54 protein-coding genes, 1 tRNA gene and 1 pseudogene (1 of these 56 running past the window's edge) are annotated in these 57,671 nt (G+C 35.7%); 13 read left to right on the top strand and 43 right to left on the bottom strand.

Annotated elements, in window-relative coordinates:
- Positions 1-75 precede the first annotated feature (75 nt).
- From HUW50_RS10535 to HUW50_RS10500, 8 genes are all read right to left on the bottom strand, one after another.
- Positions 76-1,521: a PH domain-containing protein gene (locus HUW50_RS10535; protein WP_185653895.1), complete on the bottom strand. Its 1,446-nt coding sequence runs from the start codon at positions 1,519-1,521 to the stop codon at positions 76-78.
- Positions 1,508-1,987: a PH domain-containing protein gene (locus tag HUW50_RS10530; protein WP_185653894.1), complete on the bottom strand. Its 480-nt coding sequence runs from the start codon at positions 1,985-1,987 to the stop codon at positions 1,508-1,510. Before HUW50_RS10530 ends, HUW50_RS10535 begins: the two co-directional genes overlap by 14 nt.
- Before the next feature lie 146 nt (positions 1,988-2,133).
- The gene (gene uvsE, locus HUW50_RS10525; protein WP_185653893.1) at positions 2,134-3,099 is read right to left on the bottom strand and encodes a UV DNA damage repair endonuclease UvsE; all 966 of its coding nucleotides are present in this window, start codon (positions 3,097-3,099) and stop codon (positions 2,134-2,136) included.
- A gap of 108 nt (positions 3,100-3,207) precedes the next feature.
- A complete protein-coding gene (locus HUW50_RS10520) occupies positions 3,208-4,719 on the bottom strand; it encodes a degradosome RNA helicase CshA (protein ID WP_066332192.1) in 1,512 nt (503 codons plus the stop codon).
- Between the two features lie 405 nt (positions 4,720-5,124).
- Positions 5,125-5,847, bottom strand: coding sequence for an alpha/beta hydrolase (locus HUW50_RS10515; protein ID WP_066332198.1), 723 nt, complete (start codon positions 5,845-5,847; stop codon positions 5,125-5,127).
- A gap of 109 nt (positions 5,848-5,956) precedes the next feature.
- Positions 5,957-7,318 (bottom strand): UDP-N-acetylmuramoyl-tripeptide--D-alanyl-D-alanine ligase, encoded by a 1,362-nt coding sequence (locus tag HUW50_RS10510; protein WP_185653892.1) that lies wholly within the window; start codon positions 7,316-7,318, stop codon positions 5,957-5,959.
- Between the two features lie 156 nt (positions 7,319-7,474).
- Positions 7,475-8,557 (bottom strand): D-alanine--D-alanine ligase, encoded by a 1,083-nt coding sequence (locus tag HUW50_RS10505; RefSeq protein ID WP_066332211.1) that lies wholly within the window; start codon positions 8,555-8,557, stop codon positions 7,475-7,477.
- 211 nt (positions 8,558-8,768) lie between these two features.
- Positions 8,769-9,506 carry a class I SAM-dependent methyltransferase gene (locus tag HUW50_RS10500; RefSeq protein ID WP_066332218.1) on the bottom strand — a complete coding sequence of 246 codons (738 nt, stop codon included), beginning with the start codon at positions 9,504-9,506 and terminating at the stop codon, positions 8,769-8,771.
- Between the two features lie 301 nt (positions 9,507-9,807).
- On the opposite strand from HUW50_RS10500, the gene HUW50_RS10495 reads away from it, so the two are divergent.
- Complete coding sequence (locus HUW50_RS10495) at positions 9,808-10,326, top strand: RNA polymerase sigma factor (RefSeq protein WP_066332220.1); 519 nt, start codon at positions 9,808-9,810, stop codon at positions 10,324-10,326.
- Entirely contained in the window at positions 10,326-11,189 is an 864-nt protein-coding gene (locus tag HUW50_RS10490; RefSeq protein ID WP_066332224.1) for a hypothetical protein, read from the top strand. The genes HUW50_RS10495 and HUW50_RS10490 overlap by 1 nt, the downstream gene beginning before the upstream one ends.
- Before the next feature lie 57 nt (positions 11,190-11,246).
- Here the strand turns inward: HUW50_RS10490 and HUW50_RS10485 are convergent, their stop codons facing one another.
- Positions 11,247-11,801, bottom strand: coding sequence for a peptidoglycan-binding domain-containing protein (locus HUW50_RS10485; RefSeq protein ID WP_066332226.1), 555 nt, complete (start codon positions 11,799-11,801; stop codon positions 11,247-11,249).
- A 227-nt stretch (positions 11,802-12,028) separates the two neighbouring features.
- Here HUW50_RS10485 and HUW50_RS10480 point away from each other — a divergent pair, with 227 nt between their 5' ends.
- From HUW50_RS10480 to HUW50_RS10470, 3 genes are all read left to right on the top strand, one after another.
- On the top strand, positions 12,029-12,469 hold the full coding sequence (locus tag HUW50_RS10480) for a DMT family transporter (protein ID WP_066332229.1): 441 nt from the start codon (positions 12,029-12,031) through the stop codon (positions 12,467-12,469).
- A 15-nt stretch (positions 12,470-12,484) separates the two neighbouring features.
- The gene (locus HUW50_RS10475) at positions 12,485-13,066 is read left to right on the top strand and encodes an LOG family protein (RefSeq protein ID WP_066332230.1); all 582 of its coding nucleotides are present in this window, start codon (positions 12,485-12,487) and stop codon (positions 13,064-13,066) included.
- A 311-nt stretch (positions 13,067-13,377) separates the two neighbouring features.
- Positions 13,378-13,848 (top strand): divergent PAP2 family protein, encoded by a 471-nt coding sequence (locus HUW50_RS10470; RefSeq protein WP_066332461.1) that lies wholly within the window; start codon positions 13,378-13,380, stop codon positions 13,846-13,848.
- 107 nt (positions 13,849-13,955) lie between these two features.
- Here HUW50_RS10470 and HUW50_RS10465 read toward each other — a convergent pair whose 3' ends face one another.
- Together HUW50_RS10465 and HUW50_RS10460 are read right to left on the bottom strand one after the other, a co-directional pair.
- Positions 13,956-14,582, bottom strand: a complete 627-nt coding sequence (locus tag HUW50_RS10465) for a LysE family transporter (RefSeq protein ID WP_066332231.1) — start codon at positions 14,580-14,582, stop codon at positions 13,956-13,958.
- 337 nt (positions 14,583-14,919) lie between these two features.
- Positions 14,920-15,441, bottom strand: coding sequence for a YfiT family bacillithiol transferase (locus HUW50_RS10460; RefSeq protein WP_066332241.1), 522 nt, complete (start codon positions 15,439-15,441; stop codon positions 14,920-14,922).
- A gap of 196 nt (positions 15,442-15,637) precedes the next feature.
- Here HUW50_RS10460 and HUW50_RS10455 point away from each other — a divergent pair, with 196 nt between their 5' ends.
- The gene (locus HUW50_RS10455; protein WP_066332252.1) at positions 15,638-16,618 is read left to right on the top strand and encodes a DMT family transporter; all 981 of its coding nucleotides are present in this window, start codon (positions 15,638-15,640) and stop codon (positions 16,616-16,618) included.
- 92 nt (positions 16,619-16,710) lie between these two features.
- Here the strand turns inward: HUW50_RS10455 and HUW50_RS10450 are convergent, their stop codons facing one another.
- The 3 genes from HUW50_RS10450 to HUW50_RS10440 form a co-directional block, all read right to left on the bottom strand.
- A complete protein-coding gene (locus HUW50_RS10450) occupies positions 16,711-17,502 on the bottom strand; it encodes an alpha/beta hydrolase (RefSeq protein WP_185653891.1) in 792 nt (263 codons plus the stop codon).
- A gap of 172 nt (positions 17,503-17,674) precedes the next feature.
- Complete coding sequence (gene ribD, locus HUW50_RS10445; RefSeq protein ID WP_185653890.1) at positions 17,675-18,769, bottom strand: bifunctional diaminohydroxyphosphoribosylaminopyrimidine deaminase/5-amino-6-(5-phosphoribosylamino)uracil reductase RibD; 1,095 nt, start codon at positions 18,767-18,769, stop codon at positions 17,675-17,677.
- Positions 18,762-19,526, bottom strand: a complete 765-nt coding sequence (locus HUW50_RS10440; RefSeq protein WP_066332263.1) for a GTP cyclohydrolase II — start codon at positions 19,524-19,526, stop codon at positions 18,762-18,764. Before HUW50_RS10440 ends, ribD begins: the two co-directional genes overlap by 8 nt.
- A 327-nt stretch (positions 19,527-19,853) precedes the next feature.
- Between HUW50_RS10440 and HUW50_RS10435 the strand changes: the two genes are divergently transcribed.
- Both HUW50_RS10435 and HUW50_RS10430 read left to right on the top strand, forming a co-directional pair.
- A complete protein-coding gene (locus tag HUW50_RS10435) occupies positions 19,854-20,174 on the top strand; it encodes a thioredoxin family protein (protein WP_185653889.1) in 321 nt (106 codons plus the stop codon).
- Positions 20,175-20,402: 228 nt separating this feature from the next.
- Positions 20,403-20,786, top strand: a complete 384-nt coding sequence (locus HUW50_RS10430; protein WP_185653888.1) for a cytochrome-c oxidase — start codon at positions 20,403-20,405, stop codon at positions 20,784-20,786.
- A 133-nt stretch (positions 20,787-20,919) separates the two neighbouring features.
- On the opposite strand, the gene HUW50_RS10425 is transcribed toward HUW50_RS10430, so the two are convergent.
- The 4 genes from HUW50_RS10425 to HUW50_RS10410 form a co-directional block, all read right to left on the bottom strand.
- The gene (locus HUW50_RS10425) at positions 20,920-21,471 is read right to left on the bottom strand and encodes a glycerol-3-phosphate responsive antiterminator (RefSeq protein ID WP_066332291.1); all 552 of its coding nucleotides are present in this window, start codon (positions 21,469-21,471) and stop codon (positions 20,920-20,922) included.
- 105 nt (positions 21,472-21,576) lie between these two features.
- Positions 21,577-23,268 (bottom strand): glycerol-3-phosphate dehydrogenase/oxidase, encoded by a 1,692-nt coding sequence (locus HUW50_RS10420; RefSeq protein ID WP_185653887.1) that lies wholly within the window; start codon positions 23,266-23,268, stop codon positions 21,577-21,579.
- Between the two features lie 277 nt (positions 23,269-23,545).
- Positions 23,546-25,060 (bottom strand): glycerol kinase GlpK, encoded by a 1,515-nt coding sequence (gene glpK, locus HUW50_RS10415; RefSeq protein WP_066332302.1) that lies wholly within the window; start codon positions 25,058-25,060, stop codon positions 23,546-23,548.
- A gap of 146 nt (positions 25,061-25,206) precedes the next feature.
- On the bottom strand, positions 25,207-26,034 hold the full coding sequence (locus HUW50_RS10410) for an MIP/aquaporin family protein (protein ID WP_185653886.1): 828 nt from the start codon (positions 26,032-26,034) through the stop codon (positions 25,207-25,209).
- A gap of 366 nt (positions 26,035-26,400) precedes the next feature.
- Between HUW50_RS10410 and HUW50_RS10405 the strand changes: the two genes are divergently transcribed.
- Positions 26,401-26,634 (top strand): hypothetical protein, encoded by a 234-nt coding sequence (locus tag HUW50_RS10405; protein ID WP_066332324.1) that lies wholly within the window; start codon positions 26,401-26,403, stop codon positions 26,632-26,634.
- 257 nt (positions 26,635-26,891) lie between these two features.
- Here HUW50_RS10405 and HUW50_RS10400 read toward each other — a convergent pair whose 3' ends face one another.
- The 14 genes from HUW50_RS10400 to HUW50_RS10335 form a co-directional block, all read right to left on the bottom strand.
- Positions 26,892-27,773 carry a sugar phosphate isomerase/epimerase family protein gene (locus HUW50_RS10400; RefSeq protein WP_066332334.1) on the bottom strand — a complete coding sequence of 294 codons (882 nt, stop codon included), beginning with the start codon at positions 27,771-27,773 and terminating at the stop codon, positions 26,892-26,894.
- 55 nt (positions 27,774-27,828) lie between these two features.
- Positions 27,829-29,025 carry an MFS transporter gene (locus tag HUW50_RS10395; protein WP_066332337.1) on the bottom strand — a complete coding sequence of 399 codons (1,197 nt, stop codon included), beginning with the start codon at positions 29,023-29,025 and terminating at the stop codon, positions 27,829-27,831.
- A gap of 66 nt (positions 29,026-29,091) precedes the next feature.
- Positions 29,092-30,552, bottom strand: coding sequence for a CoA-acylating methylmalonate-semialdehyde dehydrogenase (locus HUW50_RS10390; RefSeq protein WP_066332339.1), 1,461 nt, complete (start codon positions 30,550-30,552; stop codon positions 29,092-29,094).
- Between the two features lie 493 nt (positions 30,553-31,045).
- Positions 31,046-32,068, bottom strand: coding sequence for a LacI family DNA-binding transcriptional regulator (locus tag HUW50_RS10385; protein ID WP_185653885.1), 1,023 nt, complete (start codon positions 32,066-32,068; stop codon positions 31,046-31,048).
- Between the two features lie 237 nt (positions 32,069-32,305).
- Positions 32,306-33,328, bottom strand: a complete 1,023-nt coding sequence (locus tag HUW50_RS10380; RefSeq protein WP_157094385.1) for a LacI family DNA-binding transcriptional regulator — start codon at positions 33,326-33,328, stop codon at positions 32,306-32,308.
- Between the two features lie 161 nt (positions 33,329-33,489).
- Positions 33,490-34,371 carry a class II fructose-1,6-bisphosphate aldolase gene (gene fba / locus HUW50_RS10375; protein ID WP_185653884.1) on the bottom strand — a complete coding sequence of 294 codons (882 nt, stop codon included), beginning with the start codon at positions 34,369-34,371 and terminating at the stop codon, positions 33,490-33,492.
- A 71-nt stretch (positions 34,372-34,442) separates the two neighbouring features.
- Positions 34,443-35,294 (bottom strand): 2-keto-myo-inositol isomerase, encoded by an 852-nt coding sequence (gene iolI / locus HUW50_RS10370; protein ID WP_185653883.1) that lies wholly within the window; start codon positions 35,292-35,294, stop codon positions 34,443-34,445.
- Positions 35,295-35,333: 39 nt separating this feature from the next.
- Positions 35,334-36,362: a bifunctional inositol 2-dehydrogenase/D-chiro-inositol 1-dehydrogenase gene (locus HUW50_RS10365; protein ID WP_066332355.1), complete on the bottom strand. Its 1,029-nt coding sequence runs from the start codon at positions 36,360-36,362 to the stop codon at positions 35,334-35,336.
- Positions 36,363-36,411: 49 nt separating this feature from the next.
- Positions 36,412-37,314, bottom strand: a complete 903-nt coding sequence (gene iolE / locus HUW50_RS10360; RefSeq protein WP_066332358.1) for a myo-inosose-2 dehydratase — start codon at positions 37,312-37,314, stop codon at positions 36,412-36,414.
- Positions 37,315-37,329: 15 nt separating this feature from the next.
- Positions 37,330-39,243, bottom strand: a complete 1,914-nt coding sequence (gene iolD / locus HUW50_RS10355) for a 3D-(3,5/4)-trihydroxycyclohexane-1,2-dione acylhydrolase (decyclizing) (RefSeq protein WP_066332361.1) — start codon at positions 39,241-39,243, stop codon at positions 37,330-37,332.
- 10 nt (positions 39,244-39,253) lie between these two features.
- Positions 39,254-40,249 (bottom strand): 5-dehydro-2-deoxygluconokinase, encoded by a 996-nt coding sequence (iolC, locus tag HUW50_RS10350; RefSeq protein ID WP_066332365.1) that lies wholly within the window; start codon positions 40,247-40,249, stop codon positions 39,254-39,256.
- A 21-nt stretch (positions 40,250-40,270) separates the two neighbouring features.
- Positions 40,271-41,086: a 5-deoxy-glucuronate isomerase gene (gene iolB / locus HUW50_RS10345; protein ID WP_066332367.1), complete on the bottom strand. Its 816-nt coding sequence runs from the start codon at positions 41,084-41,086 to the stop codon at positions 40,271-40,273.
- A gap of 619 nt (positions 41,087-41,705) precedes the next feature.
- Positions 41,706-42,095: a tautomerase family protein gene (locus tag HUW50_RS10340; protein WP_185653882.1), complete on the bottom strand. Its 390-nt coding sequence runs from the start codon at positions 42,093-42,095 to the stop codon at positions 41,706-41,708.
- 51 nt (positions 42,096-42,146) lie between these two features.
- Positions 42,147-42,911, bottom strand: coding sequence for a DeoR/GlpR family DNA-binding transcription regulator (locus HUW50_RS10335; protein ID WP_066332375.1), 765 nt, complete (start codon positions 42,909-42,911; stop codon positions 42,147-42,149).
- 380 nt (positions 42,912-43,291) lie between these two features.
- On the opposite strand from HUW50_RS10335, the gene HUW50_RS10330 reads away from it, so the two are divergent.
- On the top strand, positions 43,292-44,713 hold the full coding sequence (locus tag HUW50_RS10330; protein WP_185653881.1) for a sugar porter family MFS transporter: 1,422 nt from the start codon (positions 43,292-43,294) through the stop codon (positions 44,711-44,713).
- Between the two features lie 126 nt (positions 44,714-44,839).
- On the opposite strand, the gene HUW50_RS10325 is transcribed toward HUW50_RS10330, so the two are convergent.
- From HUW50_RS10325 to HUW50_RS10315, 3 genes are all read right to left on the bottom strand, one after another.
- On the bottom strand, positions 44,840-45,181 hold the full coding sequence (locus tag HUW50_RS10325) for a zinc ribbon domain-containing protein YjdM (protein ID WP_185653880.1): 342 nt from the start codon (positions 45,179-45,181) through the stop codon (positions 44,840-44,842).
- A 241-nt stretch (positions 45,182-45,422) separates the two neighbouring features.
- Complete coding sequence (locus HUW50_RS10320; protein WP_066332397.1) at positions 45,423-46,328, bottom strand: ABC transporter ATP-binding protein; 906 nt, start codon at positions 46,326-46,328, stop codon at positions 45,423-45,425.
- Positions 46,328-47,017, bottom strand: a complete 690-nt coding sequence (locus HUW50_RS10315) for an ABC transporter permease (protein ID WP_066332405.1) — start codon at positions 47,015-47,017, stop codon at positions 46,328-46,330. The genes HUW50_RS10320 and HUW50_RS10315 overlap by 1 nt, the downstream gene beginning before the upstream one ends.
- Positions 47,018-47,217: 200 nt before the next feature.
- Here HUW50_RS10315 and HUW50_RS10310 point away from each other — a divergent pair, with 200 nt between their 5' ends.
- Together HUW50_RS10310 and HUW50_RS10305 are read left to right on the top strand one after the other, a co-directional pair.
- On the top strand, positions 47,218-47,934 hold the full coding sequence (locus HUW50_RS10310; RefSeq protein WP_185653879.1) for a response regulator transcription factor: 717 nt from the start codon (positions 47,218-47,220) through the stop codon (positions 47,932-47,934).
- Positions 47,921-49,648 (top strand): sensor histidine kinase, encoded by a 1,728-nt coding sequence (locus tag HUW50_RS10305; protein ID WP_185653878.1) that lies wholly within the window; start codon positions 47,921-47,923, stop codon positions 49,646-49,648. Before HUW50_RS10310 ends, HUW50_RS10305 begins: the two co-directional genes overlap by 14 nt.
- Before the next feature lie 163 nt (positions 49,649-49,811).
- Here HUW50_RS10305 and HUW50_RS27055 read toward each other — a convergent pair.
- The 7 genes and pseudogenes from HUW50_RS27055 to sigW all read right to left on the bottom strand — a co-directional run.
- Positions 49,812-50,018, bottom strand: a pseudogene (locus HUW50_RS27055) (hypothetical protein); the annotation flags it as partial.
- Positions 50,019-50,196: 178 nt separating this feature from the next.
- Positions 50,197-52,002 (bottom strand): glutamine--fructose-6-phosphate transaminase (isomerizing), encoded by a 1,806-nt coding sequence (gene glmS / locus HUW50_RS10300; RefSeq protein WP_066332414.1) that lies wholly within the window; start codon positions 52,000-52,002, stop codon positions 50,197-50,199.
- 437 nt (positions 52,003-52,439) lie between these two features.
- On the bottom strand, positions 52,440-53,786 hold the full coding sequence (glmM, locus tag HUW50_RS10295; protein ID WP_066332418.1) for a phosphoglucosamine mutase: 1,347 nt from the start codon (positions 53,784-53,786) through the stop codon (positions 52,440-52,442).
- 27 nt (positions 53,787-53,813) lie between these two features.
- On the bottom strand, positions 53,814-55,058 hold the full coding sequence (locus tag HUW50_RS10290; RefSeq protein ID WP_066332424.1) for a CdaR family protein: 1,245 nt from the start codon (positions 55,056-55,058) through the stop codon (positions 53,814-53,816).
- Positions 55,051-55,872 (bottom strand): diadenylate cyclase CdaA, encoded by an 822-nt coding sequence (gene cdaA / locus HUW50_RS10285; protein WP_066332432.1) that lies wholly within the window; start codon positions 55,870-55,872, stop codon positions 55,051-55,053. Before cdaA ends, HUW50_RS10290 begins: the two co-directional genes overlap by 8 nt.
- Before the next feature lie 303 nt (positions 55,873-56,175).
- Positions 56,176-56,799 (bottom strand): anti-sigma factor family protein, encoded by a 624-nt coding sequence (locus HUW50_RS10280; protein WP_066332439.1) that lies wholly within the window; start codon positions 56,797-56,799, stop codon positions 56,176-56,178.
- 14 nt (positions 56,800-56,813) lie between these two features.
- Complete coding sequence (gene sigW, locus HUW50_RS10275; RefSeq protein ID WP_066332443.1) at positions 56,814-57,377, bottom strand: RNA polymerase sigma factor SigW; 564 nt, start codon at positions 57,375-57,377, stop codon at positions 56,814-56,816.
- A 104-nt stretch (positions 57,378-57,481) separates the two neighbouring features.
- Here sigW and HUW50_RS10270 point away from each other — a divergent pair, with 104 nt between their 5' ends.
- Positions 57,482-57,619 (top strand): hypothetical protein, encoded by a 138-nt coding sequence (locus HUW50_RS10270; protein ID WP_157094387.1) that lies wholly within the window; start codon positions 57,482-57,484, stop codon positions 57,617-57,619.
- Positions 57,620-57,647: 28 nt separating this feature from the next.
- Here HUW50_RS10270 and HUW50_RS10265 read toward each other — a convergent pair.
- Positions 57,648-57,671 (bottom strand) — tRNA-Ala (locus HUW50_RS10265); it runs 52 nt beyond the window's last position.

Genomic DNA, 57,671 nt, shown 5'->3' with positions numbered 1-57,671 from the left:
TCTGTTTTGGTTTTTGTTAATTATAGGACGATTGTGTTCTTTTAACCCTATTCTAAAACCTTGGCTTCGTTAGGGCTATTTCTCCCTTGAGTATGAATACCAGTTGCCTAATTGGGAAAGATCATTTTCTTCTAAATCCTTAATAGTAAAATGCCTGCCAATTATCCCTGATTTTATCCAAACCTCAAATGTTTGTAGCGATTTTCTTCTTTGAAAATATGACGTTTTACTCTTAAAGGATTGCAGTCTATTTCGATGAATAAGAACTGTTGTTTTTGAGATAATACGAAATCCTAATTGTATTTGGTTTCCTTTTATGTTCCAACCTGCATCTTTATAGGAGAAATATCCCCAATACGCACTGATTGGAATTAGGATTAACGACAAAAACCCCCAAGGTGCTAGAAAATAAGAAACTGGAATGCATATTATCAGAGCAGGTATAATTTTTCTAAACATGTACCGTTGTATCGACCTTTTCGGCAATCGTTGCATTTTTTCACTATTTTCAAATAATGGGAGATATTGTGATAATAGCGAGGAAATTGCCTTTTTAGGGACAACCGGAAATAAAATTGTTGAAGCTCCCTCGTCCCCAGCACTACCTCCTGCACTTTCAATATAAACTGTTGCATACCCTAAAAGCTGTCTCAAAGGATTTTGTACAATTCTAATTGCTTGAATACGTGAAATCGGAATAGATACTTGACGTTTTTCAAAAATCCCACTTGAAATTCTAAGTTCATTTTCAGCTTTTATAACTGTAAAATAGGCATACTTTAATAACACACCAATAATACTTAAAATCCAGGCAATAAAAAAGGCGATAAAAACTAGCACAGCATATAAAGTAAAGCTTGCATTCGTAAGAATTTCAAATCGGTCTAGTAGATCTTCATATGGAATAAATTCATCAAATTGCGAAAAAAAGGCCGCAATTGCAGAGATAATAACACCAATACCACTTGAGGTTGAAGCAGCAACAAACAAATCCTTTGGTTCCATCTTGAAAGTTGGAAGTTGGGGTTTTTCTTCATTTTGATCTACATCTTGATTTTCAATTTGCTTTGAAACATCCCTTTTATGCATCGCGATCGCATTTTGTATTCGATCTGCCTCTTGTTTTTTTATCGCAGTTAGGACAGCCTCAGCTTCCAATCCACCGCCAGCTGTTTCAATTTGCACCTTTACTAGCTGAAAAATCTGTTGGATGATTCCAGCAGTTGTGTTAATTGATTGTATTCTCTCAATTGGAATATAGCGTTTTTTCTTAATAAAAAGACCATGCTTAATCCTAAGTTCTCCATCCTCAATCCAATAGGTGAATTTCCACCAATCCAAAATACTCGTTACAACAATAATGACAAATAAACAACTGGCACCAATGATAAAATATAGGTTAAATTCATTATTACCAAAGAAAAAGAAAAGAATGACTGGGAGAATATATGATTTAATAATCTTTAAAAAGCTTAATATCATTCCTACAGGATGTATTCGCTTTGGCTCAAACATCTTCATCTGTCACCCTTGCTAGCCTTGATATATGATCTCTCAAAAGGTCCGCTTCTTTTATATCAAGAGCAGGTATTTCATGCTTCGTAGCAGCAGTTGAAATCTCAATTGATGCTAATTGGTATTTTCGTAATAAGGGACCTTGGTGTGTATCAACATGCTGAACTCTTACCATCGGTACTAGAACTCGTTTAATAATGAAAAGACCATACTGAAGATCGATCTCATGTTCATGTACCTCATATCGCCAAACTCGGTGTCGAATTTTAGGAACAACAAAAATTGCAATTAAAGAATATATAAGCCAAATCATTGCAACTATTACCGTAATCCAATATGGCAGTTCTAGAAAATAGGCACCTACTCCTACTGATATTACGACCAACAGACAAACAACAGCACTAATAATAGCACTGAGTCTCCAAACAGTTAGTGCCTTCAAACTAATTTGATTTTTAGGTAGACCTCTCAATCCTTCTCTCCCCTTTATAAAGCAGCTGTTATTTTATTTAATAAAATGTAAATAATCCCATTTAATTATAGCATAATGGGATCATTTACATTTTAATTCAATTGTATATGGTCAAGCATTATATAGCTATCTAAGCCTATTTGGCCTTAATCTATTTCAAATGAAGCCTTATCAATCCACTTTATTTCACCATACTTTTTTAAATCATGAACTAATTGAAAAAGAGCATTGTCCTTTTGTTTAGCTTCAATCATACAATCAACTCTATTCACACTTCCTTTTATCGATGTTAAGAAATCCATAAACATTTGAACGTCAATATAATCAGAATGTGCTCGAAATTCCTTTTCATTTTTTGGACTTGAAATATGCATTTTAACAGGTAATCTAGATCCTTCCCATGTGTTCACCACTCTCCCCCAATGCTGTTCCCAATCGGATTCATCGTGATAGGCCAAATGATGATGATAATCAAACACATGTGGAACTCCTAGCTTTTCACATAAGTATAAGGCATCATTCATGTTAAACGTTGTATCATCATTTTCAAGCATCAACATTTTTTGTAGTGATACAGGAACTAGCCCCCAATTATGGATAAACTGTTCTAAAGCTTTTTCTTTATCATCATATGCTCCACCTATATGTAAAACACATCGGTGCTCGGGATTAATTCTCATTCCCTTTAAAAGCTGCTCATGCATCCGCAAAGTCTTTAATGACATTTTAACAATCTCTGAATTTGAGGAATTAAGTACAACAAAATGATCCGGATGGAAATCAACCCTCATTTGGTGAGCATCTAAAAAATCTGCAATTTCACCTAACCCGTCATATAAGTTGTTCATGTAATGCCAATCATGAAGCTCATCATGATTAGCTAAAGGTATCAACTTAGAGCTTAATCGAAAAAAACGGACGTCATTTGCAACACTATGTTTTAACAGTCTAAGGCAGTTTGCTATATTATTCTTGGCTATTTTTTCGAGCTTTGCTATCGCTGCTTCTCTATCTTTAATTTTTTCAAACTGAGTAAATGTCATCGTTTTTGATGGAGAACAATTTTGAAGATTCATACTCATCGCCACATAGCCTAATCTTACAATTGTCATAGATCATTCACCTCTTGAGGAATCTAGTTTTAGCTTCCCCAAATGCTGAAGATTCATTTCCATATAAAAAAAGATCGAATCCAGTTTTGGATTCGATCTCTTTTGGTTTTATTTAGAATTTGAGTAACGTCGTTTGCTATTATCTCTGTTACCCGCTTTATTTCTGTCACGGTCACCGTATGAACGGTTATTGTTTTTCTTTTGACCGCCACCGCTACCACCACTACCACTGCGGTTATAGTCTCCTCTTCTTCTGTTGTTAGAAGAAGAAGAACGACCTTTATTTTTAGATCTTGAGAATGCAGGAGCTTCATCTGTTAGTTTTACTTCTACAGCATTCGGCTCTTTTGTCATGTACTTAATAGCAGCCGCAACTACTACTTGTGCATCGAATTCTTCAAGAAGCTCTTCAGCAGTACGTTTGTAAAATGCAAGGTTATCACTTTCAACAATTGAGCGTATCTTTTCAACAGTCATTTGTTGTTGACTTTCAATTGCCTCATCAACTGTTGGTGGCTTCATGCGCTCCATTTTACTTTTTGTTGTACGCTCGATATTTTTAACGATATCCATTTCCCTTGGTGTAACAAATGTCATTGCCATACCTGTTTTTCCAGCACGTCCAGTTCGCCCAATACGGTGAACATAGCTTTCTGGATCTTGAGGAACATCAAAGTTGTAAACGTGAGTTACTCCAGAAATGTCTAAACCACGAGCTGCAACATCAGTAGCAACTAAAACTTCAATTGTACCTTCTTTAAATTTGCGTAAAGTCGACATACGCTTTGCTTGAGTTAGATCACCATGAATTCCTTCTGCAGTATATCCTCTTAATGTTAACGCCTCAGACAACTCATCTACACGACGCTTTGTACGACCGAAAACAATTGCAAGTTCTGGAGATTGAATATCAAGTAATCTTGTTAATACGTCGAATTTCTTTCTTTCATGTGTTTCTAAGTAATACTGAGTAATGTTAGGCACAGTCATTTCTTTCGCCTTAACTTTAACTAATTCAGGATCTTTCATGAATTTCTCAGCAATACGACGAATTGGATCAGGCATTGTTGCAGAGAACAGAAGCGTTTGGCGTTCTGATGGGACATTTGAAAGAATTGATTCAATATCTTCAATAAATCCCATGTTCAGCATTTCATCAGCTTCATCCAATACGATTGTATGGACAGCATTTAAACGGATTGTTTTACGATTAATATGATCCAATAAACGTCCAGGTGTTCCCACAATAATATGTGGATTCTTTTTCAAAGAACGAATTTGTCTGTTGATATCCTGACCACCGTAAATTGGAAGCACACGAGAGCGTTTGTGGTAACCAATTTTATAAAGTTCTTCCGATACTTGGATTGCAAGTTCACGCGTCGGTGCAACTACAACAGCTTGAATGCTTTCATTTTTCATGTCAATTTTTTCAATAAGTGGAACACCGAAAGCAGCAGTTTTACCAGTACCTGTTTGTGCCTGTCCAATCACATCTTTATTCTGTAAACCTAACGGAATTGTTTGTGCTTGGATTGGAGATGGCTCTTCAAATCCCATTTTGCTTATTGATTGCATGAGTGCCGAACTTAAACCTAATTCTTGAAACGTTAATGTCATGTATTCTTACTCCTTCTATATCGTTTGCTGTAAATATTTACAGACCTTATAGGTAACAGGTTTCTTAATCGTATCCATAATGAAACGATGTTTATATTAAATCCTATAAGCTTTGGGACCTCGCCAAAAGCTATAAAGTAGGTTATCAACTGTTGTGTCATCATGAAAAACAGTCAGATGCAAAAGAACCGTTCTGATTATTTGCCAACAAAAAATGCCCTTTTTCCAACAAGGGCAGCAGTTTACCTTATTTAAAGCCCGCAAACACTTTAAATGTAATCATACCACTACCAGTTCCTTATTTCAACTTAATGTATGGTTGTCTTTTCCAACCCATAAGGGCTCAAGTCCATAATTTGGTATAAATTACCCAAAGAAAAATGGTCCTTTTACTTTGAAAATGTATTAGCTTTCTTGTGTTAAGAGGTCAAGGTCTGTATTACTTTCATGTAGAAATTTCTCAACATATTCCTTTAAATCTTCATAATCCTCTCCATGACAAACATGGTGCTTTGAAAAGGGGAGCAACTTTAGCTTCTTCTCTTCAGATGGAATGGTTTTATACAAATAATGAGCACTTTTCACCGGTACGATTCCGTCACACTCTCCCTGAATGATGAGAACTGGTAACGTTAATTTTTTTAGATATGGTTTCACTTTCTTAACTAATTTCTGAAATTCAATTGTTGAGCGAAGTGGTGTTTCAACCATTTTCTTTTTATACCGGTTAAATAACTCGTTTTCATTAATATTCCCATTCAACAGATCTTTTATCATCTCTTTACAATCTAAAACTAATTGTTTTGGATTAACGTAATAAACAGCTGCACTTAAGAGGACGAGTTTTTTCACTTGATAATTGGCAGCTAAATAGGAAGCAATAACTCCTCCCATTGAAAAGCCGATTACATATACTTCATCCACTTCTTCCATGAGTGCAATAAGCTCTTGTTCAGCGTACGTAACCCATTCATTATATGTATGCCCTTTTAACGAAAGAGTTACTCCATGTCCAGGAAGAGTTGGCACTTTTACAAGCCAATCTGTCTTCTCCTTAATATAGTTTGCCAAAGGCTCAACTTCATATGGAGCTCCAGTAAAACCATGAATGAAGAGACATCCTATCATGTCATTGTAAACCTCCTTTTAAAAGAACATCTAGTGGTAATGCTCGTATTTAAATCACGCGTTTATATTTTAAGCATTTTGTCATTTATTCATCCATTGTTTTACTCACCTAAATTAGAGAATTTACAACTTCTTCGAGTTTCATTCCACGTGATGCCTTAACAAGCACTACATCCTTTTCGTTAACCATCGTTTTTAATTGCTCAATTAAAGCCTGTTTATCGTCATAATGGTGAATATATTCGTCTGACCGATTTTGTTTCGCACCATTTGCAATTTCTCGCCCCAATTTCCCATAGGTAAAAATGTGAGAAATCTTATCCTGTTTAATTGATTCTCCAACTTTTTGATGAAATTCCTTTTCATTTTCACCTAACTCAAGCATGTCTCCAAGAACAACAAACTTTTGATTAAACCCTTTCATATCTTCAAGTAAGTTAATCGCTGCTAGCATTGAAGTCGGACTTGCATTGTATGCATCATTAATAACAGATACCCCATTTTCCCCTTGCACTAACTCTAAACGCATTCCTGATATTTTAATGGCACTGAATCCTTCAATAATTGCTTCATTTTTCACTTCAAAATAGCTTGCTACTGCATATGCTGCTAACGCATTACACACATTATGCTTACCAAGAACAGGAATAAAGTATTCTGTATCTTTGATTTTAAAGGATGTTCCATTTAACTCCTGAATAATATTTGTAGGGAAGTAATCATTTTTATGGCTCTCTCCGAAAGTAACGGTAGAAAGAGATAATGAAGGTACTCGGTCTTGTAATAACGGTTCATCACCATAGTAAATAAAAAGACCATCTTTCTTTAGTCCTTTGACAATTTCCAGCTTCGCCTCTGCAATTCCCTCTCTTGAACCTAAATCCAATAAATGTGCTTCACCGATATTAGTAATTACCGCTACATCTGGCTTAGCTATTTTAGATAATAATTCAATTTCTCCGCTTGCACTCATTCCCATCTCTAAGATTGCAATTTCTGTATCCTCAGCCATACTTAATATCGTTAAAGGTAAGCCAATATGATTATTAAAGTTTCCTTTAGTTTTATGTACTTTATATGTTGTCTCGAGAACTGCAGCGATCATGTCCTTAGTCGTTGTTTTACCGTTACTCCCAGTAATACCTACTACTTTTGGTTTCAATTGCTCCAAGTAGCCTTTAGCAAGATCCTGTAATGCTGTTAATGTATCTTTCACAAGAATGACCGGTACATTTTCAGGAGGATTTATTTCAGATTCAGCCCAAATGACTGCAGCAGCTCCCTTTTCAATTGCCTTATCGACGAATTTATGACCGTTAAATTTATCCCCTACTAAAGGAAAAAACAAATTCCCTTTTTCAACATGACGAGAATCAGTTGTTACCCCGTTGATTTGCTGGTTTAAAAATTTTACATGTAACCCCGATCCATTTACCATTGCTTCTATTTCTGTTAATGTACGTTGAATCATTGTCATCGCTCCTTTTCTGTGAAAATAGATTCTTAAATAACACATTATTTACCTGCTCAAATATCAAATAAAGAGGAACTGATCAAAGATGATTTTCAGTTCCTCTTATTTACACCCTTTTAAGGGATTATCCTAATTCTATTCTTAACAGTTCTCTTAGAAAGTGTGTTTAATTTGCTGCTTTTGCGCAAAACGTTCTAATGCTAGATCGACAAGCTTTTCAATTAATTGAGGATACTCTACTCCAGTATGTTTCCAAAGTAATGGGAACATGCTATAAGGTGTAAAGCCTGGCATTGTATTTACTTCGTTTATTAAAGCCTCTCCGTCTGCAGTTAAGAAGAAATCCGCACGTACTAATCCAGAGCCATCAATTGCTTTAAATGATTTAATTGCCATGTCTTTAATTGTTTCGTATTCTTTTTCAGTGATGTTACCAGGAATGATTAAGTCAGTATCTCCATCCTCGTATTTCGCTTTATAATCATAGAATTCCTTTTTAGGTGCAATTTCTCCCACAACAGAGCAGGTAGGTTCGTCGTTGCCGATTACAGCTACTTCAATTTCACGACCGACAATTCCTTCTTCAATAATGATTTTGCGGTCAAATTCAAATGCTTCTTTAATAGCATTTTCTAAGGATTGTTGATCCTTACATTTATTTATCCCAACACTTGAACCTAGATTAGCAGGCTTTACAAAGCAAGGGTAACCTAATACTTCTTCAACTTGCTTATGTGCTAATTCTGGTGATTTTTCATAATCACTCTTAATAAAGGAAACATAATTTGCTTGAGCTAGGCCAGCTTGTGCAAAAAGGTTCTTCATTACTACTTTATCCATTCCTGCTGCAGAAGCTAAAACACCATTTCCTACATATGGAATATTTAACAATTCAAGTAGTCCTTGTACAGTACCATCTTCACCGTTAGGTCCATGTAGTAATGGAAAAATCACGTCTAGTTTTTCCTGGCCCTTCACGTTTGCAGGAAATAATTCACTGTTTAATGAAACTGGAGAAACTGTATTTCCTCCATCTTGGAGTTTAAGCGTGCTTACTCCCTTAACAGGAGCCTCTAAAGCATTCCCTCTTACCCATTCCCCATTTTCATTAATATATATTGGATGTATATCAAATTTGTTCATATCTAATGCATTTATAACTGCAAGGGCTGTTTGCAGGGATACGTTATGCTCTGCAGACTTCCCACCATATACAAGACCTAATTTAATTTTCATGTAAACCTTCCTCCTCAAGTTTCATCAATCTTATTTTATCACTTTACACTAAAATTGTTATTAGAGATTCCCTTATTTATTATATTAGTTTTCTTTTACACGAAAATAGGAAAGAAACTACGTTTATTATTTAAGGGAGAAAAATGCTCTTGAGGATAGAGTAGGCTTCTATTTTTCATATTCAGAGAAAGAAAATTATTTCAACACTACTTCACACCTTTTTACTTGCTTCAAAAGTGAACATTTTCATGTCTGACATTCCAACATTACTCTTCGATTCCTGGTAATTTCCATATAGTTTAACATCCATAAATCCTATTCTCTCAAGTACTAATTTAAACTCTTTTACTCCAAACCACAAAAATGATTGGAGCTTCCGTTCACTTAGAATTACCTCTCCTTCATTCCATTGTTCATAAGACAATAAATACTTTACAATTTGAGCATAGAAGTCAACCTCAATCACTTGAGATTCGCAAATGATCAATTGTCCCTGGCGATTCTTTGTTTCGACTTTTCTTTGGTTCAAATGAAATTCATCTTGTAGAATCAAGTCGATCATGATCTTGCCATTTGGCCTTAAATGTTCATAGCAACATTTTAACGTCTTAATAGCCTCAACTCTATCTTGAATTGTTAATATATATCCAAACGGAATAATGATCACATCATAGAAAGAAGGAAGTTTTAAATTAGCTAACTCGGCATGATAAACCTTTACGGAGTTAGATTCAACTTTCTGGCTATTAGGTACAATTCCCTCGATTTGCAGGCCACTCTCCTTTAAAGCTGGTAGTAATAGTGGCTGATTTACTCCTACCTCAAGTATTTTCCCTTTTATATTTAAAAGTTGTTGTTTATAAAAGCTTAAAAGCTTTGAAAAAGTATCATTTGTCTTCTCGTCCACTTTAACTTTATCCATTAAGAACCAGCGAAAATCGGCGGTCATTTTATATCACTCCTAAATAATCACTTTAAACAGTCGCGTGATTACGCCATTGCCATTTTGTATCTTATTATTTCTCTACAGATAACATTTATGTAAATACTGGCAAATTTCATTAAAACAAGCAATTTATAAATGGATTGTTCTAAAACAAACTACAATTTTTCTTTATACTAATTAAATACGAACCTTTTAAGAGCGGAATTTCTAATTATTCGATAAACAGTTTTTATAAATTATCTCTATAAACGAAACATCTTACACTTTTAAGCGTCTTTCATTATGAAGCTAGGAGGGAAGGATAGTGGATACGCAAAACATTTCACAAATAATTGAAGAACACAGGTCGAAAATCATCAAGACAACGAAGAATATTATAAAAAACCCCTCTTTGGTGGACGACATTGTTCAAGATGCAAGTATAAAAATATATTCATACTTTCAAAAAAAGGATTATGAGCTGCCTAAAAATATTGAAGCATGGGTAACAATTATTACTAAAAATACTGCTTATGACCATTTAAGAAAACTAAAGCGCCATCAAGATATTCACCAAAATGTAAGTGAAACATTTCAACATCATGACCAAAGTATAGATACACCTGAAAAAACAATACTCTCTAAAGAGAAAATCAAAGATATAAATGAAGTCTTTCACTTACTGGATGAGGAAACTAAGGAAATATTCATTCTTCGTAACAAAGGTTATTCCTATCAAGATATTGCAAAGATGAAGAAGCTTTCTTTAGGAAAAGTGAAAACTAAGATTTTCCGCGGCCGCAAAAAAATGATGGATTACCTTATTGCAAAGGGGGTGCTGTAATGACCTGTAAAGAATCCAAACAAAGAATATTAAGATTTGATCAACTCCCTGAACACGAACAAAATCATCTTTTGGAACATATTGAACGCTGCGAGGAATGTCAAACCTATTTCGAACAATACTTAACTTTGGAGGAGGGGCTTGATCTACTTCTACAAGAAAAGGATATTCATGTCCATTCTATAAAGAGAAGATCTTCTCAGCGAATCTTTAAAAGGGCATTACTCACCTGTGCATCATTTTTCCTGTTAATCATCGGTGCATGGAATACTCCACCAGTAAAGGCTGCTATTGAGAAAGCAATAAACGAAGTGATAATTGATCATTTCCTTAAAGGGCAACAACCGCTGGAAAATAAAGGAGAAAGTGCTACAGAGAAGATTATTTATGCTGAACAAAAGCTACAGAACAAGGAAATTGTATTTGTTTACCTTTCTGGACAAAAGGTTAGAAACGAATATGGCAATGGGAACTATTCCATTTCAGATGGTAAATACTTAGCTACTTACTCTAAAAAAGACAATTTATTTGTAATAAAAAAGCTTGTTTATAAAGGCGTCCCTTATGAAGTAGAAATTTTCAGGAACATAGATCCGAGTAGTATTACGTATAAAGGTGAGCGAGAGTATTTGGATCGACAAGCTGAAGTTTACCTAGTAGAAGAAAGTCAAGATGTCCAAAGGGAATATTGGTTCGATAAAGACACAAGTCTTTTTATTAAAGAAGTAGAAATTTATAAGGGCCATCGCCAAGATCAAGACAACTTAAACGAATTTAAAATCATTGAGGTTAAGAAAAATCATCGATTATTTGATTTTATTGCACCAGATGGAGCTAGAATTATTGATGAGTCCATTCAATAACCTGCCTAGGAGAGTAACCCTAAGGACCACCCCCTTTGGAGTTACCCTCCATTTCTATTAGCTCGATGCAAAGGAAAGATAGTGATAGGTTTGTTTACCAACTATCCCATCAACAGATAATCCTTTACGTTGTTGGAATGCTTTTACAGCAGATTCTGTTTTTGCTCCAAATATTCCATCAATTGTTCCAGGGGAGTATCCTAAACAACTCAAAGTTGCTTGAATCCCTTTTACATAAGAATTTTTATTTCCAGCATAACCCTTTTTAGCTAAATAGGAATAATCAAAGTCTATTTTTGTATTATTCAATACAACACCAAGCGATTTTCCGCCAGAATATCCCTCTTGAATATACCCCTTCACTCCTTGATTAATAATCCAAGTATAACCAGATGATTCTGATTGTAGTTCTTTAGTCCATGAACTATTTCCATTACAAGTAAATGCCCTTATGTAGTTATTCGATGTACTTTGTAATTGTATCGTTGTCTTTAGTTCTTGATCTGTGTAAGTTTGAGATGGAATATCCAAAGTCCCCTCTGCTAACACTTGTCCCATGTAACAGCTCCATCCTAATACCAAACCTAAGATAACTGTGAATATTTTCCCCATTGCTTCCCCTCCTTTTTACTTAATACGAAATAGGAGTTAGAAGGTTTCATCTACATGAATGGAAAGTTAATTTTTGTAAAATATAAAATTTACTTTCTCTTAGTTGGTTACAATACGAAAACTCTTTTGCCTTTGGTTATAGTTAACCTTTTTAATAAACATCCAGTTTCCAAATTCAAAAAAAACATCTACACTAAGAAGGACAGCTTATAGAAAGAAGGATACATATGTGGTTTTTGTTTATAATATTTGCCTTTATTGCCGGTTTAGCATTACCTGCCCAAGTGAGTATCAATGCTCAACTTAAAAATTATGTAGGCACTCCATTACTTGCATCTACGATTTCTTTTTTAGTAGGACTGCTAGTTCTCTTAATTGGTACACTTATCCATGGGTCATGGAGTCTAGGTAAAGGCCTAACTACTGCTCCTTGGTGGATATGGACTGGTGGACTTTTAGGGGCTTTTTATGTTTTGGCCTCCATTATCCTAATACCGAGGCTCGGTGCTGCAACAACAATTGCTTGCGTTCTAGCAGGTCAGGTAGTCGCCTCTATTATAATTGATCACTTCGGGTTATTACAGGTAACAGTTCATCATGTAACAATCCCTCGTATGATAGGTGCCTTACTAATTATAGTAGGAGTTATTTTAGTTCAAAAATTTTAAAGGATGTGGATAATTATGAAACGTGTTAGTGTTTTTTGCGGTTCTAGCCCTGGAGCTTCTACCATTTATACAGATGAAGCAGTGCAACTTGGTACACAATTAGCTAAGGAAGGGATAACCTTAGTTTACGGTGGGGCAAGAGTAGGCATTATGGGCACAGTAGCTAATGCAGCTATACAAGCAGGTGGCGATGTAATTGGCGTAATTCCAAAGATGTTAATGACACGTGAAATTGCTCATACTGAATTAACAGAACTAATTGTTGTTAATACAATGCACGAACGTAAGGCTAAAATGGAAGAGTTATCTGATGGTTTTATCGCCCTGCCAGGTGGTCCAGGAACAATGGAAGAGTTTTTCGAAGTATATACTTGGGCTCAGCTAGGTGAGCATCATAAACCAATTGGCATGTTAAATAGTAACAATTATTATGATAAACTGCTTACTTTTTTTGATCATATGATCGAAGAACAATTCTTAAAGCCAGAATATCATTCAATGATTATGGTCGAAAAAGAACCACAAGTGCTAATTGAAAAATTCAGAACTTACGAACCACCTAAGCTGACAAAATGGATTAACCGTGAAGAAACGTAACAGAGAAGCAACAACCTTCTCTGTTTTTTTATTGGAATTCAAACCTATTCTCCTCTCTAATAGAACTTGTTAGTCACCTCTATTGTGTTTAATACTATTAAATATGGGAAGAAGATAAAATATAATTCCAATTATTCTACGGGAAATAATTTGTCTAATATTGACGAGGAAATCATAAATAAAATTTTATTTTATGCGATTTTAATACCATGAAATGAATGTCATATAAGGATTTATTCATGATTGTCCAATGAAAATTATTTACTTGTTTGAATATCGTAACAAATTTGATAAACACTACATATATAGAGGTGAATGAAATGAATCGTGGGATATGGACAGCTCTTTCAGGTATTGGAATAGCTCAGGGTTTGAAGATTTTCACAAATAAGAAGGTAAATGGTGTTTGGGACTGGAGACCAATCTTTACAACTGGTGGAATGCCAAGTTCTCACTCTGCAGGAGTATCAGCCTTAGCAACCTATGTCGCATCAAAAAAAGGTTGGAATTCAACCGACACTGCTCTAGCAGTTATCTTTGGAATTATTGTCATGTATGATGCACAAGGGATTCGAAGACATACAGGTGAAATTGCTAAAATTGTAAATGATCTAGATGCAGATATCGAAGTACTCTCAGGCCATATGCCAGGTTTGTTTCATGTTAAACAAGAAAAAGAATTAAATGAGCTTCTAGGTCACCAGCCTGCTGAAGTAGCAGGAGGAGCTTTATTGGGCATATTAATTGGTCTTTTTAGTTCGATGACAGAGAATAGAAAATGAGGGTGACTAAAAAGGCCACCCTCTTCCAGATTAATCTCTTTTCACACAAGCCTCTAAGATAGAAAATCTTATTTGATTGTAATCTGGCTAGTACACTTTTGGTTTTACTAATTTACTAGTAGTTTGAATGCTTGATAACCAAAGTACAGACCAAAACCAATTAAAGATAGGCCAGATATAACTGAAATTGTGATAAGTAGTTGATTCGTTAAAAACCTTCGAAACGTACTCGCAACACACGCCATTGTAAAATCCCAAATCAGTAGCCCTATTATTATTGCAGAGCTATAAAGAATTAATTGATTTGTACTGTAAGCCGCGACTGCATTTGCTAAAACAGAACCATAAATCCCCAACCAAAACATGATGGTAAGTGGATTAGCTAAAGACATTAAAAAGCCTGACATAAATGATCGCGAATATGTGACTTTTGCTTTTTGGTTTTGTATCGTTATTTTCCCTGCTCCTAGCAGACTTTCTATCCCTGTGTATACTAAAACAAAAAAACCAAATATCCATAAAAAAGATTTGATAAAGGGTATTTCAAGAAAGTTTACTAAACCTAAATAAACTAATAGCATATAGAAAAGATCAGCAAATGTTGCTCCTAATCCTACTAACCAGGCATTAAAAAAGCCCCCTTTAATTCCTCTATCTAACTGAGCTGCGTTTACTGGACCAATCGGTGCCGCTAAAGATAAGCCCAAAAAGATGTAACTAAAAATGACGTTCATTCCATTTCCTCCAGAATAACAACAAGTATTTATAGCGCTTGTACAATATTATTCATAAAGGAGGATTTTATCACCATTTTCGAACAAAAGCGCAAGCGCCTTGAACAGCCCCGACAAGCATAAGATGATTTAGAATAGAAGGCGTTCTTTGCCTTCAATTCTAAATCATCTTATGACCTCGAGGGGCTAGGCGCTGGAGCTGGATGTTGTGCGCTTATCCACAGTTTAAGAATTTTATAATTTCCTGGTAAACGACTAACAAAAGCAAAAATCATTAATCCTATATAATTCTCATAAAATTAAAAGTAGCCCTAACGGATAAACTACACCATTACCATTAATGGACTTTTACTAATTTAATATGTTCAATATGATGCTTCCCATGCCAAGAGTAAAGAGCCAAGGTTGTGGCTAGTGATATATGGGTTTTCATACCTGGATGATAAAAGGTTTTTTCAAAGTCAGTAGAAGACATAGATCGTAGTAGGTATGCCCATCGTTTATGAAGAGATTCTAAAAGCAGAAGGGATATTTCTATTTGTAATTGTGTAGAGTCTGACAACGTGGCCCATGCTGTTTCATCATATGCTTTTATTGTCGGTTTATCCTCTGTTAGCGCAAGCTTAAAACGAATATAACTATTCATATGACTATCAGCAAGATGATGTACGACTTGTCTTAGAGTCCATCCACCTGAGCGATATGAGGTATCAATTAACTGCTGTGAAATACCATCAAGTGCAAATTTCAAGAGGGCAGGCGTTTCTTCAATGTCTAAAATCCATTGATTGATATCATCTTCAGTTACTTTTTTAGGGACAATAAACTCACCGATCGGATATTGCAGGCTTTTTCTCATCCATACTCTCTCCCTATTTTGTTTTGTTACATCCTAATTTGATTATATTTCCATATGTTCTTTTTAACAAGAATAAGCCCAACCTTTTTTAATAATCAGAAAGCTTTATGAATGGAAGTGAAATTATGGTATAGTATGGTCAGTTTATTTACTAATATTAGTACATAGTCAAACTTGTTAAACAGAGGTGAGTGTATTGAGATCTATTGTACTTGGGGTTTGTTCATCTTTCTTCTTTGCGTTTACATTTGTGTTAAATCGTTCAATGGAACTCTCAGGGGGAAGTTGGTTATGGAGTGCTTCGTTACGGTACTTTTTCATGCTTCCTTTTTTATTTTTCATTGTAATCTGGAGAAAAAAGTGGATAGCACTTTGGGAAGAAATGAAAAGAAATCCATCCCAATGGCTGCTATGGGGTACAATTGGCTTCGGTTTATTTTATGCTCCAATTTGCTTTGCTGGCGCATATGGACCAGGATGGCTCATAGCTGCAACGTGGCAGATCACGATCCTATCGGGTTCACTCCTTGTTCCCTTGTTTTATGAAGAAATAAAAACAACTAATGGTTCTATAAAAGTAAGAGGGCAAATTCCATTTAAAGGGTTATGTATGTCACTTATCATTATTATTGGTGTTGGTGTCATGCAATATGAACATGCAACTCAATTATCAATAAAGCCTGTGCTTTTAAGTATTATACCAGTGATCATCGCATCGTTTGCATATCCACTAGGTAATCGCAAAATGATGGCACTTTGTGAAGGTAGACTAGATGTATTTCAACGTGTTCTTGGAATGACTTTAGGCAGCTTACCTTTTTGGATTACCCTATCTATTTTTGCACTGTCAACAACTGGGCTTCCTTCCAAAACTCAAACTGTTCAATCGTTTCTCGTCGCAATATGTTCAGGGTTAATTGCAACTCTACTATTTTTCCAAGCTACAAATTTAGTTCAACATAATATGGCAAAGCTCGCAGCTGTAGAAGCAACGCAATCTATTCAAGTTCTTTTTGCATTATTTGGTGAAATTCTTTTTCTAAGTGCACCACTTCCTACACCTATTTCTTTAATAGGGATGGTTTTAGTTGTTGGAGGAATGGTTTTACATAGCTATGTATCGAGAACTGATCAATTAGAAGTCACACCTAGTGATACTTCTAAACAGTTTTCCTAAATTAAGTTCACTACATTTTGAGTATTTTCCCATGTTAAGTGTTTACATTTTTGTGGATAAACACGTGTAAATGTTAATAAGTTGTGGATAACCTATACAGTTATCCACTTTTTATTTGTATTTTTAACTGTTTTATCGGTAATCAATTTTTTAATATGTTGATGAATTTGCTCCACAATGAGTGGTGCATCATGATCCATAGATGCAACGTGATAGGAATTTTGTAAGACAATCATTTTTTTCTCAGCTGTATTTACTTGATCAAAAATAAACTCTGAATTTGTTGGAGGTACAACGTGATCTGTTGCCGATTTAAAAATAACCGTTGGACTTGAGACACTAGAGACTTTTTTCTTTGTGTCATCCATTAAGTGTAAAAGCTGATGAATTGCCTTTAATGGAACTTTTTCATACGTTATTTCAAAAACAAAAGATTTATTGATATCTGGAGAACCCTCTTGAACATAGGCTGGCTTAACCTTGTTACAAAATTCCTTATAACAAACATCTGTTACAGCTGCATTAATTAGGAATATCCCATCCACGTTCTGGTTGTTTGCTGCCACTTGTAGTGTTAAGGCACCACCCATTGATTGGCCTACGATATACACCTTTTCACATTGTTTTTTCAAATGGTTATAGGCAGTTTGAAGACCGGATATCCAATCTTCATATGTGCTCGTTTCCATATCTAAATAATGTGTACCATGACCGTTCAAGCGAGGGATGGATACAGTGTAGCCATATTTAGTAAGTTGTTCTCCAATATATTGCATGCTTTGTGGCGTTCCATTAAACCCGTGGCAAAGCAACACACCAATTTCATTTCCTGAAAAAAATAAGCTTTCGGCACCTTCAATAACTGGATGTAATTCAACATTCATTTCTTGATCCTCCTTAAACAATGTCTCTATCTATTTTAATTTTATAATTCTTATATGTTTACTTGGTTTTATTATTTTACTCTATATTGATAGTTATAGCAATACTTACGAATTAGAAAAACACTATCTTAGAGCTTGTTACTCCATTGATAGTGTTTTTACTCCTTGTATATTAAGCTTTGTATAATGGATAGCCCGTAAACTTAAAGTCCTTACCGATCTTTTGAATGTCCATTTCAGCAAGGTCTATTGCATCAGCCATTTTTTCAATCCCTGTGCCTGCAAAAAAACCGGGTGATTGCTTTCCACCAATTAATTTAGGAGCTATATAGAGAACCAGTTTATCAACTAATTGTTCAGCCAAGAAGGATGCATTCACTTCACCGCCACCTTCGATTAGAACTGATGATACAGAGTGCTCTCCTAAAATTGTCAGCGTATCATGTAAATCAACGCGGCTCACACCACTTGTAATAAATACTTTACAACCTAGTTGTTCAAGCCTTTTCTTTGTATCTACTGAATATTGTTTTGAAGTAAAAATCCACGTTTGAGCTTTTTGATCTGTTACCACTTTAGAATCTAAAGGAATACGTAGCTTGCTATCTAAAATGATCCGGATTGGATTTCGACCATTTGGAATTCTTGTTGTTAATTCCGGGTCATCCTTAATCACTGTATGAACTCCTACCAGAATCCCTACATTCTCATGGCGTAGCTGATGAACATCTTTACGCGCATCCTCTGAGGTTATCCATTTGCTGTCCCATGTAGATGATGAAATCTTACCGTCTAGCGTCGTTGCTGATTTTAAAGTGATGAACGGCTGCTTTTTAACAATAAACTTATTAAATACTTCATTCATTTTTCTAGACTCTTCTTCACAAACCCCAACTAGGACTTCAATATTTGCATTCTTTAAAATTGAAATTCCACTTCCTGCTACTACGGGATTTGGATCTAATGTTGCAACAATTACTTTTTTTATTCCAGCCTTTACAATTGCCTCGGCACAAGGGCCAGTTCTCCCATGATGTGAACAAGGCTCAAGAGTTACATATATTGTCCCTCCCCTTGCCTGTTCTCCTGCCATCCGTAATGCATGAATTTCCGCATGAGGTTCTCCTGCCTTTAAATGAGCACCCACACCTACTATTCGGTTATGGTTGACGACAACCGCCCCTACAAGTGGATTTGGTTCAGTCTGACCCTTCATTGCCTTTGCATTATTTAGGCTTAAATTCATATAAAACTCATGTTCACTCAATCGGATAGCCTCCTCTAAAATGACCAGCTCTCTCCATTTTCGTTTCTAGATAATGTTTATTATACCTTGAAATATCTCCCCATAACGGAATTCGACCTGAAACGTTTGCACCTGAACTCTGCAAGGCCTTAAGTTTATTTGGGTTATTCGTTATTAATGTAACAGGTAATTGACGAAGTGTTTTTAATACTCTAATCGCTTCATCATAGTTTCTGGAGTCATCCACAAAACCTAGATGCTCATTCGCCTCAACAGTATCTAAGCCCTCTTCTTGCAGTAGGTACGCAAGTGCTTTACTGAATAATCCAATCCCTCTACCTTCATGATTAGCAAGATAGAAAAGTGCCCCAGCCCCATGCTCGGAAATCATTTTCATTGATTGTTTTAATTGGAAACCACAATCACATCTCTTACTACCAAAAATATCTCCAGTATGACAAATACTATGCATACGAATTAGTGCGTCTTCTGCGTACTCAAAGTCTCCGTAGACTAAAACACTTGATTGTTGGTTATTCGCTAAATTAGCCTCTGGCAGGCTTTTAATCAATTCTTCCACTTGATCCTCAGCTTGCACCCCTTCAATCATTTGAACATCTAACCAGCTATACCACTTAAAGAACACTGTCTCTCCATCCAATTGAACTGGGAGATTAATTGGTCCAACAATAAATGTAGACCTGTCACCATGAGTAACAATTTGTACCTTTTCCTTTATTTTGTTTAACGGGCTTTCTGTCGTTTTTTCGATGATCATAGTCCTTCCTCCTCTTACAATAAATATTTTAGCATCTATATGAAATCTCCAATAGCCTCTTAACTTACTTATTGTAAGTAAGTATATATTCGACAGTCAGATACGTCAAGTATTAGGGGTTCTCCTCTATTCCTTTTACCTAACACCTTTATTAAACTTAGCAGCTACTACCATTTGTGAATTGTGTTGTGAAAATGACTACTGCTAACCTTAATCGTCACTTTAGATGAGCTATTTATAAGGAAGATAATATTAAATCTGGATAATACAAGCTAGATTACTGTTTTTTCTTTACTTATTGGTTAAAATAGCTTTGAGGTGATAACAATGGAACAAGTAAAAACTCAAGATCAATTTCAAAAATTAATCTCTAGTAAGGAATCTGTAGTTATAAAATTTGTCACAGACTGGTGTCCTGATTGTAAACGAATGGATATGTTTCTTCCAACAGTATTTGAAGAAGTACAAAATGTTTCAATGTACGAAATCGACAAGGATGAGTTTCCGGAAATAGCCGAGAAATACGATGTGATGGGGATTCCAAGTCTTTTAGTGTTTAAAGATGGAGAAAAGCAAGCGCACCTACATAGCGCGAACGCAAAAACGCCTGAACAGGTAGTTGAATTTTTATCGGATTCTTTTAAATAACAGAAAAGAGCCTGACACACCATTTAATAATGTGAACAGGCTCTTTTACATTTGGAATTACCTTCAATTGAACTCTCCCAGTTTTACTTTCCCTAATATATAGTAAATATAGATCAATTCCTCTAATACTATTTAACTGTAAATTATTTAATTCTCATAAATATTTAGTTCTATCCTACTTGATTTGTATGTAAGATAAATAGAAGCACAAATTAAGGAGGAGATTATATGGGGACTAAGTTTTTCAAGATAGCTGTTGTTTATTTAGTCATTGGCGTATCCATCGGATACATTATGGGTATCACTCATAATTTCAGCTATACGTCTGTTCACGCTCATGTAAACCTACTTGGCTGGGCATCCATGGCACTATTCGGACTCATATATCATTTCTATCCTAAAGCAGGTGAAACAAAATTAGCGAAAACACATTTTTGGCTTCATAACATTGGAACTCCCTTTTTAACTGCTGGCGTGTTTTTGATTGTTTTCTTAGAGAATGACGCATTGACTGTGCTACCAATCATTGGTTCAAATCTTGTCTTAATAGGTATTATTTTATTTTTAATCAATGTCTTTCGTCATGTAAAAAAGGAAAACCTCTCTAGTTAGAACCGGCAAAAGCGTACGACTAAATCATAACTAAAAGGGTATGCATTGTTTTCGTGATGCATACCCTTTTAACTGTATTTTTATCATTCACCAGTAGGTAAACACTAGAGATTATACTCGAATAGCAAGGAAATCAGGATATAGACCACAAATCTTTTCTAGAAGTAGTTACTGCTTTAGCACCAGAAGCTAAAACACTATTAATCTCTTCCTTTTTAGTTATTAAACCCCCTGCAATAACTGAAATCCCTGTTTCTATATTGACCTTTTCAATGAGATGAGGAACACAGCCAGGCAAAACTTCTATGAAGTCAGGATGAACCCTTTCAGCTAATTTATAACTTGTTTCGATTGCAATCGTGTCTAATAAAAATAGGCGTTGAATTGATAGAATTCCATTTTTCTTTGCTGTTTTTAAGACACTACCTCTGGTTGAAATTAGCCCGTCAGGCTTTATTTTTTGACAAAGAAATTCTGAAGAATATTCATCATTTTTCAACCCTTGAATGAGATCAGCATGTAATAGAACTTTTTTACAATGACCTCTAGCATATCTCATGATGCTTTCTAATTGGGAAATATGAACTTCCAACATCACAATATACTCTATATTACTTGTTAAAACATTTTCAAAATCCTTCATTGATTTTATCGCTGGTAACACTTGTTGCCCATTAAAATCCATTTTGCCCCTCCTTTCCCTTACCTTAAGCATTTATTGCTTCAAGAAAAGATCCGGCTTTTTAATTAAAAGAAGTTCGCCATCAATAATGGGATGATTATTTAGAGGCTATATGCTTTGAATATACGGTTGCTCCTCATTATCAAGGGGAACGACTGCGTCATGAATGTATTTTTCTAAGTCCTCAAGATAACGAATTTCTTCTTCTTTTGACCAGCTTAGAAGAGTAGCCATATATCGACTAACTGGCTCTTTCCATTTTTGAACCCAATTAATATCAAATAATAGAGCGCTTGTTCTACGAATAAAAAAGTCACTTAATGTTGTAACCATCTCATGATGAATCCCATATAGAAGTGACGCGTAAACCTCTACTGATAAGTCAGATTCCGCAGCTTGATGACCACTTTGTCGGATAACATCGTACACGTAAGAAATATTAGAACCATATCGTTTCACTAACTTTTCCGCTTCATCCTTTGTTAAACCTAGCTTTATTCCTTCAGCTACTTTTTCTTGAATAAAACTTGAATAACCTGCCGAACCACCAACATTCCCTCCAGAAAGAGTAATACGGTCTGTAGAGCAATTCGGAAAACCTTTACTCTTCCCACTTATTTGCGACAACACTAGATTAACGACACTTTCAGCCATTTTTCGGTAGCCCGTTAGTTTTCCACCTGCAATTGTAATGAGTCCAGATTCAGATAAAAAGATCTCATCTTTTCTTGAGATTTCTGACGGATCTTTTCCTTCTTCATGGATCAACGGGCGAAGACCAACCCAACTTGATTCAACATCACCTGCTACCAAGTTTAGGTTAGGGAACATAAAATTTGAAGCCTCAAGAATATAATCTCGATCTTCTGCTGTCATTCGTGGGTGAACAATTGATCCTTTATAATTCGTATCTGTTGTTCCAACATATGTTTTTCCAGCTCGAGGAATGGCAAACATCATTCTCCCATCGTTAAAAGGTGTATCGAAGTATACAGCCTCTTTAAGTGGAAATTTAGATCCATCAATGACAAGGTGAACCCCCTTTGTTAAGTGTAAATACTTTCCTTTTTTAGATTGATCTTTCTCTCGTAACGTATCAACCCAAGGACCAGCTGCATTGACAATTTTCTTTGCATAAATCTTTTTCTTCTCACCCGATAATTGATCATTTATTTGCACACCTACTAGTTTTCCCTTTTCATAGATGAATTTTTCAGCCTTTGTATAATTTACGGCTAAAACCCCCCGATTAACAGCTTCTTTAATCACTTCTAGCGTTAAACGGGCATCATCTGTTCGATATTCAACATACACCCCAGACCCTTTTAGCCCTTCTTTTCGTAACAATGGCTCCCTTGAAAGGGTATCAGCACTATTTAACATTTTACGTTGCTCTGATCGTTTGACACCTGCTAAGAAATCATAAACTTTAAGCCCAATTGATGTTGAAAACTTACCAAATGTTCCATTCTCGATAATCGGAAGCATCATCCATACTGGTGTAGTAACATGTGGGGCATTTTCATAGACAATCGCACGCTCTTTCCCCACTTCTGCAACTAATTTCACTTCTAGCTGTTTTAAATAACGTAGACCTCCGTGTACAAGTTTTGTCGAACGGCTGGATGTTCCTGCCGCAAAATCCTGCATTTCAATTAAGCCTGTTCTTAGTCCACGTGATTGAGCGTCTAAAGCGATTCCTGTGCCAGTTATTCCCCCTCCAATGACTAGTAAATCTAACGGTTGCTTCTCCATCTCATTTAAATATGTTGATCGTTTTAAGCTAGAAAATTCGTTCATTTTTTTCCATCCTTTCCGTTAAAGGGCTTAAGAACGAATAAAAAGGGACCACAACATCAACTGTAACTAAATCATTTACAGTTTTGTTGTGGTCCCCTCAAATTCTCAGACCTTATCTATTAACTTGTATTTTGGCTATTTTTATAATATATACTTATTTTACATTATATCTATTTATTATCAATACTTTTCATGAAAATTGTTAAAACCAGAGGGTATATAGCCGATAAGCTCAATAAACATTCAACAGGGGATGAAAGCCTCTGTTGAATAAGTTTCACTGTTCCCTATTTTTATTTGGCTTAAATCCCATTGTAGCTTCAACAGCCCTCTTCCAACCACCATACAGTGAATTTCTTTGCTGTTCATCCATCGTTGGTTCATATGATTCTTCTACTTTCCACTGTTTAGAAATTTCTTCTCGATCCTTCCAAAAACCAACTGCAAGTCCTGCTAAATAGGCCGCTCCTAAAGCAGTCGTTTCATTAATTACAGGGCGTTCAACAGCTACATTTAAAATATCACTTTGAAAATTCATTAAGAAATTATTCTTTACAGCGCCACCATCTACACGTAGCTTCTTTAATTCGATACCAGAATCAGCTTCCATCGCCTTCAATACATCCTTTGTTTGATAAGCGAGTGATTCAAGTGTCGCGCGGACAAAATGTTCTTTCGATGTACCACGAGTTAAGCCAAATATGGCACCTCTTGCATCACTGTCCCAATACGGTGTACCTAAGCCAACAAATGCCGGTACGACATAAACACCATCAGTCGATTCGACCTTTGAAGCATACCCTTCACTTGCAGGTGCATCATCTATCATTCTTAAACCATCACGCAGCCACTGAATAGCTGATCCCGCTACAAAAATACTACCTTCTAATGCATACTCTACTTTGCCATCAATTCCCCATGCAATCGTTGTTAACAACCCATTTTCAGAAGGAACAGCTTTTTCCCCTGTGTTCATTAACATAAAGCAGCCTGTGCCATACGTATTTTTAGCCATTCCCTTTTCATAGCACGCTTGACCAAATAAAGCTGCATGCTGATCACCAGCCACTCCTGCTATCGGAACTGCTTCGCCAAAAAAGTGATAATCTACCGTCTCAGCATACACTTCTGAAGATGAACGCACATCTGGAAGCATAGATTTTGGTATGTCTAAAATTTCGAGCAACTCATCATCCCAAGCTAAATCATAAATATTATACATGAGAGTTCTTGAAGCATTTGTATAATCTGTTACATGCTCTTTCCCACCAGAGAGCTTCCAAATTAACCATGTATCAATTGTTCCAAAAAGTAATTTCCCTTGATTCGCCTTTTCTCTTGCCCCTTCAACATGATCAAGAATCCATTTAACCTTTGTTCCTGAGAAGTATGCATCAATTAACAAACCTGTTTTATTTCGAAATAGATCATTGTAGCCCTTTTCTATTAATTCTTCACAAATGTCTGCAGTTTGTCTTGATTGCCAAACAATTGCATTGTAAACTGGTCTACCTGTTTCACGATCCCATACGACCGCTGTTTCACGCTGATTTGTAATCCCGATACTAGCAATTTCATTTGCAGATACATTCGTTTTTGTAAGGACCTCTGCAATGACCGCTAAAATCGAACTCCAGATTTCCTGTGCATTGTGCTCAACCCAGCCTGGCTTAGGAAAATATTGTGTAAATTCTCTTTGTGCTGCATCGACAATTTCCCCATTTTTATTAAATAGAATTGCTCTAGAACTAGTTGTTCCTTGATCTAATGATAATATATATTTTTTTCCCATGATTAATCCTCCCTATAACTCTCTTTTTTTATTTATATATACTACTTCCTGTTTCCACATCTCTATTCCTTTATTTGCATGAGCTATTTTCCTATATAATCCTATAGCTTGATCCTTGGTCCGTTTCCCCTACAACAGTACCTAGATTATCCTTCATTCAAATGAGTAGAATTAGTATGCACTACTCGTTTAGTATTAGACACCCTAGCAATTAAAACGATAACGGCTAGTACACCTATTAGTATATATAATGCATTTATTGATCCACTAACAAATAGTGCTTGGTGAAACTGCGCACCTAACACACCACCTAAGATTGGCCCCACCACAGGAATCCAAGCATATTTCCAATTTGAAGTTCCCTTCCCCGCTATCGGTAATAAAAAATGGGCAATACGCGGACCTAAATCACGTGCTGGATTAATCGCATACCCTGTTGTCCCACCAAGTGAAAGACCAATAGCTGTTATGAAGAAACCAACAATTATTGGATTAAGCCCTTCTGTGAACTCATTTGCTCCAATTGACAATAAACCGAATACTAATATTGCTGTCCCTAAAACCTCACTTATTAAATTGGATGGAGTATGTGGGATAGCTGGATCTGTTGAAAATACCGCTAATTTTGCACCTTGATCTTCAGTTGCTTTCCAGTGGGGATAATAATACAACCATACGATTGTAGCTCCAATAAAAGCACCTATAATTTGAGCTGCAACATATGCTGGAACATCCGCCCAAGGGAATTCCCCAATTGAAGCAAACCCGATTGTAACTGCTGGATTTAAATGAGCACCACTTACACTTCCAACTGCGTATGCACCAAAAGCTACAGCAAAACCCCACCCCATGGTTATAACAATCCACCCTGAATTTTGTGCCTTTGATTTATTAAGTACGACGCCACCAACAACACCGCCACCAAATATAATTAGTATCATTGTACCAATAACTTCACCTAGAAAAGGTGACATAGAAAAGCCCCCTTGTTTTTTAAAATAGTTCTATTACCCACAAAAATCACATGCCCGAAGATAGTGGCTGAAAAAGTCAAAAAAAGACAGCTCATGTATTAAAAAAAGGCAATAATCTCCTTTTTAACACAATAAGCTGTCTCTCAATGACTCATCAGCACGTTTCTTAACTTGTAGTGTTATTATAGAGTAGAAACTTTACTTTGTAAACGCTCTTTTCATTGAATTTTTAAGATAGATAAAAAAATGTTTCTCTAATTTTCCAGCAAAACTTTTTTAAATTGTTGCCTTTTATTTTTCGAATCATTATATAATTTAGGTGACCATACTGGTGGTCACTAGCCAATCCAAGGAGTGTGAATAAATATGGCCAAATCAAAAGCAAGAAAAATTAGGGAGAAACAAGTTCGAGAAGGTAAATTGGATGTTACGATCAGACGTAATGATTGGGGCGGGTTTAACCCATACAATCGTCAGACAAAAACAAAAAAAGAAGCATTAACCCATATGCAAGGAAAGCACCGAAAGAACCATTCTCAAATTAATTATGATGAGAATGGTTCTTTTATTTGTAGATTAAATTGTATCCCAATTATTTAATAGCAGAACAAGTGATTAGAGGCATAGAAACGATAGCGATTATGACAGTATGACCTGTGGAAGTTGTATAGGACCCTAAAGCTAATTTCATCTTATTTTCTAGCACCTTTATTTGATTTCACATAATTATGAGAAAAGTACGTCCCAATCAATATCGCCTTAACTGATATCCAAATGTTGATACACTGTTGCATGAAACCTTCTCGAGATGATAGCTCGATGAACTCATATCCTAGTTCGATTACCTTATCCACGTATTAAATATTTAATCCCTCTTTAATTTTTAATCCCTCTCTAATGGATTTCAGTGTTACTTCATTAGACCATTCTGATTTATCAGGATAAGCGAATACTGAATTTGTTAAAATTCCGTCAAATTTCATTTCTCTTAATTTCCGATATAATGCTTCAAAGTTTACTTCCCCTTCACCAGGGTTCAAATGCTGGTGAATAGTTACGTTTGCATTAGGAGGATTAACAATATATCGTAATCCAAATGCTGCTTTATGATTAAGAGTATCAGCAATTAGAACATGAGCAAGTAAATCTCCCGCTTCTTCCAAATGTTTCTCTACATCGCCAACACCATCATCATAAAAGAAAGCATGTGCAACAGAATATACCAACTTGATCCAATCTTTATCTAGTGCACGAATCATTCTAATGGCTTCTGTATTCAACTCAATAAAATCGTTAGGATGCGATTGTAAATTAAGTTTAATACCCTCTTTTTCAAAAAGTGGCATTAGCTCTTCCATAGATTTAACAAAAGCAGCTTCACTTTCAACCGGACGGCTTTTGTCGCCAGCAAATTCGCTGTTCATTAAATCTACTCCTAATTCAGAAGTGATTTCAATACAACGCTTCCAATTCCGCACTGCAGCTTGACGTTCATCTTCAATGGGTGAAGACCATTGTTGAACTGGTAGTACAGAAGAGATTTTAACTCCGGCATCTAAACAATATCTTTTTAAATCTTTTATCAGCTGCTTATCAACCTTTGGATATTCATAAAACCAAATAAAATCTTTACGCGGTGAAAACTCTACATATTCATACCCTAATCTAGCAACTGCATCGATCGTATCTTTTAAATTTGTATTATCACGATAATGTGACGGATCATATGCTAAACGCAATTTAAACATCTCCTTTTTTCAATGTTCCTATTAAATTTACAAGTTATATATGGATTCAACTACTAATACTGCGATGCTCTTTAAGCGCAATAGCTTCTTTTCTACTCCAAGTAATAATTAAAATGCTGGCTATTAATCCTAATATACCAGTAAAGTAAAACCCTGAAGTAATTCCAAAACCTGAATTTAAAACACCTGCTATAAAAGGTCCTGAAAACATACCAAGTGCATATAACGCTTGATATACACCCATAGCAGTTGCTCTTTTTTTATGTGAAATTGATTCAATTGCTAATCCTAACAGGAGTGGAAATAGTATTCCGAGAGAAAATCCATTAAAGCCTTGAATGATCATTAGCAATCCTTTTGATTCCATAAAAGGTGTTATAAGCGTAAAAAATGCTGATGCAAGAAAAGCAATATTTAAGGACTTCCATTTACCTAACAGCGGTACAATAACTTTCCCCATAAATAGTGTCGCTATAGCATGTGGAATCATAAATGAAAACACAATCAAACTAATATCACTAGCGTGAATACCAATCTTTAAGGCATAGGCGGGAATGAAACCAAACATCGTAGTAAAAATAATACTGTGGGCCAAAATAGACAACAAAGAAACTTTTATAAGCATTGGTTCTTTTATGACCGATGTAAGGTCTTTAACTTTTACTGGCACGCTCGCATTCACTTCTTTGTTCTCATAAATAAAGAGAGAAAGTATGGCAGCCATAACACTAGTAATTCCACCTACCCAGAATGGAGCACGCCATCCCCATTCATTTACAATAATACCGCTTAGGCTCATACCGATGAGTTGCGCTAAAACAACAACAAAGGAAATGCTGCTCATTGCTCGATGAACTTCACGATCAACAAAATAACTAGAATATAATACAGTAAACACAACCCATGTTGCTGCTGCAATACCTGCGAGAGAACGGGCTATAAGTACCCATCCTAAGCTATCTGTTAATGCAAATACTAAACAACTAGTTGTACTTATCAGCATCCCTGCTACTATAAACGGCCTTCTTAATCTAAAAAGATCAGAATAAATCCCAATGGGAAGTCTAAATAAAAATTGCATAAGTCCATAGCTACTCAAAACAATTCCTATAAATATATATTTACCTCCCATCGTTTCTATATAAGGAGTCAAAATAGGAAGGTAAATAAAATGCGAGAACCAAAGCGCAAAAGAAACAATTAAAAAAATATATTTATCTTTAACAGAATAAAGAGAACTCAAATTATCACTCCATGTTTTCTTAAAAGAAAGGTACCAGGTTTTTAAGCCTAGGTACCTTCAGAGAAATTACCAACGAGCGGTTACCATTTTCTTGCGTGTATAGAACTCAACTCCATCTGTACCATTAGCATGAAGATCACCATAGAATGATTTTTTCCAGCCAGAGAATGGGAAGAATGCCATAGGAGCTGGAACTCCTAAATTAACGCCGAGCATACCTGCGTCGATATCTTCTCTGAACTTACGAACATTACTTCCGCTTGCTGTATAAATACATGCCCCGTTCGCAAAGTCTGATTCATTTGTTAAAGCAATCGCTTCATCAAGTGAATTTACTCGAACAACTGATAGTACTGGAGCAAAGATTTCTTCTTTCCAAATTGTCATTTCTGTTTTGACATGATCGAAAATCGTTGGTCCGACAAAATATCCATTACCAGCAGCTGCTGCAGCTTTACGTCCATCACGTACTAATGTAGCACCTTCTTTTTCACCAATTTCAATGTATTTTTCTGTTTTGTCCTTATGAGAATCACGAATGACAGGACCCAGGAATACACCTTCATCCATTCCATTCCCAATTGTAATGTTATCTACAGCTTCAACTAACTTCTCCATGAATGGTTCCGCTACTTCTCCAACAGTAACAACAACTGCTGCCGCCATACATCTTTCACCTGCTGATCCATAAGCTGCGCTGACAATTTGGTTAACAGCCCCATCTAGATCCGCATCAGGCATAACGATAGAGTGGTTTTTTGCTCCAGCTAGAGCTTGAACGCGCTTACCATAATTTGAAGCAGTTTTATACACATATTCAGCAACTGGCTGAGAACCTACAAATGAGATTGCTTTCACTTTAGGATGTTCAAGCAAGCCATTAACTACATCATGTGCACCATGTACAATGTTTAAAACACCTTCAGGTAGTCCAGCTTCTGTAAACAATTCAGCTAGGCGATTCGCGAGCAAAGGCGTACGCTCTGATGGCTTAAGCACAAACGTATTTCCACAAACAATTGCTAATGGGAACATCCAGCATGGTACCATCATCGGGAAGTTAAAAGGTGTGATTCCGCCTACTACTCCAACTGGATAGCGGTACATCCCAGACTCTACATTTGTCGCGATATCTGGAAGCTGTTTTCCCATCATTAGTGTAGGCGCTCCTGCTGCAAACTCAACACATTCAATCCCACGTAAAACTTCCCCGTATGCTTCGTTATAACTTTTTCCATTTTCAATTGTTACTAAGCGAGCAAGTTCGTCCCAATTTTCTACCAGTAATTGTTGGTATTTAAATAGAATACGTGCTCTGCGAGGAACTGCAGTTTTACTCCAAGTCTTGAATGCTTCTGATGCCACTTCTACCGCTCTATCTACATCTTCACGGCTTGAAAGAGGTACATGTGCTAGTGTTTCACCCGTTGCTGGATTTGGAACTACCTCTGTTTTTCCAGATGTTGATTCTACCCATTGACCACCGATATAGTTTTTTAGGTTTTGTACTGTCACTGTGTTTGACATAATAATGACTCCTCTCATTTTTTAATTTCTATTACTACATGCTACCCTCATTAATTCTGCCATTTATATAAGTTATTATTCTACTTAACTTATACAAATGACAACGAGGTAGATCATAACTCACGCAATACAATGTTTGACGATTTAATGAAATCGATTTCAGTTAAAAAGAATTTTTTTCTTACTTACAAGACCCATTTTATCTCATCAATTTACTTTTGTAAACGCTTTTTTATTATTTTTTCCTTTTATAACTTTTTAATTTTTTTTTTAGAATGTAGCAAGAAACCGAGATGAACCATACATTTTCTTAGTGGTTGATCATACAGTTTACAACCAAAATAGGGTTCATTTCAATTTGATGATTTACTAAAGTAAATGGTCTATTCCTTTTGATTCTCTAATTAATAAAGCAGAAATCGATTTCAATTAAAATTATGCGTTGATTCACTTTTAGTTCAATTAGTAAACGTCTATCAGCAATCGGATAGTATTATATGACCTCTAACGATTCTCTAACTTTTGATTCAGAACTACAGGACTCTCTAATGATTAATTCATCCTTCATGACAATCTTTTTCTTATGAATAGATTCCTTATTTATTAATTTAATCAGCATCTCCATTGCCTTCTTACCAATTTCGTATTTGGGTTGGTCTATTGTTGTTAAGTTAGGCTCATGGACAGATGACATTTTAATATTGTCAAAGCCCACCACCGCTAGATCCTTCGGAACATTCAAACCACTGTCTTTCACAGCCTTAATTGCTCCCATTGCCATATCATCGTTAAAGGCAAAAACCGCTGTTGGCGGGTTTTCGAGTGCTAATAATTTTAACATCTGATTATAGCCTGATTCAAAGCTAAAATCACCTTCCTGGATGTATGCTGAGTCGATATCTAAATCATGGCTCATCATCGCTTGTTGATACCCTCTCATTCGATCTCTGCTTAATATCACATTTATAGTACCTGTAATATGCGCAATTTTCGTATGACCAAGTTTAATTAAATGTTCGGTTGCTTTTCTTGCACTACTAATGTTATCAATTGATACAGTAGGAATATTTAAACCATCAATGTATTCACATGCAAGTACCATTGGAAAATGATTTGATATCTCCTCTAAGTTTGCTTTATTAAGTCTTGCTGTTAAAAGAACCATTCCGTCTGCTTGCTTTTGTAGCAATAAATTAATATACTCCTTTTCTCTTTCAATATCATTTTCAGTATCGCCTAATATAACCTGATATCCATGGTTAACAGCTACATGCTCGATCCCACGCAGTACTTTTGAAAAGAATGCACTTGTGATATCTGGAACAACAACTAGAATGATCTTTGTTTCCTTTGTTCTAAATTGTCTCGCAACAATATGGGGCTTGTAATTCACTTGATTAATGACATCCAAGACCTTTTGTCTTGTTTCAGTACTTACGAGCTCTGGATGAGAAAGGACTCTTGAAACTGTTGCTGGCGATACATTTGCTAATTTTGCCACATCACTCATTTTCATATTTTCATATCGCCCACCTTCATTAAATGTATACAAACAGCACTGTAAACGATTTCATTTATTGGCGCATTTTGTCTGCATCTATATACTAATATAAGAGTAACAAATATTATGTATCGTCATTATTAATTTTAATTGATACACAATTTATTGTAAACGATTACTTTTAAAAGGCCAAAAAAAAAAGGAATAAACCATGAGGCAGAAGAAACACATACTGCTTCAACATCTCATGGCCTACATTTTTGTTTGTTCCTTCAAATCAGGATTAGAGCCACAGGATTCCCTTATGATCAATTCATCCTTCATGACAAACTTTTTCTTATTTATAGATTCCCCATTTATTAATTTCAGCAATAACTCCATTGCCTTTTTGCCTATTTCATATTTAGGCTGGTTAATCGTGGTTAAATTAGGTTCTATTACAGATGACATTTTAACATTATCAAAGCCCACCACAGCTAAATCCTCTGGAGCTTTCAGACCACTATCCTTCGCAGCTTTAATTGCTCCCATGGCCATCTCATCATTAAAAGCAAAAACTGCAGTTGGTGGGTTTTCTAATGCTAATAATTTTAGTGTTTGATTATAACCTGATTCAAAACTAAAATCTCCTTCTTGAATGTATGCTGAGTCAATATCTAATTCATGGCTCATCATCGCTTGCTGATAACCCCTCATCCGATCTCGGCTCAATATAACATTAATTGGACCCGTAATATGTGCAATTTTCGTATGACCTAGCTTAATTAAATGTTCGGTCGCCTTTCTTGCACTACTAATATTATCTATTGATACTGTCGGAACATTTAATCCATCCATGTACTCACAAGCAAGCACCATTGGAAAATGTTCAGAAATCTCTTCTAGGTTAGTTTTATTAAGTCTAGCTGTTAAGAGAACCATCCCATCTGCTTGCTTTTGAAGCAATAAATTAATATATTCCTTTTCTCTTTCAATATCATTTTCTGTATCCCCTAAAATTACCTGATATCCATTGTTAACGGCTACATGTTCAATCCCACGCAGCACCTTTGAAAAGAAAGCGCTTGTGATATCTGGGACAACAACAAGGATAATTTTCGTTTCCTTCGTTCTAAATTGTCTCGCAACAATATGGGGTTTGTAATTGACTTCATTTATGACATCTAAGACCTTTTGTCTCGTTTCCTTACTCACTAATTCTGGATTACTAAGGACTCTAGATACTGTTGCAGGCGATACATTTGCTAATTTTGCCACATCGCTCATTTTCATAATCTTCTATTCACTCACCTTTACTAAAAAACGATGTAGTGGAAAGATAACAATCTAACCTGTAAAAAAAGTAAAACTAAATCGTTTTCATACCAATTATACTATTTTATAAGACTTTCGCAAAGCAAAGAGCTATCTTATTCATAAATAAGATAGCCCCTATTTTACCCTTTATTACTCACACTAAATTCTTTTGCTTTATTCGTTGCATTAAATTCGCTAATTTTACCTTTGACTGTTGCGATAATCGCTTCTTTTCCAGGTGTTGTTATCGCCCGATGATCATAAACTTCGCTATCATTACTCAATCTATCCCGAACAGCTTGCGTCCACGCTTGTAAGCATTCAGTGTTAACATTGATTTTAGCGTGACCTAATTCAATTGCTCGATTTATTTGATAAGAGGGTATACCAGAACCTCCGTGAAGAACTAGAGGGATACCTGTCCATTCTGAAATCTGCTTCATTTCATCGAAGCCAAGCTTTGGTTCACCTTGATATGGCCCATGAACAGATCCAAGCGCTGCCGCTAATGCGTCTATTCCCGCTTCTTCAACGATACGCAAACACTCTTTAGGATTTGCATATTTCACTCCACCTACAAGTCCATCTTCGATACCACCCACAGTGCCTACCTCTGCTTCAACAGATACTTGCTTAGTAAGAGCATAATCAACAACTTGTTTGGTCATTGCAATATTCTCGTCAATAGAGTAATGGGATCCATCGATCATAACTGACGTAAATCCAGCATCTATTGCCTGCTTACATCTATCAAAGCTCATTCCATGATCTAAATGTAAAGCAACTGGAACTGTAATAGACATTTCTTCCATAAGTGCTTTTACCATTGCAGCAATTGTTTTAAACCCACCTAGGTAATCAATAAGTCTATCAGAAGCCGCAACAATAACAGGTGCACCTTCTTCTTCAGCAGCTTGTAAGATTGCTTGTGCCCACTGTAAGCTATTTATGTTAAATTGTCCTACAGCATATTTACCTTCTTTTGCTTTCAGAAGCATTTCTTTCATAGAGACTAATGTCACGTTGATCACCTCTCTTCTTACAAAAATCCTATTGATAGCGTAATTTTAGCAACCATCTAATTGAAAGATATTTATTTGGCAGCTATCCCTAGATCATAATGCTTTGAAACAACTTCAAGTGTTGTTTCTTTAGCAGTTTTAATTGCTTCTTCAGCGCCTAACTTATAATATTCTGGTCTGAATATTTCAACTGAAACAGCTCCTGAATACCCTTTTTCTTTCAATATTGAAAGCATACGATCTAAATCAATTGCACCTAAACCAGGCCACACTCTATCTTCATCAGTTAAGAAGCCAATTGGAAAATCTTCAGTATCATCAATATGCAAAATAAAAATTTTAGAGATATCAGCTTTATTAAGATCGGCAAAATCAGATCCCATCGCATGGAAATGGAAGCAATCAAAAACTACTCCAACATTTTCACGATTTACAGCCTCAACAATATCGTACGCTTGCCCGAATGTATTAACTGTACATTGTGGATGACCAACGAATTCCAATGCTATTTTAACTCCATATGGTTCGGCAAGATCAGAAAGCTCTTTTAACACTTCAACACAACTATTTTTTATATCTTTTTTCAAGATCTTTTCTTCGGTAACTAATGGCACCGCTACAATATATTGAGCTCCTATCTTTTTAGCAACCTCCAACATATCCTTATATTCATTAATAATATTCTTATATCCTGCTTCATCACGATTATTGAAGAAAACTAAGGCGTTTAAAGCTAAAGGCTTAATATGATTTGTTTGAAAATAATTAGCCAAATCATCAATTGAGTGATCTTTTAAGTACTCTGGCAATTTGTCCATCGTACGGATTTCAATATAATCATAACCGTGTTTCTCACAAAATTCTAAGTCCTTTGCAAGATTAGAATTTTCTAATGTAGTAGCTTCATTAAAACATAATTTCATAGTTATGCCCCTCCTTAGATTTGATAAATAATTTAGTATTTAGATTGTTTGATACTGGTTATAGAAATCTGGTTTTTCTACAAGCGAAACAACTTCCTTCTCACCTGAATCCTGTGCTTTAATCGCTGCATCTGCAGTTACAGCTGCAATATATCCATCCCATGAAGTTGGTCCGTTTGGCTCACCTGTTTTCTTAATTGAATCCATGAAGTCTTGTAATTCTTTATCATACGCATCAATAAATCGATCCTTCCAATCATTTAACACGTTCGTACCAAATGTAGCATTTTTGCGGAAGGAAATACTTTGGAACTCTGGTAAGCTTACAATTCCTTCATCACCAATTACCTCACACTGAATGTCATATCCATACTTACAATTAACAAATATTTCAGCAGTGATGACAATACCACCATTTGTTTCTAATGTTACAATTTGTGGATCTTTAAGATGCTCTAATGCATGCTTTGATTTCTTCGGATAAGTAACCTGCACTGTTTTATAATCATCATTGACTAACCAATGCAGAACATCAATTTCATGAATTAACGTATCATGAATAGCCATATCAGTTGTATAGTTTTCACCTACTTCTGGATTTCGGTGTGCACAACGAATCATTAAAGGTTCTCCAATGAAGTTGTTATCAATCGCTTCTTTTAATTGTACATAACCGCTATCATAACGGCGCATAAAGCCTACTTGAACAAGGCGCTTTCCATGTTTCATTTCAGCTTCGACAATTCTCATGCACCCTTCTCCTGTTGTCGCAAGCGGCTTTTCAACGAATACATATTTCCCTGCTTCAATTGCAGCCAATACACTTGCTTCATGTGCTGGGCCCCAGCTTGTTACCAGAACAGCATCAACGTTTTCAGCTGAAATAAGAGCTTTATCATCAGGATAAACCGCTGCATCTAATTCAAATCTTTCAACGACATCTTTTGCAGAAGCTTGGTTAACATCAGTCACGGCGACAATTTCCCCACCGGATAATTTATTTTGAATACGCTTAATATGTTCTCTACCAATTGCACCAGTACCAATAACTCCAAACCTAATTGTCATTTTATTTCCTCCACTGATTTTGTCTTTGTATTCGTTTATGTTTCTTTGATTACGCCAAAGCTGTTTTTTTAAGTATTTTTTCGTCTATATATTTTCTTGCTATCAAAGCATATTCCAATGGGTGGGCAATGGATGGATCTTGTTCAGCTTCAATTACAACCCATCCTTGATAGTTGTAATCCAATAAAACTTGGTATACTTCTGTAAAATCGATACATCCATCACCTGGTACAGTAAACATGCCATTTAAAAAGGATTGTAAAAAGGAATGACCATTGTCCTCACATTGTTTTAAGATTGTTGCTCTCACATCTTTAAAATGAACATGTTTGATACGTTTAATGTGCTTATTTAATAAAGCTGTATAATCACCATCAGACACGTAAATATGACCTGTATCATAAAGTAAATGTACATGTTTTGGATCTGTATGTTCCATAAGGCGATCAATTTCCTCGATTGTTTGAACACCAGTACCCATATGATGATGAAATACTAATTTTAAGTCATATTGTTCAGCGATTTTCCCAAGTTCATTTAGTCCTTGGCATAATCCAATCCATTCTTCATCAGTGAATGTCGGTTTTTCAGTGAAGACATTCTTATCTGTACCTTGGATGCTATATGTTTGTTCAGATACAACTGCTACAGCTGCATTTACTTCCTGTAAATAAGCACAATGCTTATGAAATTCTTTAGCTACCTCTTCAAGCCCATCACGGATAAGAAAACTACTAAACCATTGACCAGCTATACGTAAGTTTCGCAGCTTTAGCTCTTTATTTAACACCTTTGCTTCAGGAAAGAAACCACCAACTTCAGTACCTTGAAATCCAGCTACAACGATATCGCTTAATAGGTGTGACAATGTATTTTCTTTTCCAATTTCCGGAATGTCATCATTTCGCCATCCAATAGGAGCAATGCCCCAACTAATCTTTTGATTACTCATAACTATTCACCCCTATTAGTATTGCTTTGCATTTTTTAACTTTTGTTGTTTTAGTTCAAAAGTCTTTTGGACTCCTTCTTGATTAGACACCTCTGGGAATCCTAAATTCCACCAACTACCATCATATCCATCTGTCATTGTCTTTGGGAGCACTTTCATTTCAATTAAAGTTGATCGATCTTGGTTCTTCGCATCTTCTAAAGCAGTTTTTAATTCTTCTACAGTATTTGCACGATATGCTTTAGCGCCATATCCTTCCGCAACTTTTGCATAATCAATATTCATAATTTGATTGTCATCTGTTCTGAATTCGCAATTGAAGCTACCATTACCAGAATCCATTTGTAAATTATTAATACAGCCATATCCCGAGTTATCGAAAAGAAGCACATTAATTTTTTTATTGTATTGAATAGCTGTAATAAATTCCGAATGAAGCATAAGGAAACTTCCGTCACCTACTATTGTGTACACTTCTTTTGTCGGATCAGCTAATTTCAACCCCAAGGTACCTGAAACTTCATACCCCATACATGAATAACCATACTCAAGATGGTACGTATTTGGAACTTCTGAATGCCATAAACGTTGTAAATCTCCTGGAAGAGATCCAGCCGCACAAATAATGATACTATCAGGTTCAATCGTGTCATTAATTGCTAACAATGCTGTCGTTTGTGCTAGCTCCGTATTTAAAGCATCTGCATATTCATTTAATTTTTCTTGTGAGAAGTGATTTTTAATTTCAGGATCAAAATTCTCTCTATTAAATGTCACTTTACTTAAGCGATCACGTTCTATTAACCATTCCTCTTTTAATTCAGTGATCAAATCGCCAAACTCACTCGTATATCCCTCTAACATTGGAATTAACGCTTCAAAAGTTGTTCTAGCATCAGCAACAACTGGGAATGCATCTAATTTATACGCTTGCATCCGACTAACATTAATGTTCAAGAATTTTGTTGTTTCAAAGTTAAATAGTGTTTTAGAAGCCGTTGCGAAATCTGTAAACCTTGTACCAACACCAATAATTAGATCTGCCTGTAAGGCTGCTTTATTGGCCGCTTGAGTGCCTGTAATACCTAGTCCGCCTAGATTATTTATAAATGAGGATTCTACAGCTGATTTACCTGCTTGCGTTTCTACCAATGGAATATTATATCTCTCAGAAAATTCTATTAAAGATTCCCGTGCCTCAGAATACTTTACGCCACCACCAACAACAATTAACGGCTTTTTACTAGCCTTGATTAGCTCTGTTGCACCATTTAATTCACGTTCAGTTGGTAACTTACGATCGATGTAATGAACTCGTTTTTCAAAGAATTTTACATCATAATCAAATGCTTCACCTTCAACATCCTGTGAAATACAAACCGTTGCAGGACCTGCCTTTGCTGGATCTGTCATCACTTCGAATGCGCGAATTAAGCTTGACATTAATTGCTCAGGACGAGTGATACGATCCCAATATCGCGACAACGGTTTAAGTGCATCATTTGTTGTTATTGCAATGCTGTGTTCTTGTTCGACTTGTTGCAAGACTGGATCAGGTTGGCGTGTAGCATAAGTGTCTGCAGGCAACAATAATACAGGAATGTTATTAGCAAGGGCTGTACCTGCTGCAGTTACCAGGTTGGCTGAGCCAGGACCACTTGAAGTTGTAACGGCATATATTTTTTTACGTAGCATTTGTTTACTATAAGCGATCGCCGCATGTGCCATTCCTTGTTCATTTTTCCCTTGAATAATCTTCAAATGACCTGGATCTTGTTCAAGTGCCTGGCCAAAGCCCAATACATTTCCATGGCCAAAGATATTAAAAATACCTTCGACAAAAGGAAATTCATCGCCATCAATATGAACATATTGTTGATTCAAAAACTTGATTAAAGCTTGCGCTGTTGTTAATCTAACCGTTTCCATTTTTTCACCTCTATGCTATTGAAATTGTTTCGTTTTTAGCAATTAATTGTTCAATTTCTTCTACTGTTGGCATAGCTTCTGATGAGCTATGCTTACTCACTACGATTGATGCTGATGCACTGCCGTATTTTAAAGCTGTTTCAATATCTTTACCTGTTATTAAAGCACATAGGAATGCTGATGCGTATGAATCCCCAGCACCAAACGTTTTCAATACATTTGTTTTGTATGCTAGACCTCTAAATACCTCTCCAGATTTAGTGTAGGCAAAAGAACCTTCTACACCATGTTTAATGACGATTAACTCTGGAGAATGTTTGAACAAATAGTTGACTGTATTCTCATTTTTACCTTCTATTTCGCTATTTTCCATTGCATCGTATTCATCACGAGTACCAATGACAATATCTGCTTGCTCTGCTACTAAAGAATAATAAACAGCTGTTTCTTCAAGGGATTCCCAAGAGTATGGACGGTAGTCTAATTCAAAAATAACTTTTACATCATTCTTTTTCGCTAGATTTACTGCTTTTAATATTGCTTCACGTGAAGGACTTTTAGACAAAGCCGTACCTGAGACAAGCAAGACCTTCGATTTATTAATGTACGCTTCATCCACTTCAGATGGAGCCAAATAAAGATCTGCAACATCTTGTCGATACATTAAAATGCTGCACTCTTCTGGACTTTTAATCTCTGTAAATGCTAAACCTGTTTTATGCCCTTCTTTATCTACCACAAAGTTAGAAGTATCAATACCAACATCACTCATATATTTCTCGATAAAACGTCCATGTTGATCATCGGAAATTTTACCGATAAATCCGGCTTTTAAACCTAGCTTAGAACTTCCAATTGCAATGTTTGCTGGAGAACCACCGACATACTTTGAAAATGTCATTGTTTCTTCCATAGGGCGGTTATATTCCACTGCATTTAAATCTATACAAGCTCGACCAATTGCAATAATATCGAATTCTTTTTCAGCATTAAAATTAATTTTCATCTCAAAAAACAACTCCCTTTTTTAGCGTTTTAAAATCCATTCATGATCAGGATCATTGTGGAACTTCCAAATTCGCTTTGGTCCTGCCATAACATTTAAATAATAGGACGTATAGCCTTCAGGTACACCTACAGGGTGGTAACCTACAGGTACGATGACAACATTACCGTTTTCTACAGTCATCGTCTCATCCAAGGAACGATCATCTGTATAAACACGTTGAAATACAAATCCTTGCGGCGGGTTCATTTCGTGATAATATGTTTCTTCTAAAAATGATTCCTGCGGCAAATTATCTTGATCATGCTTATGTGGAGGATAGCTAGACCAATTTCCACTTTCAGTAAAAACCTCAACAACTAGTAAGCTGTTTGCTGATGGATCTGAATCTGGTAGGATGTTATGCACCATTCGCTTGTTGTTGCCTGTTCCTCGTTGTTCGACACCATTTTCTGAAGCACTAATCAATCTTGTTGGTAATTGTTTTTCCGAAGGTGAGTAGCATAAAGCTACACGCGCCCCACTAACTGCCTCTACATCAAAAATGTGATCATTTGATACATACACACTATCTGTTGGTTGCTTTTCAAATACAGATTTGCGAGTCCCTATATTTTCATATGTAACATCCCTATCTGAAACATTTATCTTCCCTGTTACTGCTACAATACAACATTCTTGCTTCCCTAATTCCTCTGTATATGTAACACCAGGAGCTAAATCTATTATTTTAAAGCCTACATATTCCAACGATGAATTTTCTGATGTCACATCATGTACAAGTGTTACACCTTGTGCAATTTCCTGATTATTTGGTTTGCGAAGCAATTTACTCATTGCTATCTCCTCCTTTATTGGATTTATTGTAGTAAGAAAATTCTATATTCTGCTTTTTAATAAATTGACATTCTCTGAAATCGATTTCATTGTTACTTATTTTTAAAGAATAGGTGTTATCTAATCTTTGCAAGTTTAATAATCTCTCCTTCAGAATAATAATACAAACGCTTTCAGTCAACAATTTTTCAAAGTGTTTTACTCTTAAAAAAAGACTATTCATCTTCTATATGCTTATTTGTATGAAATTACATACAATTATCGCTCCATTGGACTAATGTAATTGTTTTGGTATCATTTTAGCATTATATTACTGCAATCGATTTCAGTATAGAAATTACTTTTATCCAACTTAAACAACCTAAAGGTATTGAATCCTTAATAAAGATGTATCCTTATCAGTATATTCTGCCTTTCTAGACTTATTCAATCTTTAAATAATTTGATTTTTAATAATTTTATAATAACATTAACCTAAAGCGCTTTCAATAGCTTATTTTAATTTTATATTCGACATAACCAGGTTCGATCTTGTTTTAAATAGCACTTATTATTATATTCTAGAAGTGTCCTTACTTATTCAATTGAATAAGCAAGAACTAGCCCCTCATAAAATGAGTTATAATTTTCCTGTTAAGAACTGCGCTTCGCCTACTCCAAAACTCCAGTCTGCGTCCCCATTTTCCGTAATAGATACCATTAAGTCTTGAGGAGAAATGCCACACTCAGACTCAAGTTGGCTTGCTAGTAAAGCATATAACAGCTCCTTTTGACTCGTAGTCCTAGTTTTGCTAACGATGCTTATAATGACTAAATTTTTACTTCGATTAAAGCCCAAACCTGTATCTTCAATTATAAGTTCATTAGCTGGATGCTGATGAACAATTTGATAACGGTCCCTTTCCGGTACTTTAAAAGCTTCCACCATAGCATTATGGGCAACATCCAATAATTTTTTTAATGACTTTTCATCGCGACCCTCTATTAAATCAAAACGTAATAATGGCATGTTTTAGTTCCTCCTTAGATTAATTAAACCTATTTTTTTCCCTACTTCATTTCAATTCAAATTATCTGAGATTACAAGTTGAATATCGTGCCTCTTTGTATATTCTTGGTAGCTTTCACTTGGGGCTTTATCCGTTACAATATAATCAACTTCATCCATATCACAATAGGTCATCAAGGCATATTTATCAAATTTACAATGATCAACCAGTAGAAAGACTTTTGAACTCTTTTTAACGACAGTTTGCTTTATCTCACTTTCAAGAGGAGAGGAATGAGTCACTCCATTTGAGATGGTGATACCAGTTGAAGCCATGAAAGCCTTGTTAATATTATAGGATTTTAATAAATCCATATTTTTCAAACTAACAAATGATTTTGTTTTACGATCAAATACTCCACCAGTTGAAATGACATTTAAATTATCATATGGAAACGATTTAAAAATAAAGTCGAGATTATTTGTAATGATCGTAACATTCTTTGCCTGGAGGTGCTCCACCATTTCTAATGTAGTCGTTCCTGAATCAATATAAATGATATCCCCATCCTCAACAAAATTTGCAGCTGCCCTAGCAATTGACCTTTTTTGTTTTTGATTGCGTGTCTGCCTTTCGTTAAACGATTTAAGTGTTGCATGATTTGCAGCTACCCCACCGTAAACCTTTATTATTTTCCCTCGTTCAACCAACTGCTGAATATCACGTCGAATCGTGTTTTTAGATACATCAAACACTTTTACAAGCTCATCTAAAGATACAGTATCATTGACAAGAACATAATCCTGTATTTGTTCAATACGTTCTGTTTTTATCATAATTACCCCTCTTGAATGCATTTATTTTCACTTTTCATGCGACTAGAAGCGTACTTCTACTATTACTATAAGTGTTTTTTTATATTCTATCAAGAGTTACCCAAAACTTCACCATTTATTTTCATGTATTGGTCAATTTCTTAATCTATTACACAATTATCTGAAAGACTAACTGCTATCTATCACTAGTTTAGAATAGTGATAATACTGGTAACATCTCCATAATTCGTAATGATTTTTCTATTATTATCTAAAATTATCGATAAAAATTCTGAAATTTCTATTGACTGAAAGCGCTTTTAATAATATGATCAAAACATTCATAAGTAACCAAAAAATAATCAACATATAACCAATATGTTTCAAAAGGAGGAATTATTTTGAATAAACAGGTCAAACAAAACTCGTTTTTACTCAAAGTTATCTTAGTCTCCACATTTGGCGGGCTTCTCTTCGGTTACGATACTGGTGTTATCAACGGTGCGTTGCCTTATATGTCCGAAGCTCTAAATCTTAATTCCTTCACCGAGGGTCTTGTTGCAAGTTCACTTCTTTTTGGTGCCGCACTCGGCGCAGTGTTCGGTGGTCGACTTTCAGATTTTAATGGCCGTCGCAAAAACATTCTATATCTAGCTGTGTTATTCTTTATCGCTACACTTGGCTGTACACTTGCTCCTAATGTTACTGTTATGGTAATCTTCCGTTTCTTATTAGGGGTTGCTGTAGGGGGCGCTTCAGTAACTGTTCCTACCTACTTAGCGGAAATGTCACCTGCAGAGAGCAGAGGTCGCATGGTTACTCAAAATGAATTAATGATTGTTTCTGGACAATTATTAGCCTTCATCTTTAATGCTATACTTGGCAACACAATGGGTGACAATGATCATGTTTGGCGTTACATGTTAGCTATAGCAGCTCTACCAGCTATTTTCCTATTCTTTGGCATGATTAAAATGCCTGAAAGTCCACGTTGGCTTGTATCAAAAAGAAAAAACAATGATGCTTTGCGAGTTCTTAGACAAGTACGTGAGGAAAGTCGAGCTAAATCTGAATTAGCTGAGATTAAGTCTGCTTTTGTCGAAAAATCAGAAATTAAAAAAGTAACTTTAAAGGATATGGCTGTACCATGGGTACGCAGAATCTTATTTATCGGAATTGGAATTGCAGTTGTGCAACAAATTACTGGTGTAAACTCGATTATGTACTATGGTACTGAAATTCTTAAAGATGCTGGCTTTCAAACAGAGGCTGCGCTTATAGGTAATATTGCCAATGGTGTAATCTCAGTGTTAGCAACTTTCGTTGGGATTTGGCTGCTTGGTAAAGTTGGCCGTCGACCAATGCTAATAACTGGTTTGATAGGAACTACGACTGCACTCCTACTTATTGGAATATTCTCACTTACACTTGAAGGATCTCCCGCTCTTCCATATATTGTTTTAGCATTGACAGTCACATTCCTTGCTTTCCAGCAGGGTGCCATTTCACCAGTAACATGGTTAATGCTTTCTGAAATTTTCCCTTTAAGATTAAGAGGTCTTGGTATGGGAATAACTGTTTTTTGTCTCTGGATGGTAAACTTTTTCATCGGTTTGATGTTCCCTGTTTTACTTGATAAGGTCGGTTTATCTACAACCTTCTTTATATTTGTTGTTCTTGGACTTGCAGCAATCACATTTGTAAAGAAATTCTTGCCGGAAACTAAGGGATTAACACTTGAGCAACTAGAACAATACTTCCGTAATTATAAGAAAGAAGATAATTCAACTACATTAAACCAATTAAATAAAATGGCTAAGTAGTCCAAAAATATAAAGCGCTTTACTTTTCAACAAAAATAATTAAGCCAGATAAAAAAGGCGTTCATTAAGAAAATAAACCACCTTAATGAACGTCTTTTCTTTATTACAACAGAATTAAAACCACGTTTATACCTTTTTTACAAATTCAGATTTTAATTTCATAGCTCCAAATCCGTCAATTTTGCAATCAATATCATGATCTCCATCAACTAAACGTATATTTTTTACCTTTGTACCTACTTTTACAACTAATGAAGTTCCTTTAACTTTAAGGTCTTTGATTACTGATACAGAATCGCCATCGTTTAAAACATTCCCATTTGCATCTGTAATATCCTTACTACCTTCACTATTTTCAACTTCTAATTCTACAGACCATTCATGGCTACATTCAGGGCAAACAAAAAGACTTCCATCATCGTATGTATATTCTGAATTACATTTCGGACAATTTGGTAAGTCTACCATAATTCCAATTCCTCCATTCGATATCCTTAAATCCACATTAATTATTATCAATTCCATCAATTATAACTTAGTATCAATCTCAATTTCAATTTCATTTCGGCGCCCCATATACCACTTATAAAATGAGTCAGCAAGTACTAGTGGCACATCATCAACACCAGCATGCTGGACCGGTTTGGCCCGATTGATAGTTCCAATAATTTATTTCTAATCCATTGTGCTATATATACTTTTATTTAATTTATTCGTCCAGGAAGATTTCTTCAAGTGATGGTTCTTCTACTTCTACACGAAAGACATCTACGTTACACTGATTAAATGCTCGAATCATATCAGCAATTTTCTTTTCATCATCAATTGTAATAGTGACATAAGGATCTTTTATTTCCAGATCTGTCCCAACTGACTTCAGCCACTGATGTAATTTTACTTGTTCAGATTTAGGCATCGAAGAATGCTTGAGTCTAACAGTGATCTTCGACCTATAGAAGTTTCTAAGTTCATCCATTGTACCAATTTTGACAATCTGCCCTTCCTTCATAATCGCAATTCTTGTGCATATTTTTTCCACTTCATCAAGATTATGAGATGTCATGAAAATAGTCTTGCCCTTTTTGTGTAGCTGATCGATCAGCTTATGGATTTGGATCACAGATTCAGCATCGATACCTGAAGTTGGTTCGTCAAGAAAAATCAGTTCGGGGTCATGGATGATGGCTTGTGCAATACCAAGCTTCTTTTTCATACCAAATGAAAATTTCGCGGTTTTTTTATGAGCATGAGCCTTTAGACCAACAAGTTGGAGCACTTCCATGCATCGCACTTTTGCTACTGGCTGACCCGAAAGCGCAGATAGGAATTTTAAATGCTCTATCGCGGTTAAAGATCCATAGAAAGTCGAGTAATCAGGCATGACCCCGATTCTCTTCTTAACTTGATTATTTGGGCCTTTTACACCTAAAAGTGTGTATGCTCCAGAGCTAGGTTGAATAATGTCTGTTAACATATTAATGAAAGTCGATTTACCAGCACCGTTGCGACCTAGAAAGCCGAAGATTTCCCCTTGTTCCACAATAAGGTCAATACCCTTTACAATTGATACTGCTCCAAACGACTTCTTAAGCTGTTTTGTTTCGATGGCAATCATCAGAATGACCTCCTGTTAAGAATTAGGTGCGCCATAAAAAGCATGACACCTGCAAATAAAAAGATCACAATAAAGGTATAGTCATTTCTCTCTAAATAATAAAATGGTGTGATAAACTTTATCCAACTTACCCAAATGTTCGAAGTAAAGGTTACCCAAAACCCAAATATAGGAAAAGACAATCCAACTAAAACTCCAAGAAACATGGTATATCCAGGCTTAAGAATTAAGACTGAAAGCAGAATTGTTAAGGCTATGTAACATGTTAATAAACTAATTGTCTGTAAAAAAATAAAAATATCAATCTTATGTGCAAAAATACTGATAAGTAAAAAGGAAACAGTCACACAAACGAACCAAAATAGCCAAATACCTAAGAACTTACCATACAGAATAGATGTTCGTGAAGTTCTTGTTACTAAAAATCGCATCGTACGATCATTTGCCTCACGGTTTATGCTATCGTGAGACAAGCTCATTACAAATAATAGCCCCAAGGTTAAGATAAGCATCAAAAGACCAGCTGTGTGAATATTTTCAGCTTCCTTTGAAGAAAATTCAATTTCAGACATAAACACATTTGAAAACTTTGCTGAATAATAGGAGGTAATAAATAAAATCGCAATCATAATGATTGACCTTATTCCCTTGAATAAGTTAAAAAACTCTCTTTTACTAATGACGTACATAACTGATTTCTCCCTTTCAATGTTTCATTCGTATTTTGGTTCTTTTGATATTCTGTTTACTTCTGCTATCAATCTATAACGATTATACTTTTTCTATCTTAAACCTCCTGAAACTCTACCTTAATTTTTCCTTAATTTCTCTTTTTTTCATGACTGAATGTTATCATTACTTATATACCAGATAGAATAGGAGCATCAAAATGCAAGAGACACGATTATTAATCGTCGATGATGAACAAGCAATTTTACATATGTTAACCACGATTTTAAAAAGAGAAGAATTTAAACATATAGATACCGCTTCTAATGCAAAAGATGCACTTTTATTTTGTCAATCGAAACGATATGATTTAATTTTTTTGGATGTGATGTTGCCAGATCGCAGTGGTTTTGAAATTTGTCCCTTGATTAGGGAAAGGACAGATGCACCCATTTTCTTTCTTACAGCAAGATCAACAGATTTGGACAAACTTTCAGGCTTTGCATTAGGTGCAGATGATTATATTACTAAACCATTTAATCCCCTGGAGGTGGTCGCAAGGGTAAAAGCACATTTACGCCGTCATTCAGGCAAGATCTCAAAAAGCTCGCAATCAGTCTATCAATATGGAAACATACAAGTAAATACTCTCTCTGGAGAAGTTAATATCAAGGGCAAAACTGTAGCATTGACTGCACAAGTTTACCAGTTATTTCTTTTCTTCTGTCAACATCCAAATCAACTTTTTAGTAAAAGTCAGCTTTATGAAAAAGTGTGGGGGGAAGAATTTTTAGGAGAAGATAATACCGTCATGGTTCATATTCGAAAACTTCGGGAAAAAATTGAGAACGACCCCAGTAAACCGCTATACATTGTAACAGTAAGAGGCCTCGGCTATAAGTTTGTTCCAAATGGTGGTAGACATGAACATCAATAAACGATTTCTTGTACAGTTTTTTATACAATTAATCCTTATTTTTAGTATATTTCTCTTTGTTTTCTTGTCCTTCTGGGCGATTATTGGCTTTTCGATTATGAAAGATGAAGCTAATCAAGATTTATCCAAAGTAGATAGCTATTTTTTTTCTGACTTGATTACAATACAGGGTGAGAAAGTAAAGATTGATGAAGAATTAAAACAACTAGTAACGAATCAGAACGGCTGGATCCTTATCCTAACAGTAAAAGGGAATATTATTGGATCGTACAATGCACCGAAACAAATACCCAAACATTTTAAAGTAAGTGAACTAGCCTCATTAATTCTACCAAATGCCCCTGCCACTGTGGAATATCAGTATTGGAAATTAGATGAAACATCTCCACAGCCCTATTTTCTTTTATTCGGTAGAAAAAGGTTAGAGACCAATATATTAAACGAGATTAAGGCAGATCTCGATTGGAAAAATCAGAATCTTAATCTTTCCAAATCTAGTCTTCAACAAATTGAAGCAGAAAAGGTTTGGGTCCAATTAATCAATTCAAACGGAGAGGTAGTGGATGGATATGGTACGAATCAAGAGCCGGTCACTTACTCAACGGAAGATCTGCACACCCTTCCGAAAACTAAAGATGATTCTGTTGCAGCGTACTATGATGCAGAGTCTGAACAGACGATTATGGTGGGTGTACAGGAATCAAATTCAGCCTCAAGTATAGAAAATGGCCTGTTTAAAACGATTAGTAATAGTATTTTAATCATTTTTATAGGGTTATTTCTTGTTTTGTTAATCGTTACCTTTTGGTATGCACGTAAATTTGGTGTTCCGTTGATTACGATGATGAAATGGATTCAAAATCTTGGCAGTGGTCTTTATGAGCAGCCTTTAGATTTGCATCAAAGGCCAATCTTATTGAATAAAGAGGGGAAATTAAAAAGGAAGTACCGTCTGTATAAAGATCTAATTGCAACCCTATCACAATTAACAGCGGCTTTAAAAGAAAACGAAGCACAACGTCACAAAATGACTCAAACACGGGAAGAGTGGATCAGCGGTCTTTCCCATGACCTAAAAACTCCCCTCGCCTCCATATCTGGTTATGCTCAGATGCTTGAAACTGAAAACTACTCGTGGACAGAAAGAGAGACAAAAGAGTTTGCTGGAATCATCGTCGAAAAGTCAGCATATATGATGGAATTACTAGAGGACCTAACATTAACCTACCGATTGAAAAATCAAGCTTTACCCATTACAAAAGAACAAGTCGACATTAACGACTTCATCCGTCGGGCTATTATCCATTTCATCAATGATCCGGCTAACAACGATAAAGAATTTATTTTTCATCCATACAATGGAGATGCTTTTGCACCAATTGATCCAAAATGGTTTCAAAGGATTATAGATAATCTGATAGCGAATGCCATTAAGTACAATCCTTCAGGCACTGCAATTACAGTATCCATTTCGCCTATCGAACAACATCTTTTGATCATTACGATCACAGATAATGGCAAAGGAATGGACAATGAAACACTCGATAAGCTCTTTCAGCGGTATTACCGTGGAACCAATACAAGCGATACTAGCAACGGAACTGGCCTAGGGTTGACCATTGCGAAACAATTGGTCCAGCTTCACGGTGGATCAATTAATGTAAAAAGCGCACCTCATAAAGGCACAACCGTTCGAATTATTCTACCAATCTAAATAGATGATAATGAAAGGTTTCCCCAAAAGTAACAACATTTGGGGAAACCTAATTTTATAGTAAAACCAAATTTATTTATTAACATTAAAAGAAATTTGGCCTTTTTTGTAACTCTTTAAAAGTACACGATACTAATTCATTTAGTTTATCTTAAAAATCCAGTCAAGCTTGGATGAAACCCTCCCGCAATACGTTTCGTAAAAATGGGCTCGGTTCACCTACACTGTAAAGCTGCAAATAATGCATAGCACTAGTGCAGGCAGTGTAGAAAACTCTACGTAAGCTCTCATCACTGTATACATGCTCCGATGCATCATAAATGATGACAGCATCGAATTCGATACCTTTAGACAAATACGACGGTACTACATCCATAAATATTAATAAACATAATAAGCTAGAAACACTTCGCACAATTAAATGGCACTTCGAGGAACAAAAAATTCCTGCATATTATATTAATACACAGGAATTTCAATCAAAATTTAATATAAATTATCAGACTTTATATTAAATCAACAACAAAAATCTGCAAATATCCCCTTGATTACTCCACCGTAACACTCTTCGCAAGATTACGTGGTTTATCAACATCACAACCACGATGTAATGCAGCATAGTAAGAGATCAATTGTAATGGTACAACTGCTGCAAGTGGTGATAATTGTTCATGAACGCTTGGAAGAACAAAACGATCGTCTTCTTCTTCTAGGCCCTTCATTGTGATTATACAAGGATTAGCTCCACGGGCTACAACCTCTTTGACATTTCCACGAATGCTTAGGTTAACATGCTCTTGTGTCGCTAATGCAATAATTGGAGTACCATTTTCAATTAGGGCAATTGTACCATGCTTAAGCTCTCCGCCTGCAAAACCTTCTGCTTGAATATAAGAGATTTCTTTAAGTTTTAGAGAACCTTCAAGTCCTACGTAGTAATCAACAGAACGTCCAATGAAGAATGCGTTACGTGTTGTAGAGAGATATTCGCGTGCAATAGCTTCCATCTCTTCTTTTTGATCACAAAGAACCTCCATAGCATTTGCAACAATTCCAAGCTCTTTTGTTAAATCAAATTCTAAAGAACGTCCTTTTCCATATGCTGCAACAGCCGCAAGAATAGATAATACTGCTAATTGTGCAGTGTACGCTTTTGTAGATGCAACAGCAATTTCAGGACCTGCATGTAATAACAGCGTGTAGTCAGCTTCACGAGATAATGTTGACCCTTGAACATTTGTAATCGTTAAAGCTTTGTGACCAAGCTCTTTAATCTGTACTAATACTGCACGACTATCTGCTGTTTCTCCACTTTGTGAAATAAAGATAAATAGTGGGTTATCAGAAAGCAATGGCATATTGTATGAGAATTCACTTGCGATATGAACCTCAACTGGAATTTTCGCCCAATTTTCAATAAATTGTTTTCCAACTAAACCTGCATGGTAACTAGTTCCTGCTGCAATAATATAGATTCGATCAGCTGCATTCACAGCGTTTACGATTTCAGCATCAACTGTTAAACCACCATCTTCATTACGGTATTTCTCAATAATTCTTCTTGTGACTAAAGGCTGTTCATCTATTTCTTTTAACATGTAGTGAGGATAAGTGCCCTTTTCAATATCGCTTGCATCAAGCTCTGCTTTATAAGGGGCACGTTCAATTACATTACCTTGTAAATCTTTAATTGTAACAGACTCACGTTCAACAAAAACCATTTCTTTGTCCATAATTTCAACATATTGGTCAGTTACTTGTAACATTGCCATAGCATCTGACGCAACCACGTTAAAGCTGCCATCACCTAAACCAACAAGCAGTGGACTTTTGTTTTTTGCTACATAAATCATATTAGGATTTTGCTCATCTAATAATCCAATCGCATAAGAGCCTTTTAAGACTGATAACGTTTGACGGAACGCTTCCTCAACCTCTAATCCATTTGCTACAAATTTTTCAATTACTTGAACAATTACTTCTGTATCTGTATCACTTTTCAGTTGAACATCTTGTAAATATTCACGCTTCAAAATAGCATAGTTTTCAATAACACCGTTATGCACAAGGGTAAATCTACTAGTAGTACTTTGATGTGGATGTGCATTTACTCGGCTAGGTACACCATGTGTTGCCCATCTTGTATGACCGATTCCTGTTGATGCTTCTACTTGTTCATCAACACACTCACGTAGCTCAGCAATTCGACCCTTTTCTTTGAAAATGTGCACACCTTCATTATTCATTGCTGCAATTCCTGCAGAGTCATATCCACGGTATTCTAATTTTTCTAACCCTTTTAATAATATTTCCTTAGCATCTTGTTTCCCAATATATCCAACGATTCCGCACATATTCGTTTCCTCCCATAGCGTGTAAACTAGGGACAGGAAGTCATTTTCGGAGACATTCACTGTCCCCTCACACATGTTTTTAATTTTGGAAGGCTACGCTTCTCCCTTTGTACAAAAAGTTACCTCTTTGGTTTAAGGAAAAACTTACGGTTGTAACCAATCAACCGGGAGGCATCCGCCGAAATTTCGATAACCTCCATCCTCGTCAACTAAGTTATTTTCGATCCCTTAGTTCAGGCGCTTTAAATTGTCAATCTTCTTTACTATGCCCCTTTCTATCATAAATAAAAATACAAAGTTAATAATACAACATAATAAAATAAACCGTCAATCAATTTATACCCTACTCTAACAATTCTACTTGAATTGCTATACATATATGATATGTTCGAAAATGTAACATGTTAATAAAAAAGGCGGGTTACCCCGCCTCCTTCTTACTCCAAGCCCATCTCTTGTTTGACTATGTCTACAATTCGCTCAACATATTCACGACATTGTTCTTCTGTTGGAGCTTCTGCCATAACACGAACTAATGGCTCTGTACCTGAAGGGCGAACAAGGATACGACCATTACCATTCATTTCTTGTTCCACAGATTCAATAATCTCTTTCACCTTTTCATTTTCTGTTACTCGATATTTATCTGTTACTTTTACATTAATAAGTAATTGTGGGTATTTTTTCATTTCACCAGCTAGCTCTGATAATTTTTTACCGGTTAGCTTCATAATGTTCACAAGTTGTAATCCGGTTAGAAGTCCATCGCCAGTTGTATTATAATCAAGGAAAATAATATGACCTGATTGTTCTCCACCAAGGTTGTAGTCATTTTTCTTCATTTCTTCTACTACATAACGGTCTCCAACAGCTGTTGGGATACTGTTAATTTCATGTTCCTCAAGGGCTTTATAAAATCCTAGATTACTCATAATAGTCGATACAACAGTATTTTTCTTTAGTCTTCCTTCACTGTTTAAAAACTTTGCACAAATATACATGATTTGATCGCCATCAACGATCTCACCATTCTCATCGACAGCAATCAAACGATCACCGTCACCATCAAACGCCAAACCGATATCTGCATTTTTCTCCTTCAAAAAGGCTGCTAATGCTTCTGGATGTGTTGAACCAACTCCCGCATTGATATTTAATCCATTTGGAGATGTACCCATTGTCGAAACATCTGCATCTAAATCAGCAAACAAATGTGTAGCAAGTGATGAAGTAGCACCATGTGCACAATCCAATGCCACATGAATACCAGTAAAGTCTTCATCAACTGTTTGTTTTAAGAATTGAAGGTATTTTTGTCCGCCTTCAAAATAATCGTTTACTTGTCCTAAATGTTCCCCTATTGGTCTTGGTAATGTATCTACTTCTTGATCCATTAAGCTTTCAATTTCAAGTTCCTGCTCATCTGATAATTTATATCCATCTGGACCAAAATACTTGATACCATTATCTTGTACAGGGTTATGTGAAGCAGAGATCATAACTCCTGCTTGTGCACCAAGTGCCTTCGTTAAAAATGCTACACCTGGAGTTGAGATAACACCTAAACGCATTACTTCAGCTCCTATAGAAAGGAGACCTGCTACAAGAGCACCTTCAAGCATATGACCTGAAATACGAGTATCTCGTCCGATTAATACTTTCGGTCTTTCCGTATCTTTTGTTAATACATAACCACCAAATCGGCCAATTTTAAAGGCTAACTCAGGTGTTAATTCACTATTAGCTACTCCTCGTACTCCATCTGTCCCAAAATACTTTCCCATTGGTTTCGCTCCTTTATTTAATCTGCCTTATGAGGCTGAAGAAATTTTAACTTTCACTTTTTCATTTTCTAATGACCATGTTATATTTTGCGGGCCGTTTACCTCAACATCTACCTCATGCTCACCATCACTAAGATCTGATAAATTTATATATAATTCTATATCAGATGATTTTATATCCTTAATAACATTTGATGCCCCATAAATCTTAACATCTTGTGTTCCTGTCTCTGGTTCAATAAACTCAAGATTCTTAGCCTCTGATAATCCTACAGCTTTTATCTCTTGATCTGTAAATGCCTTTTCTTCTTGTTCATCAACATCTACATTAATCTTGAGCTTTTCAGGATTTATCTTTTTTATTCCTTCGGGTATCGGCACAGCAACTTCTATTACAGTATCTTTATTAATCTTACTAAGGTCTACTGTAACTCCATCGATAAATTCAAGCTTATCCAAAACATCCATAGGACCAAAGACGGTGATTTCCTTTGGGTCAGGTTCAATACTTGATATACTTAAACCCTTTTTAAGCTCGCCCTCCCTTATTATTTTAAAAGGTAAGGATTTACTTGGACTTTTTATCGGAACTGTGACATCAACTACTGTTGGTTCCACTTCAACGGGAAGGATATTCCCATCACTATCATATATCGTAATCCGAGATTCACGGTTAACTGTTTCTTCCGCATTTTCTAGGTTTACAGCAGCTTTCACGCTGGATATTCGATCAATTAATTCTTTAGAAGCTGTCACACGAATGCTGTTTGGATTCACAATTGGTTGATCAGGCGTATAACCTTCCTCAAGCTTATCCTCATTTAGAAAATCAACTTCGACCTGAAAATCTTTAGTTACCTTCTCTTCAATTGTAACTGTGATAACTGAAGGAGTAATACTTGCCTTTAAGTCTTCAGATAGGTTTTTAATTTTAAGCTTAACTCGATGAGTTCCAATTGATAATTTAGTCAAGTCTGCATAAACCTCAAAATCTCTAAGCTGCCTTGCCTTTGTTAATGAACTTGTTGCACCTTCTAAATTGACATTAACCGATTCAGTTACACCTGTTACAACAAGGTTTTCTTGGTCAAAGTATGTTACAACCGGTACTTCTGTGACAGTAGCCTTGTCCGCAGTAGGTGATTGCGATAATGGTGTCGATGGCTGATTAACAGAAGGAGCTGATTCAATATTAACCGAAGCATATAACATCAACGCCATAAATAAAGCAATAACCCTCATCACCCAATGGCTATTCATCAACTTATCCATTTTTCTTTCCCCTCCATTGCCAACGGTTTGAGGAAACAGGTTTTGTTGTTATAATTAACTCTTTTTGAAGAATTTCTCTTAATTCATCTTGAGTTAAGTTTCGATGAAGCTCACTATTTCGAGCAACTGAGACACTTCCTGTCTCTTCAGAAACGATAATTGTTAAACTATCTGTCACCTCACTAATCCCTAAAGCGGCTCGGTGACGTGTCCCAAGTTCCTTAGAAATAAACGGGCTTTCTGATAGAGGTAGATAGCAAGCTGCTGCTGCAATTTGATTCTTTTGAATAATAACTGCCCCGTCATGAAGTGGTGTGTTAGGGATAAAGATGTTAATCAATAATTCAGACGAGATCATTGAATTTAATGGTATTCCAGTTTCTATGTAATCGCTCATCCCTGTTTCTTTTTCAATTGACATTAACGCACCAATGCGTCGTTTTGCCATATAGTCTGTTGCTTTCACAATTGCTTCAACGGTTATTTCAGGGTCATCCTCTCCAGGTAAACCACCTCGAGAAAATAATCGTCCTCTTCCTAGCTGTTCTAATGCTCTGCGCAGCTCTGGTTGGAAAATAATAATAATGGCAAGAAAACCCCATGTTAAGGCTTGATCCATTAACCACTGTAACGTGCTTAATCCTAAGTATTGACTTAACATGCGGACTACAATTATTACAGTAATTCCTTTTAATAGCTGTACAGCCTTGGTTCCCCTTACGACCATAATCAGTTTATAGATAACGTACCACACAAGGAGAATATCAACAGCTATGCCGAGGTAATGCAATATTGGTATATCCTCATATCCCATTCACTCGTCCTCCATGAGTTTCACTCTTTAATATATAAAAACGTAAATGTCGTCATCAATTAACCAAGAAATATGAAAAAATGAAGTATGTACTAGCTACATTAATATAACTACTTTATCAGAGTAAGCCTTATATTAAATTGTTGAAGCTGTATTCATCAATTTTCTAAGCAGGATGGTATACCTAAAAATTAGCTTAGTTCAACCCCGCCTCATTCATATATAAGTTTTGTTGATAACTATGTTATTATATCACTTTCTAAAAGAAAATGTAAAAAGGCCACCGTATTGATGACCTTGTGTTTAACGAAAAACTCCTACAACATCCTGAGAAAGAGATTTTATATGGTACCATAACCATTCAAACATCTCATCTACTTCCTCTATATCCCCGGTTACTTGTCCTGCTGCTGCCATATAATTCTCTCCATTAATTTCTCCATTAATCACAGTTACATCACCCTCAATTTTACCTTCAATCGTTAAAGAGCCGTTTTTCACAATCACATCGCCCTTGACAACCTCTCCCTTTGGAACGGTGACCTTACTGTTCTCTACAACTAGGTTTGACTGTTTAGAGACGCTAAAGTGCTGATCCTCATGCCAGGCTGAAAATAGACTTCCTGTCATCAGAAGAACAAACAATGAGGCGGCAGCCAATAGTGGGTGACCTTTTAACAAACGATTCCAGGAAGCTGTTCGCTTTTCCTTTGGTAGATTATTCATAACAGCTTGTGTGAAATCCTTTGGAGCTTCAATATGGGATGTACTTTGGACAAGCGCAACAGCCTTTTCAAGCTCATGAAAATGTTGATAGCAACTCTCACAGGTGTGAAGATGGTCTTTCACCTTAATTTCTTCATCACTAGATAATTCATGATCCATATATTTATGCAAAAGCTGAACAAACTCAGAAGAACAGCTCATATATTCTCACCTCATTATAAATGCCTTAATTGCTTTCTTAGGGCTTCTCTCCCTCTGTGAATCCGTGTTTTGACAGTACCAATTGGAATGTCGAGAATTTCACTTATTTCTATTAATGATAGCTCATCAATATACTTTAAGACAATAACTGTTCGATACTTATCAGGGAGCTTTAAAATTTCTTTTTGAATTGTTTGTTGTAGTTCCATTGTTTCAAGTTCTTCTTCCGGTAAAGCTATTTCAGCAGCTACTTGGGAATACATCGTTAATCCATCTGTTCCTGACACCTCTGCATCAAGATAATAATCTGGCTTCTTTTTTCGAATACGATCTATTGATAGATTTGTTGCAATTCGGTATAACCATGTCGAGAATTTTTTATTCATATCATACGTATGAATATTTACAAATGCTCGAATAAAAGCTTCTTGTGCAATATCCTCTGCTTCGTGCGCGTTTCCGAGCATTCTGTAGCATAATTGATAGATTTTATCCTTGTACAAATCAACTATTTCCGCAAATGCATTTTGATCGCCTTTTCTAACCTGTTTTATTCGATTCTTTACTATCGTTTCCATTCAACATACCTCCGCACTCTGCGGGTCTCTTTATATACGTATAACTTTCCATTTGGTTTCATTTTATTTACATAAATTATTTTAACAAATTTTGGAGGTTATTGGTGATAAATTTTCAATTAATTATTAAGACGAGCAATAAATCAGGACTACTTGAAATAGACCTCTTCGTTATTCATAAAAACTATCACCAAAAGCACGTTATTCTAGTATTTACAAATAACAAAAAACCACAAACATAAGTTTATGGTTTGAATTTTCATATAGTATTGGTGGAGCCTAGCGGGATCGAAC

The organism is Metabacillus sp. KUDC1714, assembly GCF_014217835.1.
Classification (GTDB): Bacteria; Bacillota; Bacilli; order Bacillales; family Bacillaceae; genus Metabacillus; species Metabacillus rhizosphaerae.
This window is presented reverse-complemented; position numbering and strand designations above follow the sequence as displayed.

Coding starts and splice junctions, on each gene's coding strand:
- HUW50_RS10440 (WP_066332263.1), bottom strand. CDS start 19,526: ATGATCATCGAAAAAACGACAGAAAGCCCGTTAAACAAAATAAAGGAA.
- iolI (WP_185653883.1), bottom strand. CDS start 35,294: ATGAAATTATGTTTTAATGAAGCTACTACATTAGAAAATTCTAATCTT.
- HUW50_RS10340 (WP_185653882.1), bottom strand. CDS start 42,095: ATGCCATTATTACGTTTTGATTTAATAGAGGGTCGCGATGAAAAGTCA.
- HUW50_RS10430 (WP_185653888.1), top strand. CDS start 20,403: ATGGGGACTAAGTTTTTCAAGATAGCTGTTGTTTATTTAGTCATTGGC.
- HUW50_RS10465 (WP_066332231.1), bottom strand. CDS start 14,582: ATGAACGTCATTTTTAGTTACATCTTTTTGGGCTTATCTTTAGCGGCA.
- HUW50_RS10520 (WP_066332192.1), bottom strand. CDS start 4,719: ATGACATTAACGTTTCAAGAATTAGGTTTAAGTTCGGCACTCATGCAA.
- HUW50_RS10480 (WP_066332229.1), top strand. CDS start 12,029: ATGTGGTTTTTGTTTATAATATTTGCCTTTATTGCCGGTTTAGCATTA.
- glpK (WP_066332302.1), bottom strand. CDS start 25,060: ATGGGAAAAAAATATATATTATCATTAGATCAAGGAACAACTAGTTCT.
- glmM (WP_066332418.1), bottom strand. CDS start 53,786: ATGGGAAAGTATTTTGGGACAGATGGAGTACGAGGAGTAGCTAATAGT.
- HUW50_RS10460 (WP_066332241.1), bottom strand. CDS start 15,441: ATGAGAAAAAGCCTGCAATATCCGATCGGTGAGTTTATTGTCCCTAAA.
- HUW50_RS10390 (WP_066332339.1), bottom strand. CDS start 30,552: ATGTCAAACACAGTGACAGTACAAAACCTAAAAAACTATATCGGTGGT.
- cdaA (WP_066332432.1), bottom strand. CDS start 55,872: ATGGGATATGAGGATATACCAATATTGCATTACCTCGGCATAGCTGTT.
- HUW50_RS10535 (WP_185653895.1), bottom strand. CDS start 1,521: ATGAAGATGTTTGAGCCAAAGCGAATACATCCTGTAGGAATGATATTA.
- HUW50_RS10490 (WP_066332224.1), top strand. CDS start 10,326: ATGACCTGTAAAGAATCCAAACAAAGAATATTAAGATTTGATCAACTC.
- HUW50_RS10485 (WP_066332226.1), bottom strand. CDS start 11,801: ATGGGGAAAATATTCACAGTTATCTTAGGTTTGGTATTAGGATGGAGC.
- glmS (WP_066332414.1), bottom strand. CDS start 52,002: ATGTGCGGAATCGTTGGATATATTGGGAAACAAGATGCTAAGGAAATA.
- HUW50_RS10280 (WP_066332439.1), bottom strand. CDS start 56,799: ATGAGCTGTTCTTCTGAGTTTGTTCAGCTTTTGCATAAATATATGGAT.
- HUW50_RS10325 (WP_185653880.1), bottom strand. CDS start 45,181: ATGGTAGACTTACCAAATTGTCCGAAATGTAATTCAGAATATACATAC.
- HUW50_RS10510 (WP_185653892.1), bottom strand. CDS start 7,318: ATGATTCAACGTACATTAACAGAAATAGAAGCAATGGTAAATGGATCG.
- HUW50_RS10515 (WP_066332198.1), bottom strand. CDS start 5,847: ATGATAGGATGTCTCTTCATTCATGGTTTTACTGGAGCTCCATATGAA.
- HUW50_RS10385 (WP_185653885.1), bottom strand. CDS start 32,068: ATGAAAATGAGTGATGTGGCAAAATTAGCAAATGTATCGCCAGCAACA.
- HUW50_RS10365 (WP_066332355.1), bottom strand. CDS start 36,362: ATGACAATTAGGTTTGGAGTTATTGGTACTGGTGCAATTGGTAGAGAA.
- iolC (WP_066332365.1), bottom strand. CDS start 40,249: ATGAAAATTAATTTTAATGCTGAAAAAGAATTCGATATTATTGCAATT.
- HUW50_RS10505 (WP_066332211.1), bottom strand. CDS start 8,557: ATGAAAATTAAATTAGGTCTTGTATATGGTGGGAAGTCTGCAGAGCAT.
- HUW50_RS10320 (WP_066332397.1), bottom strand. CDS start 46,328: ATGATTGCCATCGAAACAAAACAGCTTAAGAAGTCGTTTGGAGCAGTA.
- iolE (WP_066332358.1), bottom strand. CDS start 37,314: ATGAGTAATCAAAAGATTAGTTGGGGCATTGCTCCTATTGGATGGCGA.
- HUW50_RS10425 (WP_066332291.1), bottom strand. CDS start 21,471: ATGGATTTTAATGGGCAACAAGTGTTACCAGCGATAAAATCAATGAAG.
- HUW50_RS10335 (WP_066332375.1), bottom strand. CDS start 42,911: ATGATAAAAACAGAACGTATTGAACAAATACAGGATTATGTTCTTGTC.
- HUW50_RS10475 (WP_066332230.1), top strand. CDS start 12,485: ATGAAACGTGTTAGTGTTTTTTGCGGTTCTAGCCCTGGAGCTTCTACC.
- HUW50_RS10410 (WP_185653886.1), bottom strand. CDS start 26,034: ATGTCACCTTTTCTAGGTGAAGTTATTGGTACAATGATACTAATTATA.
- sigW (WP_066332443.1), bottom strand. CDS start 57,377: ATGGAAACGATAGTAAAGAATCGAATAAAACAGGTTAGAAAAGGCGAT.
- HUW50_RS10305 (WP_185653878.1), top strand. CDS start 47,921: ATGAACATCAATAAACGATTTCTTGTACAGTTTTTTATACAATTAATC.
- HUW50_RS10450 (WP_185653891.1), bottom strand. CDS start 17,502: ATGAATGTTGAATTACATCCAGTTATTGAAGGTGCCGAAAGCTTATTT.
- iolB (WP_066332367.1), bottom strand. CDS start 41,086: ATGAGTAAATTGCTTCGCAAACCAAATAATCAGGAAATTGCACAAGGT.
- HUW50_RS10500 (WP_066332218.1), bottom strand. CDS start 9,506: ATGACCGCCGATTTTCGCTGGTTCTTAATGGATAAAGTTAAAGTGGAC.
- HUW50_RS10315 (WP_066332405.1), bottom strand. CDS start 47,017: ATGTACGTCATTAGTAAAAGAGAGTTTTTTAACTTATTCAAGGGAATA.
- HUW50_RS10435 (WP_185653889.1), top strand. CDS start 19,854: ATGGAACAAGTAAAAACTCAAGATCAATTTCAAAAATTAATCTCTAGT.
- uvsE (WP_185653893.1), bottom strand. CDS start 3,099: ATGACAATTGTAAGATTAGGCTATGTGGCGATGAGTATGAATCTTCAA.
- iolD (WP_066332361.1), bottom strand. CDS start 39,243: ATGGAAACGGTTAGATTAACAACAGCGCAAGCTTTAATCAAGTTTTTG.
- HUW50_RS10405 (WP_066332324.1), top strand. CDS start 26,401: ATGGCCAAATCAAAAGCAAGAAAAATTAGGGAGAAACAAGTTCGAGAA.
- HUW50_RS10310 (WP_185653879.1), top strand. CDS start 47,218: ATGCAAGAGACACGATTATTAATCGTCGATGATGAACAAGCAATTTTA.
- HUW50_RS10420 (WP_185653887.1), bottom strand. CDS start 23,268: ATGAACGAATTTTCTAGCTTAAAACGATCAACATATTTAAATGAGATG.
- HUW50_RS10290 (WP_066332424.1), bottom strand. CDS start 55,058: ATGGATAAGTTGATGAATAGCCATTGGGTGATGAGGGTTATTGCTTTA.